56 protein-coding genes and 2 tRNA genes (1 of these 58 only partly in view) are annotated in these 56,158 nt (G+C 66.9%); 21 read left to right on the top strand and 37 right to left on the bottom strand.

From position 1 onward, the window contains the following. Positions 1-747: the 3' portion of an NAD(P)/FAD-dependent oxidoreductase gene (locus QM618_RS04360; RefSeq protein WP_428095236.1), read on the top strand. 576 nt of this gene lie to the left of the window's left edge; only the last 747 of its 1,323 coding nucleotides appear in the window; its start codon lies beyond the left edge, outside the window; it ends in the stop codon at positions 745-747. 3 nt (positions 748-750) lie between these two features. Here the strand turns inward: QM618_RS04360 and QM618_RS04355 are convergent, their stop codons facing one another. The 4 genes from QM618_RS04355 to QM618_RS04340 form a co-directional block, all read right to left on the bottom strand. Beyond that, a complete protein-coding gene (locus QM618_RS04355) occupies positions 751-1,239 on the bottom strand; it encodes a hypothetical protein (RefSeq protein ID WP_428095235.1) in 489 nt (162 codons plus the stop codon). Between the two features lie 92 nt (positions 1,240-1,331). Further along, the gene (locus tag QM618_RS04350; RefSeq protein ID WP_428095234.1) at positions 1,332-2,489 is read right to left on the bottom strand and encodes a ferrochelatase; all 1,158 of its coding nucleotides are present in this window, start codon (positions 2,487-2,489) and stop codon (positions 1,332-1,334) included. Beyond that, positions 2,486-3,160 carry a hydrogen peroxide-dependent heme synthase gene (gene hemQ / locus QM618_RS04345; protein WP_428095233.1) on the bottom strand — a complete coding sequence of 225 codons (675 nt, stop codon included), beginning with the start codon at positions 3,158-3,160 and terminating at the stop codon, positions 2,486-2,488. Before hemQ ends, QM618_RS04350 begins: the two co-directional genes overlap by 4 nt. A 51-nt stretch (positions 3,161-3,211) precedes the next feature. Then, positions 3,212-3,469: a metal-sensitive transcriptional regulator gene (locus QM618_RS04340; protein ID WP_428095232.1), complete on the bottom strand. Its 258-nt coding sequence runs from the start codon at positions 3,467-3,469 to the stop codon at positions 3,212-3,214. Between the two features lie 292 nt (positions 3,470-3,761). Here QM618_RS04340 and QM618_RS04335 point away from each other — a divergent pair, with 292 nt between their 5' ends. Further along, on the top strand, positions 3,762-5,408 hold the full coding sequence (locus tag QM618_RS04335) for an FAD-dependent oxidoreductase (protein WP_428095231.1): 1,647 nt from the start codon (positions 3,762-3,764) through the stop codon (positions 5,406-5,408). Here QM618_RS04335 and QM618_RS04330 read toward each other — a convergent pair. Continuing rightward, on the bottom strand, positions 5,405-6,670 hold the full coding sequence (locus tag QM618_RS04330) for a protoporphyrinogen/coproporphyrinogen oxidase (RefSeq protein ID WP_428095230.1): 1,266 nt from the start codon (positions 6,668-6,670) through the stop codon (positions 5,405-5,407). The genes QM618_RS04335 and QM618_RS04330 overlap by 4 nt on opposite strands. Positions 6,671-6,680: 10 nt before the next feature. After that, positions 6,681-7,760, bottom strand: a complete 1,080-nt coding sequence (gene hemE / locus QM618_RS04325) for a uroporphyrinogen decarboxylase (RefSeq protein ID WP_428095229.1) — start codon at positions 7,758-7,760, stop codon at positions 6,681-6,683. Positions 7,761-7,804: 44 nt separating this feature from the next. On the opposite strand from hemE, the gene QM618_RS04320 reads away from it, so the two are divergent. Further along, a complete protein-coding gene (locus tag QM618_RS04320; protein WP_428095228.1) occupies positions 7,805-9,091 on the top strand; it encodes a glutamyl-tRNA reductase in 1,287 nt (428 codons plus the stop codon). 73 nt (positions 9,092-9,164) lie between these two features. Here QM618_RS04320 and QM618_RS04315 read toward each other — a convergent pair whose 3' ends face one another. Together QM618_RS04315 and QM618_RS04310 are read right to left on the bottom strand one after the other, a co-directional pair. Further along, positions 9,165-10,529 carry a PhoH family protein gene (locus QM618_RS04315; protein ID WP_428095227.1) on the bottom strand — a complete coding sequence of 455 codons (1,365 nt, stop codon included), beginning with the start codon at positions 10,527-10,529 and terminating at the stop codon, positions 9,165-9,167. A 300-nt stretch (positions 10,530-10,829) separates the two neighbouring features. Next, a complete protein-coding gene (locus tag QM618_RS04310) occupies positions 10,830-11,594 on the bottom strand; it encodes an isoprenyl transferase (RefSeq protein WP_428095226.1) in 765 nt (254 codons plus the stop codon). Positions 11,595-11,671: 77 nt separating this feature from the next. Here QM618_RS04310 and trhA point away from each other — a divergent pair, with 77 nt between their 5' ends. The 3 genes from trhA to greA all read left to right on the top strand — a co-directional run bounded on the left by trhA (position 11,672) and on the right by greA (position 13,488). Further along, a complete protein-coding gene (trhA, locus tag QM618_RS04305; RefSeq protein WP_428095225.1) occupies positions 11,672-12,328 on the top strand; it encodes a PAQR family membrane homeostasis protein TrhA in 657 nt (218 codons plus the stop codon). 178 nt (positions 12,329-12,506) lie between these two features. Then, entirely contained in the window at positions 12,507-12,923 is a 417-nt protein-coding gene (locus QM618_RS04300) for a DUF4307 domain-containing protein (protein WP_428095224.1), read from the top strand. Between the two features lie 79 nt (positions 12,924-13,002). After that, positions 13,003-13,488 (top strand): transcription elongation factor GreA, encoded by a 486-nt coding sequence (gene greA, locus QM618_RS04295; protein ID WP_428095223.1) that lies wholly within the window; start codon positions 13,003-13,005, stop codon positions 13,486-13,488. Here the strand turns inward: greA and QM618_RS04290 are convergent, their stop codons facing one another. The 4 genes from QM618_RS04290 to QM618_RS04275 form a co-directional block, all read right to left on the bottom strand. Further along, positions 13,489-13,989 (bottom strand): hypothetical protein, encoded by a 501-nt coding sequence (locus QM618_RS04290; RefSeq protein ID WP_428095222.1) that lies wholly within the window; start codon positions 13,987-13,989, stop codon positions 13,489-13,491. It lies immediately after the preceding gene. A gap of 32 nt (positions 13,990-14,021) precedes the next feature. Next, positions 14,022-14,477, bottom strand: a complete 456-nt coding sequence (locus QM618_RS04285) for a hypothetical protein (RefSeq protein WP_428095221.1) — start codon at positions 14,475-14,477, stop codon at positions 14,022-14,024. Between the two features lie 172 nt (positions 14,478-14,649). Further along, a complete protein-coding gene (rlmC, locus tag QM618_RS04280) occupies positions 14,650-15,780 on the bottom strand; it encodes a 23S rRNA (uracil(747)-C(5))-methyltransferase RlmC (RefSeq protein ID WP_428095220.1) in 1,131 nt (376 codons plus the stop codon). Beyond that, positions 15,780-16,934 (bottom strand): AI-2E family transporter, encoded by a 1,155-nt coding sequence (locus tag QM618_RS04275; protein WP_428095219.1) that lies wholly within the window; start codon positions 16,932-16,934, stop codon positions 15,780-15,782. Before QM618_RS04275 ends, rlmC begins: the two co-directional genes overlap by 1 nt. An 85-nt stretch (positions 16,935-17,019) precedes the next feature. Between QM618_RS04275 and msrA the strand changes: the two genes are divergently transcribed. Further along, positions 17,020-17,670 (top strand): peptide-methionine (S)-S-oxide reductase MsrA, encoded by a 651-nt coding sequence (gene msrA / locus QM618_RS04270; protein ID WP_428095218.1) that lies wholly within the window; start codon positions 17,020-17,022, stop codon positions 17,668-17,670. Between the two features lie 194 nt (positions 17,671-17,864). Here msrA and QM618_RS04265 read toward each other — a convergent pair whose 3' ends face one another. The 12 genes from QM618_RS04265 to mfd form a co-directional block, all read right to left on the bottom strand. Beyond that, positions 17,865-18,746 (bottom strand): SDR family NAD(P)-dependent oxidoreductase, encoded by an 882-nt coding sequence (locus QM618_RS04265; RefSeq protein WP_428095217.1) that lies wholly within the window; start codon positions 18,744-18,746, stop codon positions 17,865-17,867. Beyond that, the gene (locus QM618_RS04260; protein WP_428095216.1) at positions 18,743-20,026 is read right to left on the bottom strand and encodes a flavin-containing monooxygenase; all 1,284 of its coding nucleotides are present in this window, start codon (positions 20,024-20,026) and stop codon (positions 18,743-18,745) included. The genes QM618_RS04265 and QM618_RS04260 overlap by 4 nt, the downstream gene beginning before the upstream one ends. Before the next feature lie 79 nt (positions 20,027-20,105). Next, positions 20,106-21,077, bottom strand: a complete 972-nt coding sequence (locus QM618_RS04255) for an acetylxylan esterase (RefSeq protein WP_428095215.1) — start codon at positions 21,075-21,077, stop codon at positions 20,106-20,108. 5 nt (positions 21,078-21,082) lie between these two features. Next, the gene (locus QM618_RS04250; RefSeq protein ID WP_428095214.1) at positions 21,083-21,667 is read right to left on the bottom strand and encodes a hypothetical protein; all 585 of its coding nucleotides are present in this window, start codon (positions 21,665-21,667) and stop codon (positions 21,083-21,085) included. A 2-nt stretch (positions 21,668-21,669) separates the two neighbouring features. Beyond that, positions 21,670-22,482, bottom strand: coding sequence for a Bax inhibitor-1/YccA family protein (locus QM618_RS04245; protein ID WP_428095213.1), 813 nt, complete (start codon positions 22,480-22,482; stop codon positions 21,670-21,672). Between the two features lie 74 nt (positions 22,483-22,556). Then, positions 22,557-22,633, bottom strand: a tRNA-Leu gene (locus QM618_RS04240). Between the two features lie 9 nt (positions 22,634-22,642). Next, positions 22,643-23,584 (bottom strand): exopolyphosphatase, encoded by a 942-nt coding sequence (locus QM618_RS04235; protein WP_428095212.1) that lies wholly within the window; start codon positions 23,582-23,584, stop codon positions 22,643-22,645. Then, entirely contained in the window at positions 23,581-24,096 is a 516-nt protein-coding gene (locus QM618_RS04230) for a DUF501 domain-containing protein (RefSeq protein WP_428095211.1), read from the bottom strand. Before QM618_RS04230 ends, QM618_RS04235 begins: the two co-directional genes overlap by 4 nt. A 22-nt stretch (positions 24,097-24,118) precedes the next feature. Continuing rightward, positions 24,119-24,814 carry a septum formation initiator family protein gene (locus QM618_RS04225; protein WP_428095210.1) on the bottom strand — a complete coding sequence of 232 codons (696 nt, stop codon included), beginning with the start codon at positions 24,812-24,814 and terminating at the stop codon, positions 24,119-24,121. 60 nt (positions 24,815-24,874) lie between these two features. Continuing rightward, positions 24,875-26,158 carry a phosphopyruvate hydratase gene (eno, locus tag QM618_RS04220; protein WP_428095209.1) on the bottom strand — a complete coding sequence of 428 codons (1,284 nt, stop codon included), beginning with the start codon at positions 26,156-26,158 and terminating at the stop codon, positions 24,875-24,877. Between the two features lie 103 nt (positions 26,159-26,261). Then, on the bottom strand, positions 26,262-26,891 hold the full coding sequence (locus QM618_RS04215; protein WP_428095208.1) for a hypothetical protein: 630 nt from the start codon (positions 26,889-26,891) through the stop codon (positions 26,262-26,264). 10 nt (positions 26,892-26,901) lie between these two features. Beyond that, a complete protein-coding gene (mfd, locus tag QM618_RS04210) occupies positions 26,902-30,384 on the bottom strand; it encodes a transcription-repair coupling factor (protein ID WP_428095207.1) in 3,483 nt (1,160 codons plus the stop codon). Between the two features lie 337 nt (positions 30,385-30,721). Between mfd and QM618_RS04205 the strand changes: the two genes are divergently transcribed. The 6 genes from QM618_RS04205 to QM618_RS04180 are packed head-to-tail and all read left to right on the top strand — an operon-like array spanning position 30,722 to position 36,348. Further along, positions 30,722-32,122 carry an adenosylhomocysteinase gene (locus QM618_RS04205; RefSeq protein ID WP_428095206.1) on the top strand — a complete coding sequence of 467 codons (1,401 nt, stop codon included), beginning with the start codon at positions 30,722-30,724 and terminating at the stop codon, positions 32,120-32,122. Further along, complete coding sequence (locus QM618_RS04200) at positions 32,119-33,399, top strand: amidohydrolase family protein (protein WP_428095205.1); 1,281 nt, start codon at positions 32,119-32,121, stop codon at positions 33,397-33,399. The genes QM618_RS04205 and QM618_RS04200 overlap by 4 nt, the downstream gene beginning before the upstream one ends. Continuing rightward, on the top strand, positions 33,393-33,818 hold the full coding sequence (locus QM618_RS04195; RefSeq protein WP_428095204.1) for a cupin domain-containing protein: 426 nt from the start codon (positions 33,393-33,395) through the stop codon (positions 33,816-33,818). Before QM618_RS04200 ends, QM618_RS04195 begins: the two co-directional genes overlap by 7 nt. Before the next feature lie 58 nt (positions 33,819-33,876). Continuing rightward, complete coding sequence (locus QM618_RS04190; RefSeq protein ID WP_428095203.1) at positions 33,877-34,743, top strand: ABC transporter substrate-binding protein; 867 nt, start codon at positions 33,877-33,879, stop codon at positions 34,741-34,743. A 16-nt stretch (positions 34,744-34,759) separates the two neighbouring features. After that, on the top strand, positions 34,760-35,617 hold the full coding sequence (locus tag QM618_RS04185; RefSeq protein WP_428095202.1) for an amino acid ABC transporter permease: 858 nt from the start codon (positions 34,760-34,762) through the stop codon (positions 35,615-35,617). Then, complete coding sequence (locus tag QM618_RS04180) at positions 35,614-36,348, top strand: amino acid ABC transporter ATP-binding protein (protein WP_428095201.1); 735 nt, start codon at positions 35,614-35,616, stop codon at positions 36,346-36,348. The genes QM618_RS04185 and QM618_RS04180 overlap by 4 nt, the downstream gene beginning before the upstream one ends. 155 nt (positions 36,349-36,503) lie before the next feature. Here QM618_RS04180 and pth read toward each other — a convergent pair whose 3' ends face one another. Both pth and QM618_RS04170 read right to left on the bottom strand, forming a co-directional pair. After that, positions 36,504-37,076 carry an aminoacyl-tRNA hydrolase gene (pth, locus tag QM618_RS04175; RefSeq protein WP_428095200.1) on the bottom strand — a complete coding sequence of 191 codons (573 nt, stop codon included), beginning with the start codon at positions 37,074-37,076 and terminating at the stop codon, positions 36,504-36,506. Positions 37,077-37,147: 71 nt separating this feature from the next. Beyond that, positions 37,148-37,786 (bottom strand): 50S ribosomal protein L25/general stress protein Ctc, encoded by a 639-nt coding sequence (locus QM618_RS04170; RefSeq protein ID WP_428095199.1) that lies wholly within the window; start codon positions 37,784-37,786, stop codon positions 37,148-37,150. Positions 37,787-37,984: 198 nt separating this feature from the next. Between QM618_RS04170 and QM618_RS04165 the strand changes: the two genes are divergently transcribed. Together QM618_RS04165 and QM618_RS04160 are read left to right on the top strand one after the other, a co-directional pair. Beyond that, positions 37,985-38,521, top strand: coding sequence for a sigma-70 family RNA polymerase sigma factor (locus QM618_RS04165; protein ID WP_428095198.1), 537 nt, complete (start codon positions 37,985-37,987; stop codon positions 38,519-38,521). Next, positions 38,518-39,882, top strand: coding sequence for a hypothetical protein (locus QM618_RS04160; RefSeq protein ID WP_428095197.1), 1,365 nt, complete (start codon positions 38,518-38,520; stop codon positions 39,880-39,882). Before QM618_RS04165 ends, QM618_RS04160 begins: the two co-directional genes overlap by 4 nt. A 3-nt stretch (positions 39,883-39,885) precedes the next feature. Here QM618_RS04160 and QM618_RS04155 read toward each other — a convergent pair whose 3' ends face one another. From QM618_RS04155 to QM618_RS04145, 3 genes are all read right to left on the bottom strand, one after another. Next, positions 39,886-40,866, bottom strand: coding sequence for a ribose-phosphate diphosphokinase (locus QM618_RS04155; RefSeq protein ID WP_428095196.1), 981 nt, complete (start codon positions 40,864-40,866; stop codon positions 39,886-39,888). Further along, positions 40,863-42,380, bottom strand: coding sequence for a bifunctional UDP-N-acetylglucosamine diphosphorylase/glucosamine-1-phosphate N-acetyltransferase GlmU (gene glmU, locus QM618_RS04150; protein ID WP_428095195.1), 1,518 nt, complete (start codon positions 42,378-42,380; stop codon positions 40,863-40,865). Before glmU ends, QM618_RS04155 begins: the two co-directional genes overlap by 4 nt. A gap of 80 nt (positions 42,381-42,460) precedes the next feature. Continuing rightward, positions 42,461-42,532, bottom strand: a tRNA-Gln gene (locus tag QM618_RS04145). A gap of 100 nt (positions 42,533-42,632) precedes the next feature. Here QM618_RS04145 and QM618_RS04140 point away from each other — a divergent pair. Together QM618_RS04140 and mscL are read left to right on the top strand one after the other, a co-directional pair. Continuing rightward, positions 42,633-43,265 carry a TetR/AcrR family transcriptional regulator gene (locus QM618_RS04140; protein ID WP_428095334.1) on the top strand — a complete coding sequence of 211 codons (633 nt, stop codon included), beginning with the start codon at positions 42,633-42,635 and terminating at the stop codon, positions 43,263-43,265. 9 nt (positions 43,266-43,274) lie between these two features. Beyond that, positions 43,275-43,703 (top strand): large conductance mechanosensitive channel protein MscL, encoded by a 429-nt coding sequence (gene mscL / locus QM618_RS04135; RefSeq protein WP_428095194.1) that lies wholly within the window; start codon positions 43,275-43,277, stop codon positions 43,701-43,703. Between the two features lie 141 nt (positions 43,704-43,844). On the opposite strand, the gene QM618_RS04130 is transcribed toward mscL, so the two are convergent. From QM618_RS04130 to rsmI, 7 genes are all read right to left on the bottom strand, one after another. Then, positions 43,845-44,783, bottom strand: a complete 939-nt coding sequence (locus tag QM618_RS04130) for a 4-(cytidine 5'-diphospho)-2-C-methyl-D-erythritol kinase (RefSeq protein ID WP_428095193.1) — start codon at positions 44,781-44,783, stop codon at positions 43,845-43,847. Positions 44,784-44,787: 4 nt separating this feature from the next. Beyond that, positions 44,788-45,648 (bottom strand): 16S rRNA (adenine(1518)-N(6)/adenine(1519)-N(6))-dimethyltransferase RsmA, encoded by an 861-nt coding sequence (gene rsmA / locus QM618_RS04125; RefSeq protein ID WP_428095192.1) that lies wholly within the window; start codon positions 45,646-45,648, stop codon positions 44,788-44,790. Between the two features lie 3 nt (positions 45,649-45,651). After that, positions 45,652-46,419: a G5 domain-containing protein gene (locus QM618_RS04120; protein ID WP_428095191.1), complete on the bottom strand. Its 768-nt coding sequence runs from the start codon at positions 46,417-46,419 to the stop codon at positions 45,652-45,654. Positions 46,420-46,576: 157 nt separating this feature from the next. Beyond that, positions 46,577-47,425 carry a TatD family hydrolase gene (locus QM618_RS04115; protein WP_428095190.1) on the bottom strand — a complete coding sequence of 283 codons (849 nt, stop codon included), beginning with the start codon at positions 47,423-47,425 and terminating at the stop codon, positions 46,577-46,579. Positions 47,426-47,437: 12 nt separating this feature from the next. Next, complete coding sequence (gene metG, locus QM618_RS04110) at positions 47,438-49,228, bottom strand: methionine--tRNA ligase (protein WP_428095189.1); 1,791 nt, start codon at positions 49,226-49,228, stop codon at positions 47,438-47,440. 207 nt (positions 49,229-49,435) lie between these two features. Further along, positions 49,436-50,230, bottom strand: coding sequence for a D-alanyl-D-alanine carboxypeptidase family protein (locus tag QM618_RS04105; RefSeq protein WP_428095188.1), 795 nt, complete (start codon positions 50,228-50,230; stop codon positions 49,436-49,438). Then, on the bottom strand, positions 50,227-51,063 hold the full coding sequence (gene rsmI, locus QM618_RS04100) for a 16S rRNA (cytidine(1402)-2'-O)-methyltransferase (RefSeq protein ID WP_428095187.1): 837 nt from the start codon (positions 51,061-51,063) through the stop codon (positions 50,227-50,229). Before rsmI ends, QM618_RS04105 begins: the two co-directional genes overlap by 4 nt. A gap of 38 nt (positions 51,064-51,101) precedes the next feature. Between rsmI and QM618_RS04095 the strand changes: the two genes are divergently transcribed. Then, entirely contained in the window at positions 51,102-52,682 is a 1,581-nt protein-coding gene (locus QM618_RS04095; protein WP_428095186.1) for a dolichyl-phosphate-mannose--protein mannosyltransferase, read from the top strand. A gap of 211 nt (positions 52,683-52,893) precedes the next feature. Here QM618_RS04095 and QM618_RS04090 read toward each other — a convergent pair whose 3' ends face one another. Then, positions 52,894-53,337: an Lrp/AsnC family transcriptional regulator gene (locus QM618_RS04090; RefSeq protein ID WP_428095185.1), complete on the bottom strand. Its 444-nt coding sequence runs from the start codon at positions 53,335-53,337 to the stop codon at positions 52,894-52,896. Between the two features lie 114 nt (positions 53,338-53,451). Between QM618_RS04090 and ddaH the strand changes: the two genes are divergently transcribed. From ddaH to QM618_RS04075, 3 genes are all read left to right on the top strand, one after another. Continuing rightward, on the top strand, positions 53,452-54,363 hold the full coding sequence (ddaH, locus tag QM618_RS04085) for a dimethylargininase (protein WP_428095184.1): 912 nt from the start codon (positions 53,452-53,454) through the stop codon (positions 54,361-54,363). Between the two features lies 1 nt (position 54,364). Continuing rightward, the gene (locus tag QM618_RS04080; RefSeq protein ID WP_428095183.1) at positions 54,365-55,390 is read left to right on the top strand and encodes an ornithine cyclodeaminase; all 1,026 of its coding nucleotides are present in this window, start codon (positions 54,365-54,367) and stop codon (positions 55,388-55,390) included. A gap of 154 nt (positions 55,391-55,544) precedes the next feature. Further along, entirely contained in the window at positions 55,545-56,150 is a 606-nt protein-coding gene (locus tag QM618_RS04075) for an HdeD family acid-resistance protein (protein WP_428095182.1), read from the top strand. The last annotated feature ends 8 nt before the right edge of the window (positions 56,151-56,158 follow it).

Raw genomic sequence — 56,158 nt, 5'->3', positions numbered from 1 at the left:
CCTGCCGATCTCCGCTTCGTCATGGTCGAGGCCGCCACCCGCATCCTCCCCGAGATGGGCCACGAGATGGGCGGCTACACCCTCGACGTGCTCAGCAAGCGCGGCATGGAGATCTACTTGTCCACGCGCCTCGAGAGTTGCGTGGACGGCCGCATCCGCTTAAGCGACGGTCAGGAGTTCGACGCGGACACAGTTGTGTGGACGGCCGGTGTGAAGCCAAACCCCCTTATCGCAGCGTCGGACCTCCCCAAGGGGCCAAAGGGTCACGTCAACGCCTTGCCAACCCTGCAGGTAGCAAAGCCCGACGGCACGGTCACCGAGGGCGCGTGGGCCGCCGGGGATTGTGCTCAGGTACCCGACCTGGTGAAGGGCGACGGTGCTGATGGTCAACAAGCGTGGTGCGCGCCGAGCGCGCAGCACGCGGTGCGGCAAGCGCGGCTGCTGGGCAAGAACCTCGCCGCCGCGATCGAGGGCCGCGAACTCAAGGAGTATCGCCACCGGCACTTGGGGACCGTGGCGTCGCTCGGGCTCAACAAGGGCGTGGCTCAGATCATGGGTGTTAAGTTGCGCGGGTGGCCCGCGTGGTTCGCTCACCGGACGTATCACATGTTGCAAATCCCCAGCTTCAACCGCAAGGCGCGCGTGATCCTTGACTGGACCACGGCGCTGTTCTTCCGGCGAGACCTGGTGTCGATGGGACGGCTCGCCGAGCCCCGAAAGGCCTTCAAGGAGGCCGCGGAGTCTTGAGGGCTACGCCGCGCGCGTGCTTGCGCGCGTGAGTTCCTCGGTGAGGCACGCCGCGTAGCCTGCAATGGCAGCGTCGTCGAGCACGGCCTCGTTGGGCTCGCGCATCGATAGCCGCACCACGGAGACGTTGAACTCAAGGTCTTCGCGCACAAGCGCGTCGATGCTGTTGTCGATGTCGGCGCACGTGCGCAGGCACGCGGCGGTTGCGTCTGCCGTGAGGAGCGAGACAAACCAGCGCTCGCCCACGCGGCTCAGCACGCCACCCAACTCGTCGAACTCGTCGAACATCACGTTCTCGATGCACGGCTCGTGGCACTGCGACTTTGGCCACTCCTGGATGGCCTGGCGGAACGCGTGCACGCACAGTTGGGCGTCGGGGTGCTCGGCAACCCAGAGATCGCCGCCGGACGAAGTGGACACCGTGAACGTGAGGTCGGGGATGCCGCCGCAGAGGGCCGCGAGGCCGTGGACTGTCTGGCGCGACAGCGTCATGGAGAGCTCCGTTCGAGTGATTGCCCCTAGGCTACGTGGTCACTCGCGGATTACGCAACACGATCGTTGCGTAATAGGCCCGACGCTAGGGCTTAGCAGGACGCGATCGTCGCCTTTGGCGTGCGGCCGAGGCAGCAGTCGGTTGGGCACACGTCTTGCCACGGGCCAAGTTCGGTGAGGGCTTGGCGCTCAGTGCCGTCCGTCCGCTCTTGGACGAGGTCGATGAGGCCGCTCACGAAGTCGGGGTCCACGCCAACGGTGGGCACGCGCACCATCGGCAGGTTGCGCCCTTCTGCGGTCTCGAGCGCCTCATTGTCGAGGTCCCACAGCACCTCCATGTGGTCGCTCACGAAGCCGATCGCGCTGACTACCAGGCCGGATACGTCTTCCGGCAGGGCCTCAATCGCGTCGTTGATGTCCGGCTCTAGCCACGGCTGCGTTGGCGGACCCGATCGCGACTGGAACACGAGCGACCACGGCACCTCGCCGTACTCCTCGGCGACGGCCTCCATGATGAGCTCGCACACCGCGCGCTGCTGAGCGCCGTACCAACCGCCGCCGTCGCCAAGCGGCACGGGTTCGCCGCCCGGGAGCGCCTCGCGCGGACCCGAGACGTCGGCCGCCGCCGTGGGAATCGAGTGCGTCGAAAACATGACATAGGGGTGTGAGCCATGCCCAGCGTCGGCCAGTTCGCGGAGGCCACCCAAGACGAACTCCACGTTGGGGCCAACGAAACCGGGGTGGTCAAAGTACTGGCGCACCTTGTCGAGAACGAGCTCGCCGCCCAGACCGGTCTCTTCGAGCGCGGTAGCGAGGTCCTCGCGATAGGCGCGGCAGCCGCTGTAGGAGGAGAAGGCCGTGGTGACGAGCACGAGAACCCGGCGGTGGCCGTCGGCGTGGAGCTCGCGCAGGGCGTCCGCAAAGTAGGGCGCCCAGAAGCGGTTTCCCCAGTAGACAGGCAAACCGAGCCCGCGTGCGGCGATCTCCGCCTCGAGCGCCGCCTTGAGGGCGCGGTTCTGATCGTTGATGGGGCTGATGCCGCCAAAGTGGCGATAGTGGTGCGCCACTTCCTCGAGCCGCTCGTCGGGGATGCCGCGGCCACGGGTCACGTTGCGCAGGTACGGGATGACGTCGTCTTGGCCCTCTGGCCCGCCAAAGCCGGCGAGCAGGATGCAGTCATAGGGCGCGGGAGCAAGAACGCGGTCCGACGCTGCGAGCGGCTTCACGCCGCCACTCACCTCTGCGGTCACGACGCGAGCACCTCCACGGCCTCTGCAGTGGTGACGCGGCGGCCCGTGTAGAACGGCAGCTCCTCGCGCACGTAGAGGCGGGCCTCGGTGTAGCGGAGGTCGCGCATCATGTCGACGAGTTCCGTAACATCATCGGCCTCCATGGGCAACAGCCACTCGTAGTCGCCGAGCGCGAACGCGGAGACCGTGTTGGCCACGACTCCCTTGAACGCGGCGCCCTTCATGCCGTGTTCTCGGAGCATCTTTGAGCGCTCCTCCTCGGGGAGCAGGTACCAGTCATACGAGCGTACAAACGGATAGACCGTGAGCCAGTCGCGCGCGGCCTCCCCGCGCAAGAAGCCTGGTACGTGGGCCTTATTGAACTCGGCGGGGCGGTGCACGCCCGCCGCGGACCACGTGAGCTTGGTGTCCGCGAGCAACTCAGTGGCGCGCAGTTCGCGCAGCGCCAATTGCAGGTCCTCAAGGCGCGGACCGTGTAGCCACAGCATCACGGTGCCGTCCGCGCGCATGCCGCTCACATCGTAGATGCCGCGCAACGTGACCTCGTGTTCTGCGAGTTCCTCCACGGCGTGATCGAAGTGCTCGCAGATCTCCGCGAGTTCGTCATCTGGCGCGTGAAGGAGTCCGTCAAGGACGCTGAACAGGGTGAAGCCATGGGGCTGATCCGTCATGGTTCCAGTGTGGCCCTGCGAACTACTATCGCGAAATCGCTACGCGAGCGCCTACGCGAGGGACAGGAAGACCCTCTCCAGGCGGTCCAGGTTGCCGCGGCGAGGGTCACCCTCTGGGGCGTCGAGGCACTCGCGAAGACCCTGGGAAATGATGAGAAATCCCGCCCGGTCCAGCGCCTTGGACACGGCGGCAAGCTGCGTCACAGACGCCTCGCAATCGGCGCCCTCTTCGAGCATGCGGATCACGCCGTCAAGCTGCCCGCGAGCGCGCTTGAGCCGGTTGATTGCCGAGGTGTTGGGGTCTGTCATGCGTGCGCCTTTCGCAGTGCGGGGGCTATGACCCGCGGAGCCATGAGAACAGGCTACGGCCCTGCTCCTGATTACCGTGGCCCTCACACCACTGGCCCGCCGGGACCTGCTTTTTGACAGAGTCCACGTGCTGACCGCACCCGGTCCAGGTGGTCTTGCCGCACACGCGGCAGGTGATGGGTGAGCACATGAGTTCTCCTCGTTGGGTCGTTGGTCCGTCGTCAGCGTCAATGACGTGTGCCATAATAATACCCCTGGGGGTATCCGCAAAGCAAACACCACGGAGGTTTCGATGGCCAAGACAGTGATTGTTGGGGCAGTGGCAGCAGGCATGAGCGCCGCGACGCGCCTGCGCCGTCTCGACGAGCACGCCCACATCGTTGTCCTCGAGGCCGGCGAGCATGTCTCCTTCGCCAACTGCGGCCTGCCGTACTACGTGGGCGGCGTGATTTCGGAGCGCTCCGCGCTCTTGCTGCAGACCCCGGCGTCCCTCCACGAGCGCTTCAACCTCGACGTCCGCGTGAACTCTCGCGTCACCGCCATCGACACGTTCGCCAAGACGGTGGCCGTCCACGGACCCGACGGCGAGTATCTCGAGTCCTTCGACAACCTGGTGCTCACGCCCGGCGCGCGCCCCGTCGTCCCCGACATCCCTGGCGCCGAAAGAGCCCTCACGCTGAGAGACGTTGGCGATGCCGATCGCCTGGCCGACGCTGTGGCCGGGTCCCGCACGGCCGTGGTCATTGGCGCCGGTTTCGTTGGGTTGGAGGTGGCCGAGAACGTCGCGCGCCGAGGCCTTGCGGTCACGGTGGTGGAGCTCGCTCCGCAGGTGCTTGGCGCGCTCGACGCGGAGATGGCGGTCAGGATTCAGGACGCCCTCGAAGCCAACGGCGTGCGGGTGCTTACGGGTGCACGCGCGCAATCGATCGACGCTTCCGGTGTGCACGTGACCACGAGCGATGCTGACGAGCTGTTCGTCGACGCCGACGTGGTCGTGGCCGCGATCGGCGTGCGCCCCGATTCACAGTTGGCGGCCAACGCCGGGCTCGCCCTCAGCCCTCAAGGTGCCATCCTCACAGACGAGGACGGCCGCACAAGTGCGCCCAGCGTCTACGCCGCAGGTGATGCCGCGGCAAAGCGCGACGCGCTCACCGGCAACTCCCGGAACATCCCGCTTGCCAACCTCGCCAACCGGCACGGCCGCCGCATCGCGGACGCAATTGCCGGTCTACCGACCAAGGGTCGCCCAAGCACAGGCACGGCGATCGTGTCCGTGTTCGGAAAGGTGGCGGCCATGGCGGGTCACAGCGAGCGCGTTCTTCGCGCCGCGGGGCGTGAGGTGCGCGTGATCCACACACACCCCATGGACCACGCGGGCTACTTTCCCGGCGCGCAACAGATGGCCATCAAGCTGATCGTTGATCCGGCTACCAACCGCATCCTGGGCGCCCAGGCCGTTGGCGGGGCGGGGGTGGACAAGCGCATTGACGTCATCGCCACGGCGATGGCCGGCGGCATCACCGCGAGCGAGCTCGCGGACCTTGAACTCGCCTACTCTCCCGAGTTCGGCAGTGCGAAGGATCCCGTGAACATGCTCGGCTACGTCGCCGAGAACCTCAGCGACGGCCTCACGCCAGCCATTCAGTGGCACGACCTCGCCGGGCTCAACGCCGCCGCCATCATCGACGTCCGCTCCCCCGCCGAGCACGCTCGCGGCGCCGTGGACGGCGCGGTCAACATCCCCCTCGACGAGTTGCGCGTGCGGCACGACGAACTGCCCACGAGCGGCACGATCGTGGTGCACTGCCAAGTGGGGCAGCGCGGCCACACGGCAACCCGATTGCTACGCCAACGGGGTTACGACGCGGTCAATCTCGACGGCGGATGGCTCACGTGGCGGGACGGGGTGCGCACCCTCACCCCGGTGGGCGCCGCCTAGTCCCAGGGAGCGGGCGCTGCGGCGATGTTCGCCAAGCCGGTGAGCCCCGCAGCGCTGCCTACCAGGTACAGGCCGGGCTGCGGGTTGACGTCCTCGACGGCAACGGGTGCCGCATCAGTCCAGATGCGCGCCGCGGATCCGCGCAGGTTCGCGGCACTCAACTCCACGCCCAGTAGCCGCGATGCGTCCGCGAGCGCTCCAGCATCCAGATCCGCGGGCAGGTTCTCGAGCGCATAGGACATCCGCACCACGTGCCTGCCCTTGGCCATCCGTGCCAGCCACGGCCACTTCGCCGTGGAATGCGTGAGCGCCTTCGCACCCGTCACCCCGTCGACCGCGAGCACGCCGGTGCCGCGGGGCGCCCCATCTAGCTCAGGTGCGTTGAGTACCAAGGTGACCACCGCCACCTTGCGCGGCTCAAAAGCCGGGAGCCCTGGCACAAGGAGGGAAGCGTCGGGCAGGGGCGTGGCGAGAACCACGCGATCGCCCACCACCCTGCCCCCGCCGGCATCCACGCGCCAGGCGCCGTCCTCGTAGGAGAGCTTGTCCGCGGCCGCCTGCGTGACGATCGAACCGCCGCCGTCGCGAATCGCCTCGGCGAGGGCGCTCGTGAGCCGCCACATTCCGCCTTCCACCCCCAGCACGGCGGATCCGGCGGGCGAGAGCGCACGCTTGACCTCCGCGAGCTTCAGCAGAGAGCCTGCCTCGCGCAGCTCGGCGGGCAGCGTTGGGGAGATGTCCGCGAGCTGGAGCGCGTCGATGTGCCGCGAGTAGACACCCTGCAACACCGGCGCTACCAGGGACTCAGCGATTTCATCGCCAAGCCGCGCGCGCACCAGGGCGCCTACGGTGATGTCGTCGGGGATCTCGCCAAGCGGCCGGTGCGGCTCCAGCGAGGCGTGCACGGCCGCGCTCGAGCCGATGATCTTGCGCACGTCCTTGTCGAGCGGCCGAGTGGGGATGCCGAGCCAGCCCGTCGCCGGTAGTTGGTACGCACGCCCTGGACCCACCACCCAGGCGGGGGTTGCGGCAGGCGGCCCGACGCTGAGGCCCAGGTCCGCGCACAGGGTCGCCACCGCGCCGCTACGAGTGGCGAAAGACTCGGCTCCGGCGTCAAGGGTGAGGCCGTCCAGTTCGAGGGATGTCACCCGTCCGCCAACGGTGTCCGTGGCCTCGAGCACCGTCACGGCATCGCCGCGAGCGAGCAGGTCCCGCGCGGCGATGAGCCCCGCGGGGCCAGAGCCGATGACTACCGAACGCATAAAGCCATTGTTACGCGACGGGCGCGTCGTGGACGTGATCCACGATGCGCTGCAACACATCCGGATCGGTGTCCGGCGGCACGCCGTGGCCGAGGTTCACGACGTGACCACTCGCGTGGGCGCCACGCATGAGGACATCGTCCACGTGCTCGCGCAGGGTCTCCCATGGTGCAGTCAGGTACGCGGGATTGATGTTGCCCTGGAGCGGCAGGTGACCCACCTCAAGCACCGCCTCATCGAGCGGGAGCCGATAGTCCACTCCCATCACGGTGGCGCCAGTGGCCGCCATGGGCGCGAGCAGGTGGGCGCCATTCGCTGCAAAGTGGACGCGCGGCACGGGAAGGTCTGAGACGAGCTCAAAGACGCGCGCGGAGGCCGCTTGACAGAACTTTTCGTAATCGGCGGTGCTGAGCGAGCCGGCCCACGAGTCAAAGAGCTGCACGGCCGACGCCCCAGCAAGCACCTGGGTGCGCAAGAACCAGCCAGACACCTCGGCCACCCAGGCTGCCAACCCCGCCCACACGTCGGGCGCTTCCGCCATGAGGCGACGCGCGCCCAAGTGGTCGCGAGACGCCTTGCCCTCCACCATGTACGCGGCGAGCGTGAACGGAGCACCGGCGAAGCCAATGAGTGGCGTGCCACCCAATTGCGCCGTGGTGAGCGCCACGGCCTGCGCTACAGGCGTGAGGGCGCGTATGAAGTCCTCGTCGAGCTCCGGGAGCGCCTCGACGTCGGCCATCGTGCGGATAGGCCGCGCAAAAACCGGCCCAATACCAGGCTGAATACTCACTTCCAACCCGGCCAGCTTCAACGGAACCACAATGTCACTGAAGAAAATCGCGGCGTCCACGCCATAGCGTCGGACCGGCTGAAGCGTGATCTCCGCGGCGAGTTCTGGGGTGAGGCACGCGTCGAGCATGTCCGTGCCCGCGCGGGTCTCGCGGTACTCGGGGAGGGAACGTCCGGCCTGGCGCATGAACCACACGGGGCGTCGGCTCGGCACGTCCCCGCGGTAGGCGGCGAGCAGTGGCGAGTCCGCGACAGCGCCGGTGAGCAGGGGGTGGCCGTCGATCAGTTGGGACTGAGGCATGTGTCCGATTCTGCCTGGTTCCACGCGCGTGTCAGAATGGAGGGGTGGTGCTCGTCAGCTTTGTGGCCTCTCACCGCAACCGCGACCTCGCACTGCTGGAACAGTTGAGTGTGGGGGCGGACGCCCTTGGCGCCGCGGTTGTGGCCTCTCCCGTCGTCTCCGGTGCCGTGGTGCTTCCCACGTGCAATCGCTTTGAGGTGTACCTCGAGGCCGTCGATGCCGAGGCCGCGCGTGCCGCGCTGGTGTCCTCGATTGCTACCCGCTCTCCCCTGACGCCTTCCGAGATTTCCGCGGCCCTCGAGACCTTCGAGGGCGATGACGCCGTGCGCCACCTCTTATCCGTAGCCACGGGGCTTGAGTCCATGGTCGTTGGCGAGCGCGAGATCTCCGGCCAGGTGCGCCGCGCCCACGCGGACGCGCGCGCGGGTGGAGTGCTCACTCCGCAACTCGACAAGCTCTTCCAGTCCGCGCTGCGCACGTCGCGCGTCGTCGCCTCCTCTACGGGGCTTGGAACGTCCGGCCGCTCTGTGGTTTCCGTCGCGCTGGATCTGGCCGACGCCACGGTCACCTGGGCGGGCGCCCGCGTCTTGGTCATTGGTACCGGTGGCCTGGCCGACGCTGCGGTAGGGGCGATGCAAGGGCGCGGGGCGTCCGTGGTTGGGGTGTTCTCGCCGAGCGGGCGGGCTTTGGAGTTCGCGGCGGCACATGGGCTTGAGGCGCTTGGTGCCGAGGACTTGGCCGGTGCCGTGCGCGCCGCCGACGTGGTGCTCGCGTGTTCTGGTGGTGAGGGACTGGTGCTTTCCGCTGCGGATGTTGCTCTGGCTCGATCGGGGGTCTCCTCGCCGCTCACCGTCATTGATCTGTCGCTCGAGCGGGATGTGGACTTCGATGTTCGCTCGCTGCCCGGCGTGCACGTTGTGGATCTTGTGTCCGTTGGCGCGCAGGCTCCCGAGGAGTCCGTGACTGCTGTCGAGGCCGCGCGCGCGATCGTTGCCCACGCCGTGGCGCGATTCGACGACGCCTCACGTACGTTGGACCCGGCCGTGGTGGCGCTGCGCGAGCACGTGTTTGGGCTCTTGGAACGCGAGGTGGCGCGCCTGCGTCCCGCGCCCGGAGCCGACGCTGACACCGTTGCCCGCGCCGACGCCGCGGAGCACGCGCTGCGTCACTTCGCGAAGACCCTGCTGCACGTGCCGACCGTGCGGGCCCGCGAGCACGCCGTAGCCGGCGAGCAGGAGCGGTACTTGGCCGCTATCCGTGCGCTCTACGGCATCGACGTTGCCGTCCCCGATGACGCGTGCCCCGTGGACCACGCAAGCGTCGAGGACTAGCCAGCCCCAGCGTCGGGCCGCCGCTCTCCCCCTCCCCGAATGGGTACTCAGCACCCAATCCGGGGAGTGAGGACTACAGATCCAGCCGCTCGAGCATGTCCGTGACGAGCGCCGCGACAGCGGAGCGCTCGCTGCGCTCGAGTGTCACGTGCGCGAAGAGCGGGTGGCCCTTGAGGGCCTCGATGACCGCCGCGATGCCGTCGTGGCGGCCAACGCGGAGGTTGTCACGCTGCGCCACGTCGTGCGTGAGGATCACGCGCGAGTCCTGGCCAATGCGGCTCAGCATCGTGAGCAGCACGTTGCGCTCAAGGGACTGAGCCTCGTCAACGATCACGAACGCGTCGTGAAGCGAGCGACCGCGAATGTGGGTGAGCGGGAGCACCTCGAGCATGCCGCGCGCCATGACCTCTTCCACGACCTCGCCGCTGACCATCGCGCCAAGGGTGTCGAAGACGGCCTGCGCCCACGGGTTCATCTTCTCGGCGGCGTCGCCCGGAAGGTAGCCAAGCTCCTGGCCGCCCACGGCGTAGAGCGGCCGGAACACCATGATCTTCTTGTGTTGACGGCGCTCCATCACGGCCTCGAGACCGGCGCAGAGCGCAAGCGCCGACTTACCGGTTCCCGCGCGGCCACCCATCGAGACGATCCCAACGGACTCGTCGAGGAGCAGGTCAATCGCGATGCGCTGCTCCGCGCTGCGGCCGTGAACGCCAAAGACCTCCTGGTCTCCGCGCACCAGCCGGACCTCGCCGGAGTCGGTGACGCGGCCAAGCGCGCTCCCTCGCCCGGAGTGGATCACCAGCCCGGTGTGGACCGGGAGGGCCTTGAGGTCTTCGCCGCATTCAGCTGCCGTGAGAGTGGGCAGGGACTCGTGCTCCCACAGCGACGACATCTGCTCGTCCGTGAGCTGAATCTCGCGCATGCCGGTCCAGCCGGAATCCACGGCCAGCTCCGCGCGGTACTCCTCGGCCTCGATGCCCAAGGCGGACGCCTTGACGCGCATCGGGAGATCCTTGGAGACGACCGTGACGTCGTGGCCCTCAGCGGCGAGGTTCGCGGCCACCGCGAGAATGCGGGTGTCGTTGTCGCCAAGGCGGAATCCGCTCGGGAGCACCTCTTGATCCGTGTGGTTGAGTTCCACGCGCACGGTGCCGCCGGTCTCGTTGACGGAGACGGGCTCGTCGAGCTTGCCGTGAACCACCCGCAGGTCATCGAGCATCCTCAGGGCGCTGCGGGCGAAGTAACCCAGCTCGGGGTGATGGCGTTTCGCCTCAAGTTCCGTGATCACCACAACCGGAAGCACCACGGAGTGCTCGGCAAATCGCTTGATCGCCCGCGGATCGCTCAGCAGCACCGACGTGTCGAGCACGTAGGTCTTGACGGCGACGGCGCCGTCGGTTGCGAGGTCAGGGGCGGTGGTGCTTGCGGTGTCGGTCACGCGGGGCTCCCAGCGGTTGAGGCCGCAGGGCGCCAGACGCCCTACGGCGATCTGTCAGGCCAAGACCAGGTAGGTCCGGCGTCGTGCGCTAACCACAAGGCCGACGGTAAGCGCGTGCCACTCCCACCCCGCAAGCGACACGCCGCGCGTAACACACTCTTCACCTGGCCCCACGAGCCCGGGAGTGTCGTACGCAAGCCGGCCACAGCGTCGGGCATGGGCGAACCAGAGGGATCAGCCGGGATTCTGTCGCTCCGGTTGGGCGGGGTGCAGACGCGGCCGGCCCGACGCCAATCTCGCCTAGCGCCCCAGTCGCCTCTCGCGCTGGGCGTAGTCGCGCAGGGCGCGCAGGAAGTCGACGTGCCGGAAGTCGGGCCAGTACGCCTCGCAGAAGTAGAACTCCGAGTGCGCGGACTGCCACAGCAGGAACCCGCCAAGCCGCTGCTCTCCAGAGGTGCGGATGACCAGGTCCGGATCCGGCTGGCCCTTCGTGTAAAGGTGTTCAGCGATCGTCTCCACGGACAACGAGCTCGCCACCTGCTCCAAGGAGGCACCAGAGGCCGCCTCGCTCCGCAAGTACGCGCGCACCGCATCAGCAATCTCGTGACGCCCGCCGTACCCAACGGCCACATTCACATGGAGGTACCCAGCCGAGGCAGTGCTGGCGACGGCTCGCGCAATCCTGGCCGCAGCGTCGGGCGGGAGGAGGGAAGCGTCGCCGACATGCTGAAGCCTCCAGCGGCCATCGGCGGCGAGGGTCTCAACGGCCGAACAGATGATGTCGAGGAGGGCAGTTAGCTCACCGGGGTCGCGCGACAGGTTGTCCGTGGACAGCATCCACAGCGTCACCACCTCCACGCCGGACTCCGCGGACCACTCCAAAACCTCGGTGATTTTGTCCGCGCCCTTCTGATGCCCGGTGGCAGTCGACGCGCCCGCCTGGCGAGCCCAGCGCCGGTTGCCGTCGAGGATCACGCCAACGTGACGAGGAACGGACCCACCCTTGCGGATAGCGCGCGTGAGGCGGCGCTCATACAGCGGATAGAGAACCGAGCTGATTCCCACGCCACGTCCCTTCGGCTCGCCCCCGCATTCGCGCCAACGCTACCGCCCGCCAGGCTAACCTACGGTATCGTAGGTTCATGGCTGAGAACCTCCCGGACCCCGCAAAGCCGCTGATGCGAGGCTGGCTGCACCTTGGTGCCGCCCCGCTCGCGCTCGTCGCGGGCATGGCGCTCGTTGTCTTCGCCCCCACCCTTGCCGGCCGCGTGTCTGCGGCCATCTTTACGCTGTCCGCGGTGCTGCTCTTCGGCACCAGCGCGGTGTACCACCGCGGCAACTGGTCGCCAAAGACAAAGGCCGTGCTGCGGCGCATGGACCACGCCAATATCTTCATCATCATTGCGGGAACGTATACGCCGCTCGTGGTGCTCCTGCTCGAGGGAACGCAACGCGTGGTGGTGCTGTGCCTGGTGTGGGGCGGAGCGATCCTTGGCGTGCTGTTCCGCGTGCTGTGGGTAGGCGCCCCGCGATGGCTCTACACGCCCATGTACGTGGTGCTCGGCTGGGTGGCGATCGGCTACATCAAGCCGTTCTACGAGGCGGGTGGCCTGGCCGTCGTGATCCTCGTGGCCGTTGGCGGCCTGTGCTACACCGTTGGCGCCGTCATCTATGGCACCAAATGGCCGCGCGGATCAGAGCGCTACTTTGGCTTCCACGAGATCTTTCACGCGCTAACGATCGCCGGGTTCGTCTGCCACTTCATCGCGTGTGCCATCGTCCTCTTCAACGCCGCGTGACGCCGCGGCGTCCTCTGGCGGATGAGTCCGCACCTTCCTCAGATGCTTGCTGAGGGAGCGGAACAGCAGCACTCCGGCCACGACCAGCCCAAAGGTCACCACAAACGCAAGGAACCCTGGCCCGCCACTGAACGTCGAGGTCATCCGCTCTCCTTTCCAGCGACTATCCTGCCTCAGCATGAGCACCCCTGAGGACCCGGGCCCCCTGCCCGACGCTGTGGAGGACGAGGCGGACGTCTCGCCACCGCGCGTGTCCCGCCGCGCAAAGGTCTGGGGCTGGGCGGGCGTAGGGGTGCTGGCGCTCATCGCGAGTTGGTTTGGCTGGCAGGCCGCGCAGGATCCCGTGCGGTGGAGCGACGTGGGCTTCCAGATTGACTCCCCCACTAAGGCGGAGGCCACGTTCAATGTGTTCCTCTACAAGGACTCGGACGCCATCTGCCACCTGCGCGCCCTCAACTCGCGCTTCGCGGAGGTGGGCGTTGCCGACGTTCTCGTGAAGCGCGCGGACGGAAACGAGCAGCGCATCACCGCTTCCATCGTCACCACCGAGGAGGCCACCACGGCTCTCGTCAAGTACTGCGAAGCTGCCGACTGAGTCACACTGCAGCGCACGCGCTTTGGGCCACGCAACGCCGCTTGGTACCCTTGCCGCTTCACCTACGAGGAGTAACACCGTGACCGAGACCGCTGGCCAGTGGCTGACCCAGGAGGCGTTCGACCGTCTCCAGGCCGAGTACGACCACCTTGTCAACGTTGGGCGCGCCGCCATCGCCAAGGAGATTGACGAGCGCCGCCAAGAGGGTGACCTCAAGGAAAACGGTGGCTACCACGCCGCCCGCGAGGAGCAGGCGAAGCAAGAGGCGCGCATCGAGCAGTTGCGCAGCATCCTGCGCACGGCCGTGGTTGGCGAGGCCCCCGAGTCCGACGGCACAATTGCTTCCGGCTCCGTCGTGACCGCGTCCGTGGCGGGGCGCGAGATGCGCTTCCTCGTTGGCTCGCGCGAGATCGCGGAAGGCACGGACCTCGATGTCTTCAGCGCGCAGTCGCCGCTTGGCGCCGCACTGCTGGGCAAGGCCGTTGGCGACGAGACCTCCTACACCGCACCCAACGGCAACGAGATCGCCGTCAAGGTGCTCGCCGCGGAGCCGTTTCAACCGTAATCAGTCACTCGCGTGTTTTTGCGCGAGCAACTCTTCGAGAATCTCCGGATCGTCCGCGAAGACTTCCTTGAGTTCATCATCGGAGATGTCAGAAAGGCCGCCGGGGTCCGCAATCGCGATGGCGAACTGCCCTGTCACCGTGGTTCCATCGGCGGAGTAGGCCGGGATCAAGATCTCGGTAACACCACTCGCGCGCAGATCAGCGATATGGTCCATCCAACGCCGCGCTTCTTCAGGAGATGCAACGGCACCTCCCGACGCCGCGGCAAGTTCGTCTGCCCATACGTACGCGAGCGCACCATCATCGTTGATCACCGGAATGAGTTCATGCTCCTCTGGGGACCCGCTTGGTGTGTTCGACACGACGTGGCGGTCACTAGCGCTCTGCACCACCGCAGAACTCTCCACCCGCTGCTCGCCCCCACTCGTTCCTCCGACAAACGCGGCTGCCACGCCCGCCATGGCCCCCAGGAGCGCCATCGCAAGAGGAAGCCGACTCACGTCACGTGAGACTCGCACAGTCCGCCACCCCCCTAGTAATTCGCCACATTGCCGCTCCGGTCAAGAACGTAGGTTGTGTAGCCAGAGCCACTTGACTTCGCCCCACGCGCCTCACCGTCGGAATGCGCAGCGGTGGCCTGGCTCGTGTACGCCGCTGCCGTGAAACTCAGAACGACTGTCGACGTGCCGCCGGGGATTGGACCCACGTTGTAACTCCAGGTTGTCGCGGCCATGAGGGTGCCGTAGTAGTCGCGGAGCTCGGCGTTGGCGCCGGCACCGTAAGCTGGCACTGTCGCCGACGTGTAGGGAAGTCGCGTAACTATTGTGTATGCGCGAAACGTGTGCGCGCTCGTGTCGGAAACCACGTAATTGCGAGCGCGCACGGTTGCACCGGTGCTCCCGGCGTTAAATGACTTCCAGTTTCCGTAACTGGTATCCGCCAACGCGAGCGACGCACTAGCCACAAACACCACCAACCCGGTGAACACGGAGGCACTACTTCGTGCGAATCGAGACGTCCCTCCGCCTGCTCGCGAAGCGTGGCGCGGTGCCATGGCCATGGCCATGGCCATGAGGCCAACGTACACGCAGCTAAATCGGCCCGCAAGAGTTGGGCAAGCGCACCGGAGAGTGGACCGCAGATCATCATCTCGACCCCCGTCACATGCGGTGCAACAGCACCGCCACCTCGTAGTGCTCCGTATGCGGGAACATGTCGAGCACCCTGCCACGAGTCGGCCGCAGCGACGGCATCCGCGCCAGGTCTCTCGCGAGGCTCTCGGAGTTGCAGCTTGAGTACACAACAGTCGGCACGCCCGACGCTTCCAACCAGTCCGCGAGCGCCTCACCAATGCCCCGGCGGGGTGGGTTGACGATCACCAGCTCTGGAGCGGCAGCCTGGGCAAGCGCCCACTGGGTCGCGTCGGCCGCGATGAACTCGGGGGCGATGAACTCCGCGTCCACACCCAGGGCCGCCGCAGACAGCCGCGCCGACTCCACGGCGGCCTCGGCCACCTCCACGCCTGTGACGGTGCGGCCGGGCGCCGTCACGTGCAGCGCGAACCCGCCAACCCCGCAATAGAGGTCCCACACGGAGGCCGGCGCCACCGCCTGCACCCACTCCCTCGCCTGTCGGTACAACGCGGTCGCCACGTCGGTGTTGGTCTGAAAGAAGCTCTGCGGCTGGAGGTGCAGATCGATGCCGTTGACGGCCATCGTGAGCGAGGACGCGTCGGTCAACAGAATCTCGGTCTCGCCCTCCACCACAGCGCGATGCTCTGGGAGCAGGTTCACGGAGGCGACGGCCAACTGCGGTAACCGCTCCTGCAACCACGGCAGATGCTTACGGATGCGCGCGAGCGACTCGGTGGACCGCAGCACAAACCGCACCATGAGCTCACCGCTAGGCGCCGCCGTGATGATCATGTTCTTGAGCTCTCCGCGCCGCTCAGCCACCGAGTACGGCTCGAGCCGAGCGCGCGTCACAAACTCACTGAGGGGCGCGAAGGCGACGGAAAGGGAGCCAGGATACAGCGGGCACTCGGCGAGGTCCACTCCGGTGCCGTCGGGCGAAAGTATCCCCAGCGTCGGGCTGTCAACGGAGCCGCCAACCACCATCTTGGCCTTGGTGCGAAACCCGCGTTCCGGCCCAACGACGGGCTCAAGCCACGTGATTCCAGAAGGCAAGAGAGACGTGCAGTGCGCCACCTTGCGCGCGACCTGCTGGGGGTGGGTCAACTCGATGATGGTGCACGACCTGCACCGTCCCGCCTGGTAGTAGGCGCACTCCATTACGCGGGCGCGATGGCGAGCGACTCTCCGTCTTCCTCTTCCTCGCCGGGCGCTGGGGCGTCAGGGTCCCGCAACTTGGTGATGAACGTCGTGATGAACGAGATGAACGGCACCGCGATGACCGCGCCGATGAAGCCCGCGAGGAGCGTTCCGGCGGAGACGGACAACAGGATCACCATGGGATGCAGCGAGGCGGCCTTGCCAAACATCAGCGGGTACAGGATGGAGCCCTCGAGCTGTTGCACCAGGATGACTATGCCGAGCATGATGAGCGCCTTCACCCAGTCGCCGTCCACAAGCGCGATGAGCACCGCGATGGCGCCTGAAATGGCGGCACCGAACATCGGCACAAAGGAGAAGAGGAATACCAGGATGGCAATGGGGATGACGAGCGGCAGCCCAAGAATCCACGCGCCGATGCCAATTCCCACCGCGTCGATCATCGCGACGAACGCGCTGGTGCGGGCGTAGCGACCGAGTGTGCCCCACGCGGCGGTGCCGGCGTTGTCCACGCGGTCCGCGTTGTCGCCGGTGGTGTGCTTCACCCCCCACAGCCACATGAGGCGGCCATCCTTGAGGAAGAAGAACAGCGAGAGCAGCGCGATCACCGCACCGGCGAACACCGCACCGATGGTCCCGGTAACGGACAATGCGCCATTCGCCACCCCAAGCCAGTTCTTGGTGAGGAAGTCCTGCGCCTTCTGCTGCCACTCGGTGATCTGCGTGGGGTCAACGTGGAACGGGCCCTTGACGAGCCAGTCAAGGAACGTGTTGAAGCCCTCCACGGCCTGCACCCGCAGGTCCTCGAAGCCCGCGGCGATAGTGCCGCCCGCGGCCACCAAGAGCCCAAGCACAAGGACCACGAGCGTCAGAATCACGATCGCCGCGCCCGCTCCGCGCGGGATGTGATGCTTCTCCATGCGCGTCACCAGGTGCTCAAGCGGAGCCGCGATGATGAGCGCGATGATCATCGGCATGAGGATCGTGGACAGGGTTGCGAACAGGCTCAACGCGGCCAGCGCAACAATGCCAATGGCGATGAGCCGCCACGCCCACGCCGCGGTCAGCACAAAGCCGTAGGGGATGGATCCGGCGGGTGCGCCATCGGCGCCATCAACCGACTTCTTACTGGGCCTGAGAGAGAGGCGAACCATATCGCGAGCCTAACGCCGCCGTCGGGCCGTCAGCGGAACATTGCCGCGTGCGCGCGCGTTTCCCACACGGCGAAGGGAGTAACCCATGTTCGGTATTGGTGTTGACAAGCAGGTGATGGTCACGCGCGAGGACGCGATGCGTGGCCGCTCGGAGGTCATGGAGATCGCGCCCAACCACGTGGTGCTCGGGACGCCGTTGCGCGGGCCGTACCCCGCGGGCAGCGAGGTCATCTACTTCGCGATGGGCTGCTTCTGGGGCGCCGAGCGGATCTTCTGGCAGATCCCCGGCGTGTACGTGACCGCCGTTGGCTACATGGGCGGCTGGACCCCCAACCCCACCTACGTCGAGACCTGCACGGCCCAGACGGGCCACACGGAGACGGTGCAAGTGGTCTACGACCCCTCCGTTGTTGGCCTCGAGACGCTGCTCGCGGCGTTCTGGGAGAACCACGACCCCACCACCCCCAACCGTCAAGGCGGGGACATTGGGACGCAGTACCGCTCGGCGATCTTCACCTCCACGGAGGCCCAGTTGGCGGCGGCTTTGGCGAGCAGGGACCAGTATCAGGCCAAGCTGGCCGACGGCGGGTACGGCACCATTTCGACGCAGATTCTGCCTGTGGCTGGGGCCGGGGACGGTCAGTTCTATTACGCCGAGGACTACCACCAGGGGTACCTGTACAAGAATCCAGGCGGCTACTGCAATCACGGGTTCTGCCAGGTCAGTTACGCGTAACCGCGCACTGCGGGCCGCGAGCGCGCGCCGGCAGTGCGCGGGCACTGCCGGCCGCACCTCGCGGGCCGCAGCGTTGAGCATCCCCTGAGTGCCTCAGTGTCGGTTCTGATCGCGATTCCAGCACTCAGGCACTCAGAGCTCGCACTCGGCGCGGCACGCCGCGGAAGCCGACCTCGCGACGCGCGCGGGAGCGCCTACTGCTCCGTGAGCCGGTCCACTCCGTCGATGGTCTCGATGAGGCCGCGGTCGCGGAGTTGCTGGATGTACTTGGCTTGTCCCCGCTCGCCCTTGCCGCGGAACAGCGGCATGAGGCGCGGCAGCGCATTCGGCATGAGCATCGCGGTCTTCACGAGCCAGGACTCTGACACGCGCGGGTAGACCTCGATGCGCTTCTTGTCGAGCACCTTCATCATGGCGCGGGCGACCTGCTCTGGCGACTGTGGCGGGTCCTGGAACTGCAGCGCGTTGCCACCGTCCAGGGCCTCTTGGCGCAGCATGCGGGTATCGGTCGCTGACGGGAGAACGGAGCCGGCGAGGATGCCCTTGGTCCGCAGATCCAGCGCGATCGACAGCATCGCGCCACGCAGCCCAAACTTGGACGCCGTGTAGATGGGCGTTTCGCCAAGCGGGAAAATGCCGCCAAGCGAGACGGTGGAGACAACGCGTGGGTCATCAGAAGCGCGCAACAGGTCAACTGCCAGGCGCGTCAGCATGAGCGGCGCGTAGAGGTTGACGTTGAGCTCGAGCTCGATGGACTCCACGGACCGCTCGTCAAAGCGCTCCGCGGACGTCATGCCCGCGTTATTGACGAGCACGTCGATGCGCCCATGCTCGGCCTCAACAGCCGCCAGGATTCGCTCCACGTCCGCTCGCGACGTCAGGTCACCAACAAGCACTGAATGCGGGCCGCCCGGGAGGTCGGCGACGACCTTGCCCGCAGCGTCGGGCCGGATGTCAACGAGCACAAGGCGAGCGCCGCGATCGGCAGCCAACCGCGCAAACGCGGACCCAATCCCTCCCCCGCCCCCGGTGACGACGACGACCCGGTCCGTCAGATCTAGAGCCGCAGAACTCACGGCACGTCCCACGCGAACTGCTTGGCCGTCTTCTTGATGTACTTGGTGATGGCGACGCCGTCGACGTAGCCCTGGTGGCGCGGCGAGTCCACGAACTTGATGCCGCGGGAGAGGTCCGGGGTATCCGTCTGGATGCGCTGCTCGAACTCGGCCCACTTCTCCGGCCGCTTGGTCTTGTCGTCAATGTGCGACGCGATCATGGCGCTGAGCTGTGACATCAGCACATACGCGGCACCGTTGGTCTCGACGAAGCCCACGCCGTACAGGCCGGGCGTCCGGGAGAACGCGGTCATGTACATGAGCGGGTGCTGCTCGGATCCCATGAGGCCCTGCGCAAACGGCACCTTGTGGATGTACCCGGTGGCCAGCATGATCATGTCGACATCCACCGAGGTGCCGTCCGTGAACGTCACCGTGGTGCCCTCTGCGGACTCGATGCCCGGCTTGGCGATGACGTCGCCGTGCTGCAAGTAGTGCAGCAGCTGGGTGTTGAGGATGGGGTGCGTCTCGAAGAGCTTGTGGTCCGGCTTGGGCAGGCCAAGGCGGCGCATGTCGCCGTTCATGACGCGCAGCATGCCGCCAAACACCTTCTGCTCGAGCCACATCGGCAACGTGGGGCCCTCATCCGCGAACACGTCCGCGGGCTTGCCGAAGATGTGCTTGGGGATGAACCAGTAGCCGCGGCGCACGGAGATGTACGCCTCATCCGCGTGGCGGGCGGCGTCGCACGCGATGTCGCAGCCCGAGTTACCCGCGCCCACCACCAGCACGCGGTGGTTGGTGAACTCGGTTGGGGCGCGGAAGCTCACCGTGTGGCGCACCTCGCCCGTGTAGTTACCAGGGATTTCAGGGATATTGGGGTACCACTGCACGCCCGACGCTACGATCACCTGATCGTGCTCGCTCGCCTGGCCATTGGCACGGGTTACGCGGAACCCGCCGTCGTCGAGCTTCTCGACGTTGGCAACCTCGGTGTTGAACTCGATCGCGTCCCGCAGGCCGTAGTGATCCGCGAATGAGTTGATGTACGCGTAGATCTGCTTGTAGCTGGGGTAGTCCGGGTAGTCCTCCGGCATGGGAAAGCCGGTGAAACCGCTGAGCGTCTTCGACGAGATGAAGTGGGCGGACTCGTACATGGGCGAGCCTGGCGCGTTGATGTCCCACAAGCCGCCAACGCCTTCGTTGCGCTCGATGTGGGTGTAGGGAAGGCCGCGCTCTTTGAGAGCACGGGCGGCGGCAAGGCCCGCGGGGCCTGCGCCGATGATGCACGTGTCGCGCATGGGTCTCCTCAGCTGTGAGTGAGTGCTCCCCCTGCACCGGGATCATTTTAGTGGCGGCGACGCCACTCACTCCGCTACGTCAGCGGGTGAGATTGCTCACGAACCGCCACTGCTTGTAGCCCTGGTGACCCTGCCCGCCCTCGTGACCGTTGAAGTGGTACACATCGATGTCCTTGGCCCCGCCCGCGTAGGCGTTGAAGGCGGCAAAGACCGTTGACGGCGGGCAGATCTCATCCATGAGCGCCACGCTGAACAGCGCAGGGGCGTTGGCGCGCTTCGCAAAGTTCACGCCGTCGAAGTAGCTGAGCGTGTGCATGGTCTGCTCGATGTCGCTGCGGTGCACCGCGAGGTAGCGGCGGATCTCTGCGAACGGGTCCGCATCGGTGATTGTCACGGCGCGGCCAAAGTGGCACATGAAGGGCACGTCTGGTGCCACGCCAACGAGGTCATCGACGAGCCCCGCCACGGCAAGGGTGGACGCGCCGCCCTGCGAGCCACCAAGGGCGAACGTCTGCGATGCGTCCACGCCGGGAAGGGTTCGCGCCGCGTCGATGCACCGGACGGCGTCCGTGAAGAGCCGACGGTAGTAGTACGTGTGAGGGTCCTCGACTCCGCGCGTCATGAAGCCAGGGATCGACTTGCCTGCGGGGCCTTGGTCAGGGGTGCCTCCGCCGTTTCCCCACGACGAGCCCTGGCCGCGGTTGTCCATCACAACGTGCGCGTAGCCGGCGCTTGGCCAGAAGGTGTTCTCGAACGCCACCCCCCTGCCACCGCCGTAGCCGTGGAACTGCACCACCACCGGCACGTTTCCCGTGGCACTCGCAGGACGCGAGTACCAGGCCTTGATCGGCTCCCCGTTGAAGCCCGGGTACGTCATGTCGAAGACCTCAACGTTGGGCAGCCCCGGGGTCACGGGCTCCAGGGAGACCTCCCCGCCGAACGCGCGCGCCTGAGCCAGCGTGCCGCTCCAGAAGTCGTCGAAGTCGTTGGGCTCGGCCACCTCTGGGCGGTAGGTACGCAGGTCGTCGAGGGGCAGGTCAAACAGGGCCATGAAGGTTAGCCAATCGCAAACAGGATGTAGTTGATGATGCTCGCTACCACGAGCAGGCCGATGACTCCGGCTGCCGTGTAGACGTAACGGGGCATGTGCCGGAAGTTCTCCGCCCAACCGCGAGCCGCAAAGAAGGCGGCGGCAACTGCGGTGCCCATGAAGACAGAGGTGCGCACAACGTCGGGCTGTGGGGCGTTGAAATATGTCATCACCACCCAGGTCCACGCCATGCCAATGGTGAAACCAAGCGCCAGGAAGGCCACCTCGGGAAGGCCGCGTCGCCATCCGGCTGACGCGCGCTGCAGGAGCACCGCGGGCAAGAGCGCCACCACGAGCCCGCCAAGCACGATGGGAGCGGTCATCGCGATGAAGAACGTGAGCGAGCCCGCGAGGATGGACACGGGCAGCACGAACATCAGCACCGTGCCCGTGCCAATCACAGCGGCACTTAGCAGCAGCGGTGCCGGATTGACGTGGGTCTTCTTGGCCTCCGCCTCGCGGAGCGCGGCCCGCTCCTCCTTGGCGTCATCCGGCCAGTCGAACTCGTAAGGATCGTCTGCCGGGGAGATGCCTGGGCGTTCTGGAGACATCGCTAGCGGCGGCCAAAGAGGATGGCGATGATGCGCAAGAACTCGATGTACAGCCACACGAGCGTGAGGATGAGGCCAAACGCGGCCTTCCACTCGATCTCCTTTGGCGCACCGTTCTTGACCGCGTTGTCGATGAAGTCGAAGTCAGCGATGAGGGAGACGCACGCAATGAGCACGGCGGCGATACCGATGACCACGCCAAGCGGAACCGGGCCAACCATCACATCGGTGCGAAGGCCCCACGCGCTGCCGGAGCTTCCAAAGATCATGTAGCCAAGGTTGAACAGGCTGAATACCAGGTACGCGAGTCCACTGATCATGAGGAAGCGGCGCATCTTTGACGTGTAGCGCACCTTGCCGGAACGGTAAAGCGCGAGCACAACGGCGAAGGTGGCGAACGTTGCCACGAGCGCCTGCAGCCCAGCTCCGGGAACCTCAAAGCGGGTCTCGATGAACGTGGTCAGCGCACCGAGGAAGTAGCCCTCCGTCACCGCGTAGATCGCGATGAGCGCGGGGCTGTTCTTCTTGCGGAAGATGATGACGAGGCTCACCACGAAGGCCACGAGCGCAGACGCGTACATCGCCAGGACGTTGGGAATCAGGTACCCGGGCACAGCCGCGATGAAGGCGCCCACCGCAATGATCGCGGTCTTGGACACCACGCCCTCGTACGTCATGCGGTTGGTCTGCTCTGGCGTTGCCGAAGGCAAGTCAAACTGCGCCTGCAGCTGGTCCGCCGAGACGGGCTGGTTCATCTGCTCAAAGCGCGCGTTCGGCTGGAATTCCTTGCCGGAGCTGAATACTGGGCTGGCCACTGTGCCTCCTTGTATGGGATGCGGAAAGTCTACCGGCGCGCACGAGCCGCAACGTCGGGCCTTTGGGCCGTCATTGGTGCCCCCGGCGGGGCTCGAACCCGCACTGGACCGATTTTAAGTCGGCTGCCTCTGCCAATTGGGCTACGGGGGCGTGCCTAGCCTAGTCAGCGATTGACAGGGCGATGCCGTCGAGGATGTCGTGTTCGCTCGTGGTCACCGTAGCAATAGGCCTGCCCGACGCTTCGGTCGCCTCGGCAACAGCCGTCACCACTTCTCGCCACACCAGGGCGCCCGCGCCGATCGCCTCCACGCGGCCGGGGTGCATGAACGGCAGAGCGGCGCGCTCCTCGTAGGTGGCCGCGATGAGCTGATTGCATGACGCCACCACGGCCTCAACTGAGAGTACCGATCCGTGAATCGCCTCAGGCTCATACCGAGGCAGCCCAAGCGCGTTCGCCGTGACCGTCGTGATGGAACCCGCGACCCCAATGAGCGTTGCGGCCTCGCCAATCGGCACTGTTGCCGAGGCCACGGCGAGCGCTGCGCGAACGTCGGCCACAGCGTCGGCCCGCTGCTGCGGGGAGGGCGGGTTGGCCGTCAAGTGCCGCTCGGTGAGGCGCACACAGCCAACGTCCATCGAGTAGGCGGCCTCGAGGTCGCCGCTGCCGAGCGCGAGCTCGGTAGAGCCGCCGCCGAGGTCCACCACCAGGTACGGCCCGGGGGCGCCCACCACGGATGACACCACGCCGCGGAAACTGAGCGACGCCTCTTCGTGGCCGCTGATCACCTCTGGTGTCACGCCAAGCCGCGACCGCACTCCCTCGAGGAACACCTCGCGATTGCGCGCATCCCTGGTAGCGGAGGTCGCGACGAAGCGGACGCGCTCAGCCCCCAGGGAGCGGATCGTGTCCGCATAGTCGTCGAGCGCCGCGAACGTGCGCTCGAGCGCCTCGGCCGCAAACTCGCCGGTCTTGTCCACGCCCTGACCCAGCTTGACGACACGCATCTCTCGCGTGAGGTCGGTGAGGCGGCCGTCAGCGACGTCGGCAACGAGCAGGCGGATGGAGTTGGTGCCGCAATCGATCGCGGCCACGCGGGTCACTCCGCCGCTCCGGGCGCATCGCATGTGCAGCGGTCCTGGCGCCATTCGTCGCGAATGAGATCCAGGGCCTGGTCACCGAACGGGTTGACTCCGGGCCCCGCGGCGAGAGCGTGTCCAACGAGCACGTGCAGGCACTTCACCCGATTGGGCATTCCTCCAGCGCTGATGCCGTGAATCTCTGGCACGTCACCTAACTCGTAGCGCTCCTCGAGGTAGCGCTCGTGGGCCGCGGCGTACGCGGCCGCAAGGTCGGGATCGTCGGCGAGGCGCTCTTGCATCGCCGCCATGGTTCCGGTCGCTTCGAGCGTCGACACCGCCGCCACCGCTCCCGGATGCGTCAAGTAGTACTGGGTGGGAAAGGGCGTCCCATCGGGAAGCCTTGGCGCGGTGCGGACCACCACCGGATTGCCGCACACGCATCGGGCGGCAATCGCGAGCACCCCGCGCGGCTCGCGGCCAAGTTGGGCGTGCAACGTGGCGAGGTCGGCATCCGTAGCTGGCGTCAAAGGCACCAAGGAAGTCTACGACGAGGAGTTACGGGGCAGGCTCAGGAGTCGCCGTGGGCGCGCTGCCGTCGTCGGTGCCATTGCCCGCCACCTCAATCGAGTCCCACAGCGTGTTGTACCAGGGCTTGACCGCAGTGGTATCGACGTCCTTGATGGCCCCCGACGCAGGCTCCTTGGCGTCCTGCACCAGCTCTGGATCCACCACGCGGTATGGCGTCTCACCAGGGAAGACGTAGGCCAGACGCTCTCGCGCCTGGGCCACCACGTACGCGGGATCGTCCCACCTGGCAACGTCGTCCGTAAGGTCATCCACCTGCTGTTGGGCCTGGTCGCGCTCGGCGCGCAACTGACGCAGATTCTCTTGCTGGTTGAAGTACACGCGCAGCGAGGGCAGCAGCACCGCAAGCGCGAGCACCACCACGATCGCCAGCACCCCCGTGCGCCAGCTCAGCGCACCAAGCAGGGAGCCGCGCGCGCCAACCGCCTCTATCCGCGGCTTCGCCTGCGGCGTGGTCCTGCCGGGCCCGGAAGGCCCCCCAGGGCGAGTCTTCGCGGGAGCCTGGCCGGAGCGTCGGGCAGGCTTTGGCACACCGGCCGACGGCGTGGTCGGCGCTCGCCCAGGCGTCACCTTGCGCACGGGCGCACCCGGGCGGCGGGCGGCGTCGTTTGCGGTGCCGCGAGACGCCGAAGGGCGCGGCGCACCAGGACGCTTGGGGGCAGACATGCCCTCATTGTCCCGGCGAGCCGCGCCCTTCTTAGGCGTTGCTAACCGCGAGTCTGGAAATTACTTCCCGTACTTGCGGGGGAACGCGGACTTGCCGGCGTAGACGGCGGCGTCGTCCAGGTCCTCTTCAATGCGAAGCAGCTGGTTGTACTTGTTGATGCGCTCGCCGCGGGCGGGGGCACCCGTCTTGATCTGACCCGCGTTGTAGGCGACGGACAGGTCAGCGATCGTGGTGTCCTCGGTCTCACCTGAACGGTGGGAAACCATCGCGGTGAAGCCAGCGCGCTGGGCGAGGGCCACGGCGTCGGAAGTCTCGGAGAGCGAGCCAATCTGGTTCACCTTGACGAGCAGCGAGTTGGCCGCCTTCTCGTCGATGCCCTTCTGCAGGCGCACAGGGTTGGTGACGAAGAGGTCGTCGCCCACAATCTGCACCTTGTCGCCGATGTCGGCAACCAGCTGGCTCCAGTCGCCCCACTCGTCTTCGGACAGCGGGTCCTCGATGGAGACGATCGGGTAGTCGTTCACGAGCGCCTCGTAGTAGCGAATCATCTCTTCGCCGGTGTGGGGGCGACCCTCGAACTGGTACGCACCGTCCTTGAAGAACTCGGTGGACGCCACGTCCATCGCGAGCGCGAGGTCCTCACCAGGGGTGAAGCCGGCCTTCTCGATGGCAACAAGAATGAGATCAAGCGCCTCGCGGTTAGAGTCGAGGTTGGGCGCGAAGCCGCCCTCGTCGCCAAGACCCGTGGAAAGCCCGCGCTCCTTGAGCACCGCCTTGAGAGCGTGGTACACCTCGGCACCGGTGCGCAGTGCCTCACGGAAGTTCTGCGCGCCAACGGGGGCGATCATGAACTCCTGGACGTCCACGTTGGAGTCCGCGTGCGAACCGCCGTTAAGGATGTTCATCATCGGCACGGGAAGCACGTGGGCGTTGGGTCCACCGATGTACTTGTACAGGGCGAGGTCGGCGCTGTCCGCGGCGGCCTTGGCCACGGCGAGCGACACACCGAGGATCGCGTTCGCGCCCAACTTGCCCTTGTTGTCGGTGCCGTCGAGCTCGATCATGATCTTGTCGACGAGGCGCTGGTCGGTGGCGTCGAGGCCAACGACCTCGGGGGCGATGACGTCGATGACCGCGTCAACCGCGCCCTCAACGCCCTTGCCAAGGTAACGGCCCTTGTCGCCATCGCGACGCTCAACGGCCTCAAATGCTCCGGTGGAGGCGCCGGACGGGACCGCCGCACGCGCGAACGTGCCGTCCTCCAGGGCTACCTCAACCTCAACGGTGGGATTGCCGCGCGAGTCAAGAATTTCGCGGGCGCCTACGGCCTCGATGCTGGCCATGATGCTCCTTGGGTTGTTGGTGGGGATTCCGATTCGAGTCTAGTCATGCCGAACCGACGGTGCGCCGCGACGAAAGTCCCCCACGAGCGGGGTAGTGCTCGCCTTAGGACGCCGAGGTGCCGCGGTCAAACCACGGGCGTTCCGTGTCCGCGAAGGCGTTCACGTTCTGGTACTCGACGAAGCTGAACTGGGTGCCAAGCTGCTGGTTCTCTGCGGACTGCATGGCGGCCTGCACGGACGCGATGAGCGTGGACGTTGAGTAGTCGCCGCTGCGCGGGCTCACGTCCGCCTCGGCCTCAACCTTGTCCGAGATCTCGGTGAGCGTCTCGAACGTGGGATCGACATTCACCACCACGTACAGCGCAAGGATTCCCTGGGTGGCCGCGATCATGTCGTCGCTTGGCTCCCCCTGCTGACCCTTGAAGGCGATCCATTGATCCGCCTGGGACTCGGCGAGCGACCACGTCACGGGATAGCCAAGCTCCTTGCACTTCGCCAGGAGGTCTTCCTTGAGCAGTTCGATCGTCAGAATCTGACGACGGTTGGCGACGTCGGTGCCTTTGGTGTCGTCAAGCCAGGCCTGGTAGATCTGGTCGATGTTCGCGTTGGTGACGGTGACGTCCTCGTAGGTCGCCGCGACGCCAGGGGCGCCGTCCTGTCCCGGAGGGGCACACGCCGTGAGCGTGACAGTGATGAGGGCCGCGCCCACGAGGGCTGCGCGCGTAAATCGCATGGGTCACATCCTAATCGGGCCACATCGCGGCGATGACGCCGCGTACCCACTCGAGAACGGGCAAGCCCTCTACCGCGCTCCCACCAACCCGCGAGGTCTTGGGCGCGGGGATCAGCACCTGCCGCACGGCGGGCTTGATGTGGGTGCCTGGGTAGAGGCGGCCCACGCGCATCGCGGCCGAGTCCGGCAACTCCACCGGCGAGAAGCGCACGTGGGTGCCTTGGCTGACAACGTCGTGGATGCCGTGCGCGCGCAACTCGATCCGCAGGGTGGCGACCGCGAGAAGGTTCTCCACCACCTCTGGCAGGCTCCCGTAGCGGTCGGCGAGCTCTTCGCGGACCGCTGCGAGCGTGTGGCCGTCTGCAGCGTCAGCGATCTTTCTGTACGCCTCCAAGCGAAGGCGCTCGTGCTCGATGTATTCCTCCGGGATGTGCGCATCGATCGGCAGATCCACGGTCATGGGGGCGCGTTCGGGCTCGCCCTCGCCGCGGAAGTCCGCAACAGCCTCTCCCACCATGCGGATGTAGAGGTCAAAGCCAACGCCCTCGATGTGACCTGACTGTTCGGAACCCAGCAGGTTGCCCGCTCCCCTGATTTCCAGGTCCTTCATCGCCACGGCGGCTCCCGCGCCAAGGTCGGTGTGGGCCGCGATGGTCTGCAGGCGATCGTGGGCCGTCTCGGTGAGCGAGCGATCCGGCGGGTACAGGAAGTACGCGTAGGCGCGCTCGCGCCCACGCCCAACGCGGCCGCGCAGCTGGTGCAGCTGTGAGAGCCCAAACGTGTCAGAGCGCTCCACGATGAGGGTGTTTGCGTTGGAGATGTCGAGGCCCGTCTCCACGATCGTGGTGCACACAAGAACGTCGTAGCGCTTCTCGTAGTAGTCCACGATGACCTGTTCAAGTTGCTTCTCGCTCATCTGGCCGTGGGCCACGGCAACGCGCGCCTCCGGCACCAGCTCACCGATCTTCAGGGCCGCGCGCGTAATGGTCTTCACCGAGTTGTGGATGTAGAAGACCTGACCGTCGCGCAAGAGCTCGCGGCGGATGGCTGCGGCCACCTGGGCGTCCTCGTGCGGGCCCACGTACGTGAGGATGGGGTGGCGGTCCTCCGGCGGGGTGGCGAGCGTCGACATCTCGCGGATTCCCGTGATGGCCATCTCGAGGGTTCTGGGGATGGGTGTCGCCGACATCGCGAGGACGTCCACGTCGGTGCGCAGCGCCTTGAGCGTCTCCTTGTGCTCCACGCCAAACCGCTGTTCCTCGTCGATGATCACGAGGCCAAGGTTCTTGAACCGCACCTGACCAGTGAGGATGCGGTGGGTGCCGATCACGAGGTCGATGGTGCCGTCCGCGAGGCCCTCGACCACCTGCTTGGCCTCGGCGTCCGTCTGGAATCGGGACAGCGCTGCGACCTTCACGGGGAACGGTCCAAAGCGATCGCTGAACGTGTCAAAGTGCTGCTTTACCAGCAGCGTCGTTGGGCACAGGATCGCCACCTGGGTGCCATCCTGAATGGCCTTGAACGCCGCGCGCACCGCGATCTCCGTCTTGCCAAAGCCCACATCGCCGCAAATCAGGCGGTCCATGGGGATGGGCTTCTCCATGTCCCCCTTGACCTCGTCGATGGTGCTGAGCTGGTCCGGCGTCTCGACGAAAGCGAACGCCTCCTCTAGCTCTCGCTGCCACGGCGTGTCCGGCCCAAACTCGCGGCCCTTCGTCGCCATGCGCGCGCTGTACAGGCGAATGAGTTCGCTCGCGATCTCCTTGACCGCCTTGCGCGCGCGGCCCTTGGTCTTGGCCCAATCGGCGCCGCCCATGCGGCTCACCGACGGCGCCTCGCCTCCCACGTACTTGGTCACCAGATCCAGTTGATCCGTGGGGACGCTGAGCCGGTCACCCGGGCCCCCACGCTTGCTCGCCGCGTACTCGATGACGAGGTATTCGCGCTCCGTGCCGCGCACGGTGCGCTTGGTGAGTTCCACGAAGCGGCCAATGCCGTGTGTCTCATGCACCACGAAGTCGCCGGGGCGCAACTGCAGGGGGTCCACCACATTGCGGCGCTTGCTCGGCACGGCCACCTTGGGACCGGCGGCGGTGGCTGCCCGGCCGGTGAGGTCGGACTCGTTGACGATGAGCAGCTTCGCGCCGGGAAGCTGGAAGCCGCGCCCGGTGACGTGGGGCACTATCTGGACCACGCCGTCGGGCATGGGGGCAGGCCCGACGCTGGGTACCACCTGTGCGGCAAGGCCCACCTGGGCACATTGCTCGGCGAGGCGAGCGGCGGAGCCCGTGCCCGCCGCAGTGACGACGACGCGCCAGCCGTCCGCGAGCCGGGTGGCGAGGTCGCGCAGCGCGGCCTCGAGCCGGCCGCGAGCGTCGTCGAGAACCGCGAAGCCTGCCTCCTCGCCGCCGCCGAAGGGGCCGATGGTCTGCCACGACATGCCGCGCTCGGATGCGTGGTCCTGCACGTCCGCGAGGGCAGCGAAGGATCCGTCAGAGGGTTCCAACGGGGACTCGGCGCCGGCCGCGGCGCTGACCCAGGCCGCGGAAAGGAACTCTGCGGCCGTCCTGGCAAGATCGTCCGCCCGCCGGGCAAGGCGCTCCGGCTCAACCGCAACAAAGCGGGTGGTAGCAGGCAGAACGCTCGGCAGGAGGTCGAGGTGGTCAACGAGCACGGGGATGAGCGACTCCATGCCCTCCACGGCGTGACCGTCCGCGATGCGCGTGAGGATGTCTGCGGCGGCGGGGGCATCGGGAATGAGGGCCTGCGCGCGGCCACGCACCTCTGCCGTCAGCAGCAGCTCGCGGCACGGCGGGGCCCACAGCACCGGCACGGGCGCGAGCGAGCGCTGATCAGCGATCGAGAAGGACCGCAGCGAATCCACCTCGTCGCCGAAGAACTCGATGCGAATGGGGTGCGGATCCGTGGGCGCGAACACGTCGACGATGCCGCCGCGCACCGCGAACTCTCCCCTGCGCTCCACCATGTCCACGCGCGTGTACGCGGCACCCGCTAGGTTGGCCGCGAGCTCCGTGAGGTCCACGCGGTCCCCCACCGCGAGGCGCACGGGGGTCAGGTCCGCGAGGCCAGGGACGAGCGGCTGTAGCACCGCTCTCAACGGCGCCACCACTACCTGCAGCGGCGCGAGCCCAGCCTCGGCGGCCGCGGTATCTGGGTGGACCAGTCGCCGCAGGGTGGCGACGCGCTGCGCAACGGTGTCCGAGCGCGGGCTGAGGCGCTCATGCGGCAAGGTCTCCCACGAGGGGAACCGCGCCACCGTGGCGGGGTCTAGATAGGCGGCAAGGGAGGCCTCGAGCGTCTCCGCATCGTTTGAGGTGGCCACCACGGCGACGATGGGCGCGCCGCCGGCGGCCGCGGCAATGAGTGGGGCCGCCGCGACCGCAGGGGCCACGATGTGTTCGGCGCGAGGGTTCGGCAGGGTCGCTAGCAGGGCCGCGAGAGGGCGGCGTTCCTCGTTCACGGGCTGCGTCATCCAAAGCCTCCGGGGCATGCCAAAAATCCGGAAAAACCGGCACGGCCATCCTAATCGCCACCGCCGACACCGGTCCCCGCACCCCTCACCCCCGCCTCCACCTGGTTTAGGCAGCTCACACCTACCAGATGGAGAAATTTGGCTTCATCTAGGCAGCTCAGTGGTACTCGCACGCGGACACCGCGCGAGTGTTGCCATCGCGAGTCGCGAACACCGAGTACCACTGAGCTGCCTAGACCAGGGCGTATCGCGCCAACTGGTAGCACTGAGGTGCCTAAACCCGGTGGGTGGGTTGCGGCGGCGTGGCTGCTTCGGTGGGCGCTCCTAGACTTGGGGCATGGCGAGCGCGTTCGATGAGGCGGAGAGCCTGGTCCGCGACTTCGCCCGCCGCACCAACCTCCAGCTCGCTGGCCGGCCCTTCCGCGTCACCCGGCCCGACGCTGTGGGCACCTCCCTGCGCGGGCTCCTCGTGGCATTGGGGTGCCGGGAGCTTGGAGCTGGCCAGGAGGCGCCGGGCATGATCGAGTTCGGGGACGGCGTGTTGCTCGATGGGGTGCCGATCCCCGACCGCGGCGACGCGGCTGGGCGCATCGACTTCGCCGGAGACCATATGCCCGCCGCGCGGGCGATCGCGGACGGACTTGACCTCAGCGGGCTCAGCATTGGCGTGGCGATGATGCTCGAACCCAAGACCGCGAACCTCGCGTTGCTGCTCGCGAGCGCGGGAGCCGACGTCGCCGTTTACGCCCACCCTGACGAGACAGACCCCCAGGTGGCCGAGGCACTCCGCGAGCGCGGCATCGCCGTGGACGCCGACGCCTCGCTCGCAGGCGAGGCGGAACGCGCCGCCGCGCTTGCGTGGCTTAGCCGCGGCTTTGACGTGGTGATGGATGACGGCTCCCACCTCATCCGCCTGGCCCATGAATCCGCTCCGGAGCAGGTGGAACGCTGGATTGGGGCGTGCGAAGAAACCACGAGCGGGCTACGGCCGCTACGCGCGATGGACTCGCTGGGCCTTCTCAAGACCCCAGTTGTGGCGGTCAATGACGCCGAGACCAAGACGAGCTTCGACAACCGCTACGGCACCGGGCAGTCGTGCGTCTTTGCGATCGCGGACGTGCTGGACGGCGCAGGAATCACGGTGCGCGATCAGCCCGCACTCGTCATTGGGTACGGGCCCGTAGGTCAGGGCGTTGCCGCACACTTGCGAGCGCTTGGCGCGACCGTCCGCGTCGCCGAACAGGATCCGGTGCGCTCGCTACTCGCGATTCATGACGGCTACGACGTGGGCTACGCGAACCTCCTGGCTCAGGACGCCCTCGTGGTCTCCGCCACGGGCGTGCGCGGCACCGTGACGGAGCGCATGGTGCGGATCGCTAGAGCCGTTGCGGTGGCGGGAGGCGTGCCCCACGAGATCGCGCTGGACGGCGCGGAGTTCGAGCCCGTCGCGCCACACCTTGATCGCCTCGGCGACACCCTGGTGCTCGACCGCGGCGGCTGCATCAACATCACCGCGGCCGAGGGCAACCCCATCGAGATCATGGACCTGAGCTTCGCTACGCAGCTCGCGGGACTTGAGTTTCTCCTCAAGGAACGGCCAGGAATTGGCGTGCACCCCATCCCCAACGATTACGTGGCCGCGGTCGCAAATGCCGCCCTCGCCGCCCGCGAGATCAATGCCGCCCCGGCCCCAGCGTCGGGCAGCGATGCCGACTGGCGTTCTGCGAGGTACCGATGACCGTCACCCTCTACACGGCAGCGCTCGTGGTTCCGGTGACCGCGCCGCCCATTCCCGATGGCGCTGTCGCCGTCAAGGGCGGGCGCATCCTGCACGTTGGCGATCGCCGCTGGGTGGCCGCGACGCTCGCCGAGCGGGGGCTCGCGTTCGAGGAACGGCAATGGCGCGGCGTCCTCACGCCGGGACTCGTCAACGCCCACACGCACCTGCAGTACTCGCACATGGGCGAGGTTGGACAGGGCCGCTACCAGGGCTTTCCCGACTGGGCCAAGGCCTTCAACCCCGTCTATGAGCGCGGTTCTGACTGGCGCAAGGCGGCCGCGGACGGCGCCACCCAACTGCTCGCCGCCGGCACCACGGCGGCCGCAGACGTGGTCACGGACCCCGCCGCAGCGAGCGCACTGCACGACGCCGGCTTGCACGGCATCGCCTACTGGGAGGTCATGGACTGGACCAATGACGCGTGGATGCTTCGTGGCCGCGCGGAGGTCGAGGCCGCCCTCGATGCGCTCCCCGCGACGCCCGGCACCGGCCTGTCGCCACACGCTCCGTACTCCCTGGAGATCGTGCCGCTGCTCGACATCCCGGACATCGTCCGCGAGCGCGGCTCGCGCATCCACATCCACTTGGGCGAGCACGCGATCGAGCAGGAGCTCGAGCACACGCACCCCGATCCCTGGCACGGCAAGGGCGTTGGGAGCCTGCGCGAATTGCGCGACGCCGGCTACGGCACGTCGGCCACGGAGTACGTGGATCACCTTGGCGTGCTCGGCCCCGATTGCCACATCGCCCACGGCGTCTACCTGTCCGCGAGCGATCGCGCGATCTTGCGCGCGCGCGGCTCCGCGGTGGCGCTGTGCCCGCGCTCAAACGACATCATCGGCCTTGGCGAGCCCCCCGTTGCCGCGTATCTCGAGGAGGGCAGCTTCATCTCCGTGGGCACCGATTCGCTCGCCTCGTCGCCGTCGCTCGACCTGCTGGGTGACGTCGCTGCGCTCTTTGAGATTGCCCGACGGCAGGGTTACCACCGCGCCGACCTCGCCGAGCGCTTGCTCGCCGCCGCAACGCTTGGCGGGGCGCGCGCGATGGGGCTGCACCTTGGGCGGGACCGCACCGGGTACCTCGCTGTGGGCGCTCGGGCGGATCTGGCGCTGTTCGACGTCCCCGTCACCACGCCCGGCGCGGCAATCGACGAACTCGTGAGGCACGGAGAGGGCCGCGCCGCCGCCACGATCGTTGGCGGAAAGGCGCTGTATGCCAGGGAGGATGCGTGGTAATCCCGGAGACCGCCGCGTCGCTGGGCCTCGAGCCACACCCGGAGGGTGGCTGGTTCCGCCGTATCTACACGTCTCGCCTTGGTGTGGCCACCGACGCCGGCGAGCGCCCCACCGCCACGTGCATCCACTACCTGCTCACCCCCGGGGACGAGTCCGCGTGGCACGTGGTCACGAGCGATGAACTCTGGCTGTGGCACGGCCCGGGCACGCTCGAACTGGCGCTGGGGGGAGACTCAACTGGCCCGTCGGGCAACCCGACGCTTGTGCGCCTAGGCGGCAAGGTCGCCGAAGGCGAGGTGCCCGCCTGTTTGGTGCCCGCCAACACGTGGCAGGCCGCGCGTCTAGCGGGAGCAGAGGAGTGCCTCGTGAGCTGCATGGTGAGCCCCGGATTCGACTTCGCTGATTGGCGCCTCGCGTAGCCCATATACTGGCGTAGCCGCATTCGCGTCAAAGTCCATCAATTCACTAGGAATAACTATGTCTCTGTCAAAGAAATTCCGCGGCGCGGCCGTTGTCGTCGCCGTGGCTGCCATGGCCCTGACCGGCTGCTCGTCGTCGGACGACGAGACGACCAGCGCAGCGCCCACCACCTCTGGCGATGCCGCTCCTGCGCTCGAAACCTTCACCGAAGGCAAGCTCACGATCGCCACCGGCGAGCCCGCGTTCTCCCCCTGGGTGCTGAACGACGCACCCGAATCCGGCGAGGGCTTCGAGGCCGCCGTGGCTTACGCGGTTGCCGAGGAGCTCGGCTTCGCCAAGGAAGACGTGGTGTGGGTGCGCACCCCCTTTGAGTCCGCTATCGCCCCTGGCCCCAAGGACTGGGACTTCAACATCCAGCAGTTCTCGATCACCGAGGACCGCAAGGCGGCCGTTGACTTCTCGAGCCCGTACTACACGACCAGCCAGGCCGTCCTCACCACCGAGGGCTCCAAGGCCGCAGGGGCCGCGTCCATCGCGGACCTCACCGACCTCACGGTTGGCGTGTCCACCGGTAGCACCTCGTACACCACGGCCGTCGCTCAGCTTGGCGAGGACCACGTGCAGGTGTTCAACACCAACGACGACGTGGTCGCCGCTCTGACGGCCGGCCAGATCGACGCCTTGGTGATCGACTTGCCAAGCGCGTTCTACCTGCGCGACGCGGTGCTCGATGGCGGCAAGATCATTGGCCAACTGCCCGACTCGACCGAGGGCGGCGACCAGTATGGCCTGCTCCTCGCGAAGGACTCGCCTCTCACCGCAGCCGTCACCGCGGCAGTCGACGCGCTCACCGCCGATGGCACGCTCGCGGCGCTCGAAGAGCAGTGGCTCAACAACGCTGAGAACGTCCCCGTTCTGCAGTAGCCCGTAAATTACTGATATGCCGACGGTCGAGACTTGGGAGCCCAGCGCTCTCGAGCTCGACCGTCGGCGTTATCGCAAGAAGTCGCTGCGGCGATCGGTGCTGGTGTCTATCGCCTCCACCTTAGTGTTCGCGGCGATCATCGCGATTGCGCTCATCAACTCCCCCGGGTGGGACGCGGTCAAGTCGCAGTTCTTCAACGTCGAGATCGGCACCAAGTACTTTGGCGCGATCCTCAAGGGACTGTGGCTCAACATCCAGGTGCTGTTCTTCGCATCCATCGGGGTCGCGATCTTCGGCACCCTGCTCGCCGTGCTGCGTTCGCTACGCGGCCCTATCTTCTTCCCCGTGCGTGCCCTCGCAGCCGCCTACACCGACCTCTTTCGTGGCGTGCCGCTCATCATCGTGCTGTACCTCGTGGGCCTCGGCATTCCCGCCCTTGGGATCTTTCCGCGACTACCCAACTACGTGTGGGGCACCATCGCAATCGTCCTCACGTACTCGGCGTACGTGAGCGAGGTGTTGCGCGCCGGCATGGAGGCGGTGCACCCGTCGCAGCGCATCGCCGCGCGTTCGCTCGGGCTGTCGCACGCACAAACTCTTCGCCTCGTGGTCATCCCTCAGGGCCTGCGCAAAGTGACCCCTGCCCTCATGAACGACTTCGTGTCGATGCAGAAAGACGTGGGCCTCATCTCGGTGCTTGGTGCTGTGGACGCCGTGCGCGCGGCCCAGATCGCAACGAGCGTCACCTACAACTTCACGCCCTACGTGGTGGCCGCGCTGCTGTTTGTGGCGATCTCCTTCCCCATGATTCGCCTCACCGACCGCGTGAGCGCCCGCATGGCAGGGCGCGAGCAGAACTCGGGCACCGTATGAACGTGCTGCAGGTGGAGGGCGTCCACAAGTTCTTCGGCGACAACCACGTGCTGCGCGGCGTGGACCTGACGCTCAACCAACACGACGTCGTCGCCCTCATCGGCGCCTCGGGCTCCGGCAAGTCAACGCTGATGCGCGTCGTCAACCTCATCGAGCGCGTCGACGACGGCCGCATCATGCTTGGCGGCGACGACATCACGGACCCCCGCATCAAGGCGGACACCGTGCGGGCGCGAATCGGCGTGGTCTTCCAGCACTTCAACCTTTTCCCCCACATGAAGGTAGTGGACAACGTCACCTTGGCCGCGCGCAAGGTACACGGCATGGAGCCCGATGCTGCGCGCGCCAAGGCGGCCACCCTCCTTCAGAGGTTTGGGCTTGGGGAGAAGCTAGACGAGTTCCCTGATCGCTTGTCCGGGGGCCAGCAGCAGCGGGTCGCGATCGCACGCGCGATCCTCACGGACCCCGAGTTGCTGCTGCTCGACGAGATCACCTCAGCGCTCGATCCCCAACTGGTGGGCGAGGTGCTTGACCTGGTGCGCGAACTCAAGGCCGAGGGCTCCACCATGCTCATGGCGACCCACGAGATGTCTTTCGCACGCTCCGTCGCGGACCGCGTGGTCTTTATGCATCACGGCGTGATCCTCGAAGAGGGACCGCCGGAACAGGTCTTTGGCGACCCCGTGCATGCCGAGACCAGAGACTTCCTGGCACGCGTCACGCATAGGTGAGTGAGCGTCGGGCGGTGTGCTGCCCGGCCCGCCGCCGGCCCGCTCCCTCCCCGAATGGGTCGTGAGTCCGGCTATTCGAGCCCATAACCGGACTCACGACCCATTCGGCGGGTGGGGCTTAGGCGCGTTGCGGTGCGGGGTGGGATGCGGCGGGCTCAGGACGGGCTGTGCCAGCGCTGCTGCGCGGCCTCGAGTCCCAGTTCAAGCACGGACTCCACCGCATCGGCGGCATCCACGATCAGCAGATCCAGCTCCTTGCGCTCCACCGAACTAAAGGGCTTGAGCACATACGTCGCGGCGTCCATGGACCCAGGCGGCCGCCCAATCCCCACGCGAACCCGCACGTAATCGGGGGTTCCGAGCGCCTTGGTGATGTCCTTGAGCCCGTTGTGCCCACCGGAGCCGCCGCCGCGCTTGAGGCGCACGGTGCCAAAGGGGATATCGAGCTCGTCGTGGATGACAATCACGTCCTCGGGCGCCACGGATTGGTACTTGGCGAGCGAAGACACGGGACCGCCGGAGAGGTTCATGTACGACATCGGCACGGCGACAACCACGCCGGAACCACCAACCCGCACCGTCGCGTTGCGCGTGCGCGTCTTGCTCTGTGGCTTGAGCGCGGCGCCGCCGCGGCGCGCCAGCTCGTCGGCGACCATCTGGCCGACGTTGTGGCGGGTCCCCGCGTATTCCTCGCCCGGGTTTCCCAGGCCTACGACGATGCGACTCACGCTGACATCTTCCCGGACAGACGAACGCCCGGCCCGCCAACGAGCGGCGAGCCGGGCGAACATCGGAACAGTTACTCGGAGGCCTCGGGAGCCTCGGCAGCCTCGGCGGCTTCGCCCTCGGCGGCGGCGCCACCCTCAGCGGCAGCCTCCTCGGCCTCGTCGGCAACAGCCGCACGTGGCACGGCGATGTTCACAACGATCGCGTCGGGGTCGGTGACGAGCTCAACGCCCTTGGGCAGCTCGATCTGGCCAGCGGTGAGGTTGTGACCCTCCTCGAGACCCTCGATGTTCGCCTCGAAGCCCTCGGGGATGTGGGTGGCTTCGGCGATGACCTGCAGCGTGGTGTGGTCCTGGATGTGGATGGTGCCGGGGGCGGACTCGCCAACAACGTGCAGCGGCACGTCAACGGTGATCTTCTCGCCCTTCTTCACGATGATGAGGTCGATGTGCTCGATGATGCGCTTGACCGGGTCACGCTGCACGTCCTTGGCGATCGCGAGCTGCGAGTCCTTGCCGAGCTCGATCGTGAGCAGCGCGTTGGGGTGCTTGAGCGCCATCGCGGTGTCGTGCGCGGGAAGGGTGACGTGCACGGGGTCCGTGCCGTGGCCGTAGATGACCGCGGGAATCTTGCCGGCGGCACGCGCGCGACGCGCAAAGCCCTTGCCGAACTCGGTGCGCGCCTCGGCGGCGAGCGTCAGAGCGTCAGACATCTGAGTTCTCCTCGTAATAGACGGATGGGGTCCAGGGCAAGGCAGGCACTCTCGCATCCGCCGCGTCGATAACGCAAAGGTCGTGAGACCCCGCCTCGCCGAGGAACCTGAAAAGTATACCGGTAACTGCTTGCGAGAATCACCCCAACCTTTTTGGAGGGTTCCTGCGTCATAGGGGCACAACGAGGAAGGGCAGACATGGCTTGGGAACCAATGCTCAACGAGCTGGCAACGCAGCGCAGCGGCAGGCTGCTCGCGTTCGCCACGATGCTCGCGGGCCCCAGCGCAGCCGACGACCTGGTCCAAGAGGCGGTCATCGCGACCTTCTCTCGCGGCCGCGGCTTCGCGAGCGTGGCACAAGCGGAGCAGTACGTGCGCAGGGCGATTGCCACGCGCTACATCGACTCCGTGCGCAAAGATTCGGCACGGCGCTCTGCGGAGCAGCGGGCGGCTCTCGCCCCCGTCATGCCCGACGCTACGGCCGGGTTGGGGGCCGACGCGCAGGTTGACGCGGCGTTGGCTTCGTTGGCCCCGCGGGTTCGTGCATGCGTGGTGCTTCGGTACATGGAAGACCTCTCGATCCGCGAGACCGCGCACGTCCTTGGGCTGAGCGAGGGCACCGTCAAGCGCTACGTCGCGGACGGCCTCGCAGTGCTCAATGCGCGGCTAGGCACCACCACCCCAGACGACAACTCGCTTGCCCCAGTGACCACCACGGAAGGAGGAGCGCGATGAGCGACATCCGCGACGTGCTCCAGCACCGCAACGCCAACCTCGCGCAGTCTCTGCGCAACACCGACGAGTTTGACCTTGGCTCCGCTGCGGGAACCATCAAGCGCAAGCGAGCAGTGCGAGCCACCTTCGTGGGTGCCGCCGCCACAGTGGCCGCCGTGGCCGTGGCAACGGGAGCGTGGGCCGGGTACTCGGCCCTCACCGTGGGCCCGGCGACGTCGCCGAGCCCCTCAGCCACGCCGTCGGGCAGCGACAGCGCCAGCCCGAGCGTGACGCCTACGCCGCAGGGGCCTATCGAGCGGCTCACCTCGGCGAGCGATGCCGAGCGGCTTGACTTGGCCGCGAACCCGCGGACCGGCGAGACCTGGGCTACGCCAACGGAGTTCGTGACGGACCTGGACGTGGTGGACGACGAGTACTGGGTGCTTGCGAAGGTGGGCAGTCACGACGGCGCGGACATTGTGGCCGTGGCGCCGAGGTACTACGAATGGTTCTCGGGAGGCCGCCCCATCGCGGCGCTCATCGAGTTTGAGGGCAACGAGGCGCGAGTGATCGAGTGCCCCATGCCGATCGAGGGTGAGTTGTGCTCGCAGATCCCCGAGGACTTCTTTGGTTCCGATGTGCAGCTCGACGCCGACACGTTCTACGACTCCCTTGCCCTGCCCTCGCAGGTGATGACCGTGGGCGGCCAGACGGTGGCAATCGGCACCGACGCCCCGCTGGGCGACGCGAGCGCGTGGACCGATCTGGTGACGCAAGACCCCGACTACTCCACCAACCCGTGGGCAGATGCGGTTGACGACGCATCGCTCGGCAATTCGCAATCGGCTCTTGTGAGGGCGTATGGCACTCCGGCCGTGACCGCGCTCGCAGCGTACGACTACGCGATCCGCACGCCCTTCGGCTCGTACGTGCGGCTGCTCGAGGAAGGCATCTCCGGGTTGGACGCCGCCGGGTTCGCGTGGGACGACGGCGCTCCCGTCGAGCTGTACGACCCCATTGCCTGCGCCGACTGGGGAGAGGGCGCCTGCCCCGACCGCTGGCTCTCCGCGGAGCAGCGCTGCTACCCACTCGCTGTCACCGAGGACCCCGCGCGCAAGGAAGCCGATTGGGTGGCGGCGGGAAAGACGTCCGACGGCCGGGTCGCCTACCTGCCGAAGGCCGGCGGGAACGCGGTGGCAGAGTCGGTATATACGACGATGCGAGACAGCTCGTGGGATCTCGAAGGCGATGCGCCCAACTACCCGTACACCTATGAGGAGTTCCTTGAGGCGCGCTCCGTGATCGAGTTCCAGCTCGATGACGGGCGCTGGATCGTGGCCCTGTCGGGCGCGGCCAGGAACAACCCGTACGAGTGCGCGTGAGGCCTACACGTTCCCGTTGAACAGGCTCGTCACCGAGCCGTCGTCGAAGACCTCCTTCACCGCGCGAGCGATGAGGGGGGCGATCGACAGCACAGTGAGCGTGTCAAAGCGCTTGTCGTCGTCGATGGGCAGGGTGTCCGTGATGATGACCTCGGAGATGCGGGAGTCGCGCAAGCGATCCACGGCGGGGCCAGACAAAAGCCCGTGCGTTGACGCCACGATGACGTCCTTGGCCCCGTTCTCGAACAGCGCCTCCGCGGCCTGAACGATGGTGCCGCCGGTGTCGATCATGTCGTCTACCAGCACACACGTACGGCCCTCGACCTGGCCAACCAGCTCGTGCACCTTCACCTGGTTGGGCACAGAGGGGTCGCGGCGCTTGTGGATGATCGCGAGCGGGGCCCCCATGTGGTCAGACCACTGGTCCGCGAGGCGCACGCGCCCCGCGTCCGGGGACACGATCGTGAGGTTGCCAGGATCCACGCGAGAGCGCACATACTGCGCGAGCATCGGCATCGCCCACAGGTGGTCCACGGGACCGTCGAAGAAGCCCTGGATCTGCGACGTGTGCAGGTCAACCGACATGATCCGGTTGGCGCCCGCGGTCTTGAACAGGTCCGCCATGAGGCGCGCGCTGATGGGCTCGCGGCCCTTGTGCTTCTTGTCCTGCCGCGCATAGCCGTAGCACGGCATGATCGCCGTGATGGAGCGGGCAGAGGCGCGCTTGAGCGCGTCCACCATGATGAGCTGCTCCATGATCGCCTCGTTGATGGGCGCCGCGTGCGACTGCAACACAAAGCAGTCCGTGCCGCGCACGCTCTCCCCAAAGCGCACGTACAGCTCGCCGTTCGCGAACGTGTACGCGGTGGTTGGCAGCAGGTCGATATCCAGACCCTTCGCCACCGCCTCCGCGAGCTCTGGGTGGGCACGCCCTGCAACAAGCACCAGTTGGCGCTCACTCGGGCTCGAGATTACGGCGTTCATGCGTCTCCCTTGGTGGCGGCGGAGGAGTCACGTTCGTGTGCGGCGCGGGCGGCCTGCGCAGACGCAGTTCCCGGCCTGCGCGCCTCGACCCAGCCCTCAACGGTCTGCTGGGGGGCCGAGTTGCGAGCCATCGCGCCTGGCGGCACGTCCTTGCGGATGATCGCGCCCGCGCCCGTGTAGGCGCCATCGCCAACTGTCAGCGGCGCGATAAGCGTGTTGTCGGAGCCGATTCGCACGTGGCTGCCCACGGACGTCTGCGCCTTGCCCACGCCGTCGTAGTTCACAAAGATCGTGGCCGCGCCAATATTGGTGTGCTCGCCGATGGTCGCGTCGCCAACGTAGCTGAGGTGCGGCACCTTGGTGTGCGCGCCGATCATCGCGTTCTTGGTCTCCACGAACGCGCCAATCTTGCCGTCCGCACCAAGCACTGTGCCCGGCCGCAAGTACGAGAACGGACCCACCGTGGCGCCCTCGCCAATCACGGCGAGCTCGCCATGGGTGCGGATCACCCTGGCATTGGCGCGCACCTCAACGTCCTTGAGGGTGGTATCCGGCCCGACGCTGGCGCCAGTGGCAATCGACGTGGCACCAAGCAGTTGGGTGCCTGGGTAGACCACCGAGTCGGGCTCGAGCGTGACGTCGGCGTCGATCCACGTGGTGGTGGGGTCGACGATCGTGACGCCTTCACGCATCCACTTCTCGAGGATGCCGCGGTTGAGCGTGGCGGCAGCCGCGGCGAGCTGAACCCGATCGTTGACGCCTTCGGTGGCCGCAGCGTCAGGCGCTACGAAGGCGCCAACGCGCCCACCTGCCTCCCGCACAATCTCCACCACGTCCGTGAGGTACATCTCGCGCTGCGCGTTGTCCCGGCCAACGCTCGCGAGCGCGGTGCGCAGCGCGTGGGCGTCGAAGGCGTAGATGCCGGCGTTGATCTCGTCGATCGCAAGTTCCGCGTCGGAGGCGTCCTTGGCCTCGACGATGCGGAGCACCTCGCCATCGGTGCCGCGGATGATGCGGCCGTAGGCGCCGGGATTGGGCACGCGAGCGGTGAGCATCGTGACGGCGTTGCCGCCTTCGCCGTGGCCGGCTGTGAGGGCCGCGAGCAGGTCGCCGGTGACGAGCGGGACGTCGGCGGACGTGACGAGGACGATGCCCTCGGCCTTGACATCGCGAGCAGGGGCACCCGTGGTGCCCGCGGCGACGACGCCCGCCATCGCCGTGGCATCGAGAACGCTGAGCCCGCAATACACCGCGCGGCCCGTGCCAGGGATGTCGTCTTGATCTGCGATGAGCACGCCCGGCGACACAGCGGTCGCCTCCGCGGCTACCGCGTCGCGTTCGTGGCGGACCACAACGACGAGGCGGTTCGGCTCGAGGTGGTTTGCGGCAACAACCGCGTGGTGCAACAGGGAGCGCCCGGCGATCGAGTGCAGCACCTTGGGAGTCGCGGAGTTCATCCGAGTGCCCGCTCCCGCCGCGAGAATGATCACGGCGGAAATCTGCTGACCGCTCACGGTCCTCCCTTGCGGTGCGCTGTTAACTCGGTGCTTGGCTGTAGCGCCATTCTAGACGCGGCACGTGAGGCGCCGGAGCGCTCCGCCCACAGGATTCGAACCTGTACCGCAAGGCTCCAAAGGCCTGCATGCTGCCGTTACACCAGAGCGGAAGGTAGCCGCACAGTTGGCGGCGCCTGCGCGCAAGTCTGCCAGTATTCACGGCAGACTAAGACCGTGACCACTGAGCAGCGCCGCGTTCCGCGCTCCCGCATGACCGCTCGCGAGCGGCGGGAGCAGTTGCTGGACGTCGCTCGCGCACTGTTCGCCGAGAAGGGCTTCGAGTCCGTTTCCGTGGAGGAGATCGCCGCCCGTGCCGACGTCTCCAAGCCCGTGGTCTACGAACACTTTGGAGGAAAAGAGGGAATCTACGCGGTGATCGTTGACCGCGAGGTGTCCGCTCTGTTGGGAGCTCTGACCGACGCGCTATCAACCTCGTCGCACCCTCGCCAGATGGTGGAGAGGGCGGCGCTGCAACTGTTTGAGTACATCGAGAGTTCGCCTGACGGCTTCCGCATTCTGGTGCGCGATTCGCCCGTGGCGCAGGCAACTGGCACGTTCTCGTCACTCATCGGTGATGTGGCGACCCAAGTAGAAGGCTTGCTTGCCGCCCAGTTCCGCCGCCGTCGGCTTGATCCGTCAGTGGCGCCCATCTACTCACGGATGCTTGTGGGGATGGTGGCCCTCACCGGCCAGCACTGGGCCGAGGTGCGCGAGCCAGCAAAGGAAGTGGTTGCCGCGCACGTGGTGAACCTTGCGTGGAACGGGCTGTCGACGATGGAGAAGAGCCCTGTCATGCCCGAGGAGCAGGGCGCGGACCTGTCAGAGGAGCCCGAGGACGGCTAGCCTGCTCGTGTGGCGCCGCTGGGGCGCCTTCGAGAGGAGAACGCCTTGATCAAGGGCTTCAAAGACTTCATCACTCGCGGCAACGTTGTTGACCTGGCCGTCGCGGTCGTCATTGGTGCGGCGTTCACCGCGGTCATCAACTCGGTTGTTGAGGGGCTCATCAACCCGCTTATCGCCGCGATCTTTGGCAAGACCGATCTGTCCAAGGTGGGTGCATTCACCATCAACAATGCGGACTTCAGCATCGGCCTCGTGCTCAACGCACTCATCTACTTCCTTGCCGTTGCTGCCGTGATCTACTTCCTCGTGATCACGCCGCTCAACAAGCTCGCAGAGCGCCGGGCGAAGGACGAGCCCGCCCCCGATGAGGCAGTCTCCCCCACGGAGATCGAGCTCCTCACGGAAATCCGCGACGCGCTCAAAGCTCAAGAGAAGTAGCTCACCCCGATCACCCCTCCACACATCGCGATCGCCTCTCCACACAAAGTCCCTGATTTCGTGCCCCCGAGGCCCGGATTCGGGTCATTTCGACCCACTTTGTGTGGAGGGGCACTTCGCGTGTGTGGAGGGGTGATCGGGTTAGGCGAGCACTGTGGCGCCCGGCGCCGGGCCGGACGCAGTGATCACCTGATCTGCCACGCCAAGCGCCCGTAGGTGCGCGGCAATCGCGAGCGCGTGTTGCGCGTTGCGCGCAAGGGCCGCCACGGTGGGCCCGGACCCGGACACGATCGCGCCGCAGGCGTCGGCCGCTACGGCCGCGTCAATCACGTCTTGAAGATGCGGCGCCAGCCCAATCGCGGGCACCTGCAGGTCGTTGATCAGCGCCGCCCCAAGCGCGTTGGGATCGCCCGCGATGAGCGCCTGCATCACGAAATCGCTGATGATGGGGTCACCCATGGGGAAGACGAGGTTCGCGCTGTAGGCGTCGAACTCCTCATAGACCGCTCTCGTGGACAGCCCAAGGCGCTGCGTCGCGAACACCCAGTGGAACGTCCCGTGCGTCATCGCGGGCGAGAGCCGATCGCCGCGCCCAAGCCCCACAGCCGTGTGACCGGCGAGCGCGAAGGGCACATCGGAACCGAGCGTGGCCGCAATGTCGGCGAGCTCCTGCCGCGAGGCGCCCGTTTCCCACAGCTCCGCGCACGCCACAAGCGCCGCTGCGGCATCAGCGCTGCCGCCGGCCATCCCTCCGGCCACCGGAATGCCCTTGACCACGGTGAGGTCCGCGCCCTCGTCGAGCCCGTACGCCTCCGCCACGGCCCTCGCAGCACGGATGGCGAGGTTGCTGTCGTCGGCTGGCACCCCGCTCACGTCAATGCCATTGCCCGACCCTGTGGTCACCGTAAAGCGCCCGTCTTCCCGTGAGCGGGCGGTCACCAGCTCGTAGAGATCTACGGCTTGAAACACGGTGGCGAGAGGGTGGTAGCCGTCTTCGTGGACGGGACCCACGGCGAGTTGCAGGTTGACCTTGGCAGGCGCCCTGACCGTGACTTCACGGGGAGTGGGCTCTGCGTTCATGGGTTCAGCCTGGCAGATGGGCGGCGATGGCGGCAAAGTCCTCGATCCGCAGCTGCTCGCCACGGATCAGCGGATCAAAGCCACACGCCAGCAGCGCGGCCTCCGCCGCGGCGGGTGAGCCAAACACCCCGGCGAGTGCCCCGCGCAGCGCCTTCCGGCGCTGCGCGAACGCCGCATCCACCACAGCGAACACCCGCTCGCGCGGGACAGAGGTGGCGGGCGGGTTGCGGCGCTCCATCAGCACAAGAGAACTGTCCACGCGCGGCACGGGCCAGAACACCGCGCGGCCCACCTCTCCGGCCTTGCGCACGGAGCAGTACCAGGCGGCCTTCGCCGAGGGGATGCCGTAGGTACGAGATCCGGGAGGGGCGGCAAGACGATCGGCGACCTCTGACTGCACCATCACCAGCACGCGCTCCAGAGTCGGGAACGTCTCGAGGAAGTGCAGGATGACCGGCACGGACACGTTGTACGGGAGGTTGGCAACGAGCAGCGACGGCGGAGGATCGAGCGAGGTCACGGTGAGCGCGTCCGCGTGGATCACCGTGAGCCGTTCGGCATCTTCGGGAGCGCGCGCGGCCACCGTCGACGGCAGGGCCGCCGCGAGCTTCGGATCAATCTCCACGGCCGTAACCACTGCGCCCGCTTCCAGCAACGCGAGCGTCAACGAACCCAGCCCTGGCCCTACCTCAACGACGGAAGCCCGCTCAGCCCCAGCGTCGGGCCGCTGCACCCCAGCGATGCGCACGATGCGCCGCACGGTGCCGGCGTCGACGACGAAGTTTTGGCCCCAGCGTTTGGTGGGTGAGGTGCCGAGCGACTCGGCGAGCGTGCGAATGTCGGTGGGACCTAGAAGGTCAACCAAGGATCAGTACCAGTTCTTGTCGAGGAAGTGCTGCCAGGCTCCGCACGGGGTGCCGTAGCGGCCCTTGACGTAGGCGAGGCCCCACTCGATCTGGGTGGCGGGGTTGGTGCGCCAGTCGTCGCCGTACTTGGCCATCTTGGAGCCGGGGAGGGCCTGGGGGATGCCGTAGGCGCCGGAGGACTTGTTGCCCGCGGTGGTGCGCCAGCCGGACTCGCGCTTCCACAGGTTGTCGAGGCACGCCCACTGGTCGCCTGACCAGCCGTAGATGTCCTCTGCCATTTGCTTGCCGAGGGCGCGGTTGGTGCCCTGCTGCGCGGCGGTGGTCTTGGGGATTACCAGTGTTCCCACGGAAATCACCTTGTCTGTGGCAGGCTCCACCACCACGGAGAGCTCTTGCTCGCGCGCAACCTCAACGCCGTCCTCGTAGGTGACCGTGTAGGTGACCAACTGGGAGCCGGCCTCGCCCTCTTCGAGCACCTTCTTCTCGCCCTTGAACGCGGTGGGATCCTTCTTGACCACCTCATCCGGCTTGAGGGTGACCTCTTCGGTCACCGTCGCCGTGGTGACATCGACGTCCTCGGCGGCTACCTTGTTCACCAGCTGGTCGGTGGACGCCTGGGCCTGCTTCGCCGAGCCCGTGATGGTGTCCGCGGCCGCAGACGCGAACGAACCCGCAGCGAACGCCACAACGGCGAACGTCACGCCGAGTTGGCGCGTCAGGCGGTTGCGCGCAACGTCCCTGTGACGCCGGTCACGGCGGCCGCCAGGCATTGGCGCAGTGCGTCGGTAGCTCAAGTGGTTCCTCACGTTGGCGCGCGACCTCGCCAGTCGCGCGCGCGTAATCCAGTTGTCTTTATCTCACATCGGTGGGGGGTGGCGCCAACTGAAGAGGTCCCAAATGTGGCATCAACCACACCTGCGCACCTACTTACCAGGGCCCATAGAGGGACTCCGAGTTGGCCGCAATATCAACGCACAGGGCGTCCAAATCGTCCCCACGGGCCTGCGCGAGCGTCCGCACGGTGGTGGCAACCTGCGCCGGAGCGTTCACCGCACCGCGGTGCGGGTGGGGCGTGAGGAACGGCGCGTCGGTCTCCACGAGCAGCCTGTCCCGCGGCGTCAGCGCCGCCGCCTCGCGCAACCCGGGCGCGTTCTTGAACGTCACCGTCCCCGCGAAACTCAGGTACCAGCCGCGGTCGAGGCACTCTCGCGCAAAGCCCGCGTCACCGCTGAAACAGTGCATGATCACGGCGCGCGGGGCCGTGTCCGCGTCCACCACGCGCAGCACGTCCGCGTGGGCGTCGCGATCGTGAATCTGCACGGGCAGGTCCAGCTCGCGGGCAAGCGCCAGGTGATCGCGGAAGGCTCGTTCCTGAGCCTCAATCCCCTCCGACCCGGTGCGGAATCGGTCAAGCCCCGTCTCGCCAATCACCCTGATCCGTGGGTGGCGAGCAAGCTCGGCGATCTGCGCGAATGCGTCCTCGTACGTCAGCCCCGAGGCGTGCGTGCCGAGCGCATGCCGCGCCGCGTCGTTTGGGTGCAGCGCCACTCCCCCAACCATCGCCGGATGCTCGTCGATCGCCGCCACGGTCCACCGGGCAGCCCCCACATCGCAACCGATCTGCACCACTTTGGTGACCCCAGCGTCGGCCGCTTCCCGCAGCAGCTGCGCGGTGGTGCGGGGGTTCTCCGCCTGCTCCCAGTCCAGGTGGGTGTGGTTGTCTACCACCGGCGCCGGTAGCGGCTCCGGGGCAGGCGCCCATTCGCCCGACGGCATGGCTGGCTTTGCCTACTCGCTCGCCATGCGCTCGAGTTCAGCCTCCACGATGTCGTCGTCGAGTTTGGTGAACACGGGGCTTGGGGCGGGAACCTCGGCGCCGGTGGCGATGGGGCGGCGGCCCCATGTGCCGTGCTGCGCGGAGTAATCGCCGTGGATGATCGGGTAGCGGCGGCCCTCGAGGTCAAGGTCGTCGACGTCCGTCATTTGCGGCATGGGAGCGATCTCGCCCGTGCCGCCGATCGCCTCGTGGACGCGCTGAGCGCTGTGTGGGAGGAACGGGGCGAGCATGGTGTTGGCGTCGCTCACGAGCTGGGTGGCGACGGCGAGCACCGTGCGCATGCGCTCAGGGTCCTCGGTCTTGAGCTTCCAGGGAGCGGTGTCCGCGAGGTACTTGTTGGCGTCGCCAACCACGCGCATCGCCTCGGCCACTCCGTGGCGCTGGCGCTGGCTCCCCACCAAGGCGCCCACCGTGGCGAAGCCTTGCTCGGAGGCGGCGAGCGCGGCCCTGTCCTGGTCCGTCAGATTCTCCAGGGCAGGCACCGTGCCCACGTTCTTGTGCAGCAGCGAGGCCGTGCGGTTGACGAGGTTGCCCCAGCCCGCGACGAGCTCATCGTTGGTGCGGCGCTTGAACTCGCTCCACGTGAAGTCGGCGTCGCTCGTTTCAGGGCCGGCCACCGCAATGAAGTAGCGGAGGGCGTCCGGCTGGTAGCGGGAGAGCATGTCACGCACGTAGATGACGTGGCCGCGGCTCGAGGAGAACTTGGCAGACTCCATGGTGAGGAACTCGCTCGAGACCACCTCTGTTGGAAGGTTGAGCTCCTTGAACTCGCTTAAGCCACCTCCGCGGGATCCGCGGCCGTTCGCCGCGATGAGTTCGCCCGGCCAGATCTGCGAGTGGAACGTGATGTTGTCCTTGCCCATGAAGTAGTAGGACTTGGACTCCGGGTTGTTCCACCACTCGCGCCACGCGTCGGGCTCTCCCGAGCGGCGCGCCCACTCGATCGATGCGCTCAGGTAGCCGATCACGGCGTCGAACCACACGTAAAGGCGCTTGTTGGGGTTGTCCTCCCAACCCTCGAGCGGCACGGGGATTCCCCAGTCGATGTCGCGGGTCATGGCGCGTGGGCGCACGTCCGCGAGCAGGTTGCGCGAGAAGTTGAGGACGTTGGGGCGCCAGCCGTCGCGCGCGCCGAGCCAGTCAGCGATCGCCGGGGCGAGCGCCGGCAGGTCAAGGAAGAAGTGCTCCTGATCCACGAACTGCGGAGTCTCGCCGTTGATGCGGCTGCGCGGGTTTTTGAGGTCGATCGGGTCTAGCTGGTTGCCGCAGTTGTCGCACTGGTCGCCGCGAGCGCCGTCGTAGCCGCAGATGGGGCACGTGCCCTCGATGTAGCGGTCCGGGAGCGTCCTTCCCGTACTGGGAGAGATCGCAGAGCGGGTGGTCTGCACCACCATGTAGCCGTTGGCGTGCACCGCCTTGAACAGGTCTTGCGCCACCTTGTAGTGGTTGCCGGTGGTGGTGCGGGTGAAGAGGTCGTAGCTAAGGCCGAGCGCGGTGAGGTCCTCGACGATCACGCGGTTGTAGCGGTCCGCGAGTTCTTGGGGGCTCACTCCCTCGTTCTCGGCCTGCACCAGGATGGGCGTGCCGTGCTCGTCGGTGCCGGACACCATGAGAACGTCGTGGCCCGCCATGCGCATGTACCTGCTGAAAACGTCGGAGGGAACGCCGAATCCGGCGACGTGACCGATGTGCCGTGGGCCGTTCGCATACGGCCACGCAACAGCAGAGAGGATGCGGGACATGCGCACAATCCTAGGGCCGCGTGCTCGGCGACCAGACGCCAAGGCCACCCCCGCGCCGCGATCGCCTCTCCACACAACGCGAATGCCTCTCCACACAAAACTTGTCAGTCAGCGACTCGCCGTAGTTCCGTTGAGCACACAAACTCGTCGAGACTCGCCTGTTTGTGTGGAGAGGCATTCGCGTTGTGTGGAGGGGTGCTCAGGGGGTTAGTCGTAGTCCGGGGCTGCCGGGAGGTCAAAGACCTCCTCGAGGGTCGCAATGTCCTGGTCCCTCATGTACTGCGCCAAGTCCACGCCGACGTATCGCCAGTGCCACGGCTCCCACTTGTAGCCCGTGATGTCCGTCTGGCCGTCTTGGTAGCGCTCGATGAACCCGTAGTCGGCGGCGTGCTTCACGAGCCACTTGCCCGCCTTGGTATCCGCGAAGCACTTCTTGAGGCCACACCCTGCGGAGAGGTCGTAGATGTCGAGCGCGAGGCCCGTCTGGTGCTCAGAGAATCCGGCCCGCGCGGAGAACGTCTCCGCCTTTGTTACCCCGTCCGAGGCCACGTACTGAGCGAACAGCCCCTTCTGGAAGTTGTACGAGCGGTACGCCGTCGACGCGCCAAATCCCGCGCCATCGTCGCGCGCAGCCGCGTACATCTTCGTGAGCGCCTTCGCCGCCTCGGAGGTGAGCTGCCCGCCGCCTGGCACGGAGAGGTTGGTGAGGTCATCGGGCGAGAACTCGAGCGGATCGAGCGGACGCAGCTTGTTCACCACCACCCACACGGACGTTGGATCGTCGATCGAATGCTCGGAGAGGTTGAGCCCCGGTGCGGACACCACGGGTGCCGGCGACGCGCTCGGCCGTGCCGTGGCGGTGGTGGTTACGGCCACAATCACGGGCTTTGCCTGGGGTGTTGCCTGGTCCCGCGGCTGCACGAGTGACGCCACAAACACCCCGGCCACCGCGCATCCCACGGCAAGCAACCCCGCAGCAAACCACCGCCACACTCCGCTCATTCGCGGCCCTTTGCCGCCACGATCGCCGCATAGAGCTCGCGCGCCGGCACCCCAGCAAGCGGGGCAAGATCGGCCGCCACCTCCTTGGCGCGCTCGCCGGTTTTCACCCGCCCGACGGCCTCGGCAAGGGCGTCGTCAAGGCTGAGGGCGGTGGGGGTTGCGCCAGCAACACACACGACGATCTCTCCCTTCACGCCGTCCGCGGCCCACGCGGCAAGGTCTGCGAGAGTGCCGCGTTTGGTCTCCTCAAAGGTCTTGGTGAGCTCGCGGCTCACGGCGGCGCGGCGCCCGGCGCCAAATGCCGCGACCATCGCGTCGAGTGACTCCGCGAGCCGGTGCGGCGCCTCAAAGAAGATCAGGGTGCGCGGCTCGCTCGCGAGCGCGGTGAGCGCTCGCGAGCGCTCACCGGCCTTACGCGGCAGGAACCCCTCGAAGGTGAAGCGATCCGTGGGAAGCCCACTCACGGCCAGCGCGGCGAGCACCGCGCTCGGTCCTGGCAGCACCGTGACCTCCACGCCAGCCGCAACCGCGGCCTCAACCACGCGAAAACCTGGGTCCGACACGGTAGGCATGCCAGCGTCGGACACAAGCAAGACAAAGGCGCCGCCAGCGGCTTCGGCGACCACGGCGTCGGCCCGCGAGCGCTCGTTGTGATCGTGCAGCGCAACGAGGCGCCCGCCGATCGTGATGCCAAGCCCACGCGCCAAATCGAGGGTGCGGCGCGTGTCCTCTGCCGCCACGATGTCGGCGGCTGAGAGCGCATCCCGCAAGCGGTCGGACGCATCGCCGAGGTTGCCGATGGGCGTTCCCGCCACCACGATGCGTCCTGTCATGTGGCAAGCGTGACACATGCGCGCATTAGGCTTCGCATGTGCTGAATACGGACGCTACGCGCTGGGAGTGGCTGTGGCGTTGGCGCGTGACGATCATGGTGTCGATCGTTGGCGTGGTCGCAGCGGTGCTTCGCTTTGGCGGACTGTCCTTCCCCAGGGCGCTCGTGTTCGACGAGGTCTTCTACGTGCGCGGCGCTTATTCGCTGCTCCACTACGGCTACGAGGCCGACTGGACCGGGGACAACGACTGGTACGAGCAGGGCGACTATTCGGGCCTCGCAAGCACGGGGGACTTCGTGGTTCACCCCATGGTGGGCAAGCTCCTCATCGCCGCTGGTATGAAGACGTTTGGCAACAACCCCTTTGGGTGGCGGTTCAGCACCGCGATCCTTGGCGTTGCCACGTGCATCATCGTTGCGCTGATCGCGCGCCACCTGTTCCGCTCCACGCTGTGGGGAGGCGTCGCCGGCATCCTCATCGCGATCGACGGCATGTCGATTGTGCTGTCCCGCACAGCACTGCTGGACAACTTCCTCGCGTTCTTCGTGACCGCGGCATTCGCCCTGATCCTCGCGGATCGCGCACGGATGAAACGGCGGGTGTTCGCCACAGCAGCAGCGGAACGGCAACGGCTTGGCCTGGATCCCTACGAACCCATTCCCGGTTGGGGACCCCGCACCGGCATTCACTGGTGGCGCTGGCTCGCCGTGGTGATGCTTGGGCTCGCGATCGGCACCAAGTGGTCCGGAATGTACTTCGCGGCAGCGTTCCTCATCCTGTCCGTCATCTTCGATTGGGCGGACAGGCGCCGCGCAGGATTCGAGCGCTGGTTCCTCGGCGCTGGCGTGCGGGCGATTCCCACCGCGATCGGGTCCATCGCCCTCATGCTCGCGGTGTACATCGCCACCTGGTGGAACTGGTTTGCGACGAGCGGCTCGTGGGCACGCAACTGGGCTCAGGATCATCCCGGCGAGGGCGTGATGTGGCTCCCCGAGCCGCTGCGCTCGCTCGCGCACTATCACCGCCAGATGTGGGACTTCCACACCTCGCTCGTGTCCCCGCACAACTACCAGTCCAGCCCGTACACGTGGCTGCTGCAGTTGCGCCCAACGGCGTTCCACTTCCGCGATGTCGACGGCGTGGACTGCGGCGCCTCGCGCTGCGTGAGCGCCGTGACCGCACTTGGCCACCCGTTCATCTGGTGGGCCGCCGCGGCCGCCTTGGTGTTCGCGCTCTGGCGCGTGGTGCGCCACCTCGACCTCATGGCGCTCACGGTCTCGATCGGCGTGCTCGCGGGGTGGGCGGTGTGGTTGCCGTACTCGTACCGCACAATCTTCACGTTCTACTCCGTGGCGTTCGCGCCGTTCCTGATCCTGACGCTCACCTGGGCGCTCAGACGAATAGCACTGCCCGACGCTCTGGCCGGCAGGGAGGGCGCCGCTCGCTACTCGCGTGGCGGGGTCATGGCGGTGAGTGCGTTCCTTGGCGTGTGCTTGATCTTCGCCGGGTTCTTCTTGCCGTTGTGGACGGGGACGCCCATTCCGTATGAGTACTGGCAGATGCACATGTGGATCCCCAACATCACGTTTGGGGACCGGTTCAAGATCGGGTGGATCTAGGCGGGCGCTGGCACACGCGCGAACCCAGGTGTGCGCTCAGGTACGGATTCTGCACGATCACCTCTCCTGGATGTCGCTGAGGTACGTTTCGCTGGCGAGAGCTCGCGCGCAGGATCGCAGGAGTCGGATGTACCTGAGACACACATAGGAGCGGCGGCACTCCAGGATCTGTACCTGAGACACACATTCAGGTGAGATGGGGGGGCGGGAACTACGAGTCCCTGCGCTCGATGAGCCGCGACAGCACGATTGCTGACCGCGTGGAGTCCACTTGGGGGGCGAGCCGCACTCGCTCGAGGGCGATCTCGAGGCTCGCGATGTCGCGCGCACGAATCCGCACAATGGCATCCGCGTTGCCCGTGACGGTCCACGCCTCGACGACATCGGGGATCTCAACGAGGATTCGGGTGAGCTCACCGGGCGCCACAGTGCCGCGGCAGAAGAGCTCAACGTAAGCCTCGGTATCGCGTCCGTCCACGTCCGGATCCACCACGACGCCGAACCCGCGGATGACTCCGGTGGCCACGAGGCGGTCCACGCGACGCTTCACTGCGGAGGCCGAAAGCCCCACGCGCTGGCCCAGGTCCGCGAAGGTGGCGCGGCCATCGCCACGCAACAATTCGATGAGCCTGCGGTCGAGTTCGTCAACGCTCATTGCGTGCCTCTCTTTCGCCACCAACACCTGAATCTTGCGCCAGGGTAGCAAACTTCACAATAATCGCCAACAATTGGACAACACCTTGCATGGATTCGCTGTCATGCTTGGCCCATGACGAGTCCCCACGCCATTGACGCCCATGCCGCCTCATCGTCGGCCCTTGCCACCGGTATCGCTACCGCCACCGCTGAGCGCACGCCGGTTCCCACCACCGTGCTCATGTGCAGCCCCAGGTACTTCGACGTCCTCTACGCGATCAATCCGTGGATGGACCCCACGGTCCCCACGGACACCGCGCTAGCCGTCGAGCAATGGAACGAACTCAGGAACACGTACACCGACCTAGGCATTGTCGTGCACGAAATCGATCCCGTCGAGGGGTTGCCTGACATGGTCTATGCGGCAAACGGCGCCACCGTGGTGGATTCCATCGCCTACACCGCGTCATTCCGCTTCCCTGAGCGTCAGCCTGAGGGCGACGCGTACGCCGCGTGGCTCCGCGACCACGGCTTCCGCGTGGTTGAGGCAACCGCGGTCAACGAGGGCGAAGGTGACTTCCTCGTGGTGGGCGACGTCATCCTCGCCGGCACCGGGTTCCGCTCCACACTCGCGAGCCACCGCGAGCTCGCAGAGGTGTTCAACCGCGAGGTTGTGACGCTCGTGCTCGCGCGCCCCGAGTACTACCACCTCGACACCGCGCTCGCGGTGCTTGATGCCCGCCCTGGCCACGAGCAGATCGCCTATCTCCCGAGCGCCTTCTCCCCCGACGCCCGCGCGGAACTCGAGCGCCGCTACCCCAACGCGATCATCGTGGACGAGGACGAGGCCGCGATGCTTGGCCTCAATATCGTCAGCAACGGCCGCGACGTCATCATGCCCGCGCGCGCGGAACGCTTCGCCGAGGCACTGCGCGAGCGCGGCTTCAACCCCGTTGGTGTGAACCTCTCTGAGCTGCTCAAGGGCGGCGGCGGCGTCAAGTGCTGCACGCTCGCGCTGCGCTTCTCCGAGAACGAAGGAGACTGACATGGTCCACGTTGTTGACGTTCCGCGCATGGCGCGGTGGATCGCCTCGTCCGGCGCCGAGGCACGCATCGCGGGCATGGCCGCCCAGGTAGAGGCCGACTTCGCCAACTGGGAGAAGTTCGACAAGCGCCCCCGCGTCGCCGACCACTCCCCCAATGGCGTCATCGAACTCATGCCTACCTCCAACGGCGAGCTCTACGGCGTCAAGTACGTCAATGGCCACCCGATTAACCCCAGCCGCGGCCTGCAGACCGTGGTGGCGCTTGGCATCCTCTCCGACGTTGAGACCGGCTACCCGCTGCTCATCAGCGAGATGACCATGCTCACCGCGCTGCGCACCGCAGCCACCTCGGCGATGGCTGCCAAGCACCTTGCACGCCGCGACGCACGGCGCATGGCGCTGATCGGCACCGGCAGCCAGTCGGAGTTCCAGTCGCTCGGGTTCCGCGCGCTACTTGGCATCAACGACCTCGCGCTGTGGGACACGGATCCGGAGGCGCTCGTCAAGGCGGAGCGCAATCTCACGGGCTTGGGCTTCGACGTGCGTGTCGCCTCGAGCGCCGCGGACGCCACCCAGGGCGCCGACATCGTCACCACCTGCACCGCGGACAAGACGCTCGCGACCGTTCTGACCAACGCCATGGTCACCCCAGGCATGCACATCAACGCGATCGGTGGAGACTGCCCGGGGAAGACGGAGCTCGAGACGAGCATCCTGCGTCGCGCTCGCATCTTCGTGGAGTACGAGCCGCAGACCCGCATTGAGGGCGAGATTCAGCACCTCCCAGAGGGCCACGAGGTCACCGAGCTGTGGCGCGTGGTTCGCCGCGAGGCAGCGGGAAGGCTCTCGGACGAAGAGATCACGGTTTTCGATTCCGTGGGATTCGCCATCGAGGACTTCTCCGCGCTGTGCTACCTCAGGGACACGCTCGATGCCGACGTCGCGGACGTCGACCTCCTCGTCGCCCCAACCAACCCCAAGGATCTCTACTCGCTCGTCAACGAGAACCTGCCGGTCACTGCGTAGTGCGTCATGCTGCGTGTAGTCGCGTCATGCTGCGCGTAGTCGCAGTACCAGCCACAGCGTCGGGCCGTTGCCTACCGGCTAACGCGGCAAAAGCCGCTAGCGTTTGTGCTGAAGACCCGCGCGCTGGAGCGCGGGCTCAGGTAGGAGGAATCCCATGGCCAGCACAAACACCGTGAGCGTCGATGTCTTTGAGCTCGACGCCGCGTCCCTCGACAAGAGCGCGATCAACGCCGTCCGCGCGGCCTTTGGGCTCGTTGGCATCCTGGCGCTTGGGCTAGGAATCGCACTACTCGTGTGGCCCGGCCGCACCGTCGTTGTGGCCGCCGCACTCGTGGGTATCTACTTCGTCATCGCTGGCATTGCGCGCCTTGCGCTGTCGATCTTCAGCCGTGGACTGAGCGCAGGTCACCGCATCCTTGGCCTTCTGCTTGGCCTCATCGTGTTGGCCGCGGGCATCATCGTGATGCGCAACCTTGACGCCTCCGCGGCCGTACTTGTGCTCATCGCGGTGATCGCGCTCGGCATCGGCTGGATCGTGGACGGCATCATGGCGTTCGTGGAATCTGGCCGCGGAAACGGCGGCGGCTGGGGAGTCGCGTTCGGCATTTTCTCGATCCTCGCGGGCATCGTGGTGCTCGCGTGGCCCGGCATCACCGCTCTTGCGTTCGCAATGCTCGCGGGCATCACGCTGTGCATCCTCGGCGTGGTCGGCGTAGTGCGCGCCTTCACCTTTGGCAAGGACGCCAAGGCCGCGGCGTAGGCCGGGGC

Origin of the sequence: Demequina sp. (genome assembly GCF_049841215.1) — a bacterium.
GTDB lineage: Bacteria > Actinomycetota > Actinomycetes > Actinomycetales > Demequinaceae > Demequina.
The sequence above is the reverse complement of the archived record's forward strand: the minus strand, read 5'-3'. Positions and strand labels throughout refer to the sequence as shown.

Bases quoted from the DNA above. Each gene is read 5' to 3' on its own strand.
- metG (WP_428095189.1), bottom strand. From the start codon at position 49,228: ATGTCCCGCATCCTCTCTGCTGTTGCGTGGCCGTATGCGAACGGCCCA.
- QM618_RS04140 (WP_428095334.1), top strand. From the start codon at position 42,633: ATGACCGCTCGCGAGCGGCGGGAGCAGTTGCTGGACGTCGCTCGCGCA.
- QM618_RS04200 (WP_428095205.1), top strand. From the start codon at position 32,119: ATGACCGTCACCCTCTACACGGCAGCGCTCGTGGTTCCGGTGACCGCG.
- QM618_RS04115 (WP_428095190.1), bottom strand. From the start codon at position 47,425: ATGCCGTCGGGCGAATGGGCGCCTGCCCCGGAGCCGCTACCGGCGCCG.
- trhA (WP_428095225.1), top strand. From the start codon at position 11,672: ATGGCTGAGAACCTCCCGGACCCCGCAAAGCCGCTGATGCGAGGCTGG.
- hemE (WP_428095229.1), bottom strand. From the start codon at position 7,760: ATGCCTCAGTCCCAACTGATCGACGGCCACCCCCTGCTCACCGGCGCT.
- rsmI (WP_428095187.1), bottom strand. From the start codon at position 51,063: ATGACAGGACGCATCGTGGTGGCGGGAACGCCCATCGGCAACCTCGGC.
- QM618_RS04225 (WP_428095210.1), bottom strand. From the start codon at position 24,814: ATGTCTGCCCCCAAGCGTCCTGGTGCGCCGCGCCCTTCGGCGTCTCGC.
- mfd (WP_428095207.1), bottom strand. From the start codon at position 30,384: ATGACGCAGCCCGTGAACGAGGAACGCCGCCCTCTCGCGGCCCTGCTA.
- QM618_RS04185 (WP_428095202.1), top strand. From the start codon at position 34,760: ATGCCGACGGTCGAGACTTGGGAGCCCAGCGCTCTCGAGCTCGACCGT.
- QM618_RS04255 (WP_428095215.1), bottom strand. From the start codon at position 21,077: ATGGCCCTGTTTGACCTGCCCCTCGACGACCTGCGTACCTACCGCCCA.
- QM618_RS04335 (WP_428095231.1), top strand. From the start codon at position 3,762: ATGGCCAAGACAGTGATTGTTGGGGCAGTGGCAGCAGGCATGAGCGCC.
- eno (WP_428095209.1), bottom strand. From the start codon at position 26,158: ATGGCCAGCATCGAGGCCGTAGGCGCCCGCGAAATTCTTGACTCGCGC.
- rlmC (WP_428095220.1), bottom strand. From the start codon at position 15,780: ATGGAGTGCGCCTACTACCAGGCGGGACGGTGCAGGTCGTGCACCATC.
- QM618_RS04075 (WP_428095182.1), top strand. From the start codon at position 55,545: ATGGCCAGCACAAACACCGTGAGCGTCGATGTCTTTGAGCTCGACGCC.
- hemQ (WP_428095233.1), bottom strand. From the start codon at position 3,160: ATGACGGATCAGCCCCATGGCTTCACCCTGTTCAGCGTCCTTGACGGA.
- QM618_RS04105 (WP_428095188.1), bottom strand. From the start codon at position 50,230: ATGAGCGGAGTGTGGCGGTGGTTTGCTGCGGGGTTGCTTGCCGTGGGA.
- QM618_RS04120 (WP_428095191.1), bottom strand. From the start codon at position 46,419: ATGCCTGGCGGCCGCCGTGACCGGCGTCACAGGGACGTTGCGCGCAAC.
- QM618_RS04330 (WP_428095230.1), bottom strand. From the start codon at position 6,670: ATGCGTTCGGTAGTCATCGGCTCTGGCCCCGCGGGGCTCATCGCCGCG.
- QM618_RS04130 (WP_428095193.1), bottom strand. From the start codon at position 44,783: ATGAACGCAGAGCCCACTCCCCGTGAAGTCACGGTCAGGGCGCCTGCC.
- QM618_RS04205 (WP_428095206.1), top strand. From the start codon at position 30,722: ATGGCGAGCGCGTTCGATGAGGCGGAGAGCCTGGTCCGCGACTTCGCC.
- QM618_RS04160 (WP_428095197.1), top strand. From the start codon at position 38,518: ATGAGCGACATCCGCGACGTGCTCCAGCACCGCAACGCCAACCTCGCG.
- QM618_RS04080 (WP_428095183.1), top strand. From the start codon at position 54,365: ATGGTCCACGTTGTTGACGTTCCGCGCATGGCGCGGTGGATCGCCTCG.
- QM618_RS04190 (WP_428095203.1), top strand. From the start codon at position 33,877: ATGTCTCTGTCAAAGAAATTCCGCGGCGCGGCCGTTGTCGTCGCCGTG.
- QM618_RS04275 (WP_428095219.1), bottom strand. From the start codon at position 16,934: ATGGTTCGCCTCTCTCTCAGGCCCAGTAAGAAGTCGGTTGATGGCGCC.
- QM618_RS04215 (WP_428095208.1), bottom strand. From the start codon at position 26,891: ATGCGATTTACGCGCGCAGCCCTCGTGGGCGCGGCCCTCATCACTGTC.
- QM618_RS04170 (WP_428095199.1), bottom strand. From the start codon at position 37,786: ATGTCTGACGCTCTGACGCTCGCCGCCGAGGCGCGCACCGAGTTCGGC.
- msrA (WP_428095218.1), top strand. From the start codon at position 17,020: ATGTTCGGTATTGGTGTTGACAAGCAGGTGATGGTCACGCGCGAGGAC.
- QM618_RS04355 (WP_428095235.1), bottom strand. From the start codon at position 1,239: ATGACGCTGTCGCGCCAGACAGTCCACGGCCTCGCGGCCCTCTGCGGC.
- QM618_RS04165 (WP_428095198.1), top strand. From the start codon at position 37,985: ATGGCTTGGGAACCAATGCTCAACGAGCTGGCAACGCAGCGCAGCGGC.
- QM618_RS04340 (WP_428095232.1), bottom strand. From the start codon at position 3,469: ATGACAGACCCCAACACCTCGGCAATCAACCGGCTCAAGCGCGCTCGC.
- ddaH (WP_428095184.1), top strand. From the start codon at position 53,452: ATGACGAGTCCCCACGCCATTGACGCCCATGCCGCCTCATCGTCGGCC.
- QM618_RS04155 (WP_428095196.1), bottom strand. From the start codon at position 40,866: ATGAACGCCGTAATCTCGAGCCCGAGTGAGCGCCAACTGGTGCTTGTT.
- QM618_RS04300 (WP_428095224.1), top strand. From the start codon at position 12,507: ATGAGCACCCCTGAGGACCCGGGCCCCCTGCCCGACGCTGTGGAGGAC.
- QM618_RS04250 (WP_428095214.1), bottom strand. From the start codon at position 21,667: ATGTCTCCAGAACGCCCAGGCATCTCCCCGGCAGACGATCCTTACGAG.
- QM618_RS04260 (WP_428095216.1), bottom strand. From the start codon at position 20,026: ATGCGCGACACGTGCATCATCGGCGCAGGCCCCGCGGGCCTTGCCGCC.
- QM618_RS04090 (WP_428095185.1), bottom strand. From the start codon at position 53,337: ATGAGCGTTGACGAACTCGACCGCAGGCTCATCGAATTGTTGCGTGGC.
- QM618_RS04180 (WP_428095201.1), top strand. From the start codon at position 35,614: ATGAACGTGCTGCAGGTGGAGGGCGTCCACAAGTTCTTCGGCGACAAC.